Origin of the sequence: Halomonas cupida (assembly GCF_900142755.1) — a bacterium.
Classification (GTDB): domain Bacteria; phylum Pseudomonadota; class Gammaproteobacteria; order Pseudomonadales; family Halomonadaceae; genus Halomonas; species Halomonas cupida.
On the sequence record NZ_FRCA01000013.1, the window covers coordinates 1 to 57,671 of the forward strand.

A 57,671-nucleotide genomic window follows, 5' to 3' on the forward strand; every position below is an offset into this window, starting at 1 on the left:
CAGGGCATACGAGTTGGCGGCTTGAACCGAGGTGTCTACTTTTTTGGGGGCACACCACTGGGTAGCTCGTAGCTCGTAGCTCGTAGCTCGTAGCTCAGAACTGGCCACAAAAAAACCCGCTGTCCCAGAGGGACAGCGGGTGTCGCTGCAAAGCTACCGAGCCGCCGAGGAGTCACGGCTCAGCTGCCTTACCTGGTACTCAATCAGGTCCTGTGAACACGCAGGACCTGGTCGATCAAGACTGGGCCATTTCCTGCACACGCTTCATCATCTCAGGGTCCTGCTGGATAGCCTGACCGATGGCGTTGAAGGTTTCGACTTCGAGACCACTGTTGCGTACGGCTTCCACCATCTTTTCATTGGCCTCTACGCGTACTTCCTGCTGAGCTTCCTGACCTTCTGCCCCTTGCAGGCGAGTGGTGTAATCCTGGGAGATCGCGGCGATTTCCTGGGATGCATCAGCAAATTTCTGCAGATCATCGTCGGAGAAGTTCTGCGCAGCCGCAGCCGCATCAGCACCGGCAGTCGGCGCAGCCGCATCCGGAGCGGTGGCAGCATCCTGCGCATGAGCAGTTGCACTCATCAGACCGGCAGAAAGAAGTGCGGCAGAAAGCAGAGCGGTGAATCGTTGCATGAATCCTCCTGAGGATTATCTCGGGTTTATCGATCACTCGCCAATTGAGACGACACAGGTGCCAATCCGTTCAATATCGTCGTGTTACAGTTTGCAAGCTACATGTGTCCAATTTGCGACACTACTATCATGGTGTATGACCTAACCATAGGCGAGCCTGGGCAACCAGGTGACCAGAGCCGGGAATAGTATCACCAACAGTAGCCCCACAGCCTGCAGACCAAGGAACGGGAAGGACGCACGAAATATCTGCGCCATTGTAATGGATGGTGGACAAACCCCCTTGATATAGAACAGTGCATAGCCGAATGGCGGGCTCAGGAAAGACATCTGCATGTTGACCAGATAGATCACTCCGAACCACAGCGATACATCGGCGGCCTCCACTCCCGGCAACCCGAACACACCATTGAACTCCATCCCTTTTATCAATGGCACGAAAATCGGCACCGCCAGCAGCAGGATACCCACCCAGTCAAGGAACATCCCCAACGCGATCAGCAACAGCATCATCAGCGCCAGCACCGCATAGGGGCTGAGGCCCGCCCCGGCAATCAGGTCCTGCACGAAGGTCTGGCCACCCTGCAGAATGTAGAAGCCGACAAAGATGCTGGCACCGAAGATGATCCACATCACCATGGCCGTTGCCACCAGAGTGGTCATGCAGGCCGCATGCAGGTTGGGCCAGGTCAGGCGCCGGTGCAGGGCCGCCACCAGCAAGGCGCCGAAGGTACCGATACCGGCCGCCTCCACTGGAGTCGCCACGCCAGTGAAGATGATCCCCAACACCAGCACCACCAGGGCGATGGGCGCCAGCATATTGCGCAGCAGGCGCAACTTCTCGCTCATCGACACCCGATCCTCTACCGGCATCGGTGGTGCCATGCGCGGATTGAAGGTGCCTCTCAACCAACAGTAGAGCGCGTACATGCCTGCCAGCAGCAGCCCCGGCAACAGCGAGCCAAGATACAACTCCCCCACCGACTGCTGGGCAATGACCCCATAGATGATGGCCAGGATCGAGGGGGGAATCAGGATACCGAGGGTACCGCCAGCCATGATGGAACCGATGGCTATCTCGGGGTTGTAGTTGCGCTTGAGCATGGCCGGTAGTGCAATCAGGCCCATGGTTACCACTGCCGCTCCGATCACGCCAACCATCGCCGCCAACAGCGTCGATGCAATGACCGTGGCAATGGCCAGTCCGGCCTTGAGCCCGCCCATCCACTTGTAGACCACGTCGAACAGTTCCTCGATGATTCCGGCCTTTTCCAGCACCGATGCCATGAAGATGAACAGCGGAATGGCCGACAACTGATAGTTGGTCATCATCGGGAAGATGCGTGATGGCATCAGGTTGAGCATGTGCTGATCGCCGACCAGATACAGGAAAAGCACCCCCAGCCCGCCGGTGACGAAGGCCAACGGCAGCCCCGCTACCAGCACAACCATCAGCGTTCCGAACATCAACCAGGTAAGCGTACCTATTCCCACTTCGGCCAGACTGTGTTCAATGCTCAACGCCAGGCTTTCGTAGTCGGTGATGGCAATATTGGCAATCTCGAAGGCCAGCCAGGCGGCCAGTAACAGCGCTGCCCCCAGCATCAAACTGGCCAGAGCATGGCTGCCACCTTGGTCACGGCGATGATGGCGGTAGCTCTGGAAGTCACGAATCAACTGAGCGATTCCCTGCAACAGCAGCAGCAATGCGCCGAGAAACAACATGAACTTCACCGGGTAGTACTGTACTGCCCACTCGGTGAAGGAGACTTCATTGGCATAACTGTCGCCGAAGAACCACTTGTCGCTGACCGATTGGGAAAAGAAGCGCCAGCCACTGGTCAGCAACGCCAGGGTAAACAGAAAGAAGAATATTGAGGTGACCAGGTCCAGTGCCGCACGGTAGAGCGGGCTGGCACGCTGATAGAGGATGTCGACCCGCACATGCCCGGATTCGCGCAGGGCATAGGCTCCGGCCAGTAGATATTGCATGCCGAACATCAACGTCATCGACTCGTGCGCCCAGTTGGTCGGCGAATTGAAGGCGTAACGCAGTACCACTTCGTAGGTGAAGATGAAGGGGGCAATCAATGACCAGTAAGCTACGTAGCGCCCGGCAAACCCCGATATGCGGTCGATGGCCGTTGTCAGTCCATTACCGGGAGGCCGGTATCCCGGGTCGAGAGACACCTCGGGAACACCGCCGGTATCGCTTCCACTGATCGTCGCGCCACGGCGGAAACTGCGATCGACCATCAGCATGACAAACAGCGGCAGAAGTGCCAGCACCGACCAATATATCCAGTGCGGCAGAATGAAGTTGATCTGCAGGTTCATTGGCTCACCTCCGCTGTACGGCCCAGAGCCGGGCAGCACTCTGCCCACCGTTGACGCCGCACAACGACTCTCCATGAATCGAGGTCAACCGGCCGGATGGTACCGGCCGGTCATTGACTGCCCACCAGGTTTGAACGCCTGCCGGATCAATATCAGGCGTTGAGCTCGTAGCCCTGGATATCCTCGTCGGTGACCAATGCCACTGCTGGATCGAGCATGGTGTTGAGGTGGGCGCGGAACAGCCTTGAGGCATCCTCATCCTTGTTGGCCCACTCGAACCACAGGGGAATGGCGGCTTCGCGGAAACGTACGGCATCATCTTCCGAGAGGTGAATGATCTCGATGCCCTGTTCGCGATACTTCGGCCAGGCCTCGGAATTGGCCTTCTGGATCGCCGCATAATGGATTCGTGAATAGGCCGCCACCAGGTCATGCATCAAGTCCTGGACCTGAGTCGACATGCGCTCGAAGACACGCCGGTTGACGGCGATATCCATGAGGTCGACCGCCTGGTGCAGACAGGGAGTCGATGGCGGCCCCATGATGATGTAGTCGGTCACCTGCCAGAACCCCAGCTCATAGTTGACCGCCGCACCGGTATAATCTGCCGCATCGATGGTGCCCTTTTCCAGCGCCGGATAGACCTCCGAGCCCGGCAGCAACGTGGTACGCGCGCCGATGCTGGCGAAGGTTTCGGCAACAATACCACCCGGCATGCGAATCTTGACGCCCTCGAAGTCATCGAAGCTGCGTAGCGGCACCTTGGAGTGGATCAGATTGAGATCATGGTGCACATAGCCGAGCATTTCCTGCCCCTGCTTGCGATAGAGGTCCTTGGCGATACCGAATCCACCATAGGCGCCAAACATCATGTCCCATTGATGGGGTACCGATAGCCCCATGGGATAAGCGGTGAGAAACACTCCAGCCGGCATCTTGCCGGGCCAGTAGACGGTGAACCAGTTCTGGCCATCGAGCACGCCATTGCGCACCGCATCGGCGACCTCGAATGCCCCGGCCACGGCTCCCGCCGGAAAGGGTTCGATGCTGACTTCGCCACTGGTCGCTTCCACCACACCGCCGGCCCACTCCTCGAATATGCGGTAGCCTGTGGTACCTGGTTGCCAGGAAGACTGCATGCGGATGCGAATGCCCTCCTGGGCCTGCACATTGCCCACCCAGGGAGCAGCCACCGCGGCCGCAGACCCGACGGCCGCAGCCTTGAGGAAGCGTCTACGGTCAGTGGTATTGTCGAGACGAGTCTCGCGCTCGGTGCTGGTCCCGCTGCTGTCCTTGCTGGGCTTGTTATTGTCCAAGGTCATCATGGTGGCACTCCTGATCGGATTGGGTCTGTACGAAAGCACCGACGCACATGCCGCTTTCGCACTAGACGGAGCGCTATAATGTCTTCGCTCCGGGATTTCTTGTTGTTTTGACTGGCTGTTGTTGACTGACGGTTGCTGGCTGGTTGTTCCTGCCTGTCTGTTGTTGACGGTCCAGATCCAGTTGGCGCCTTGTTCAGGTCGCCCTTCGTCCCTGATCGACACACCGCCTGGCGCTCCCATGCGGCGCTGAGCCTTCCAACTGCTGCTCCTTGAAAACTAGCGAATACCCCCCTGGCTTCAACGCCGGATTTCAACGTTACGTGCTCCGAATATTGGTCAGACCAACACTCAGCAGCCAACCCAGCCATGCCATTACTGGGCTCACTGCGGTATGACCAATTTCAATTAGTCTCTTCATCTACTACCAAAGCACGACAAAAGAATTACCGATATCCTGCAAAGCATTTCCATCTCACTTCCTGCTCTGATTAACATGGCAATCAAATAGCTCATCCTGATCGATTTGATTTTCGTCCGCACCACACTGGCGCAGATGCGCGAATCTGCTGGTGTAGTGCGGTCTCGCGTCGGCCTGATGGCCGACGGCGGCACATCCCTGTGCCGCCATCAACCCAACATGAAAGCATGCCGGATGCCGGGTTAATAAATTCGGCCCTATGGAGACACCGATGACAGCGGAACGTCAGTGGCCGGTGGCCATCATGCCGATCGTTTTCGTACTGCTGTGGAGCACCGGCTTCATCGGCGCCCGCTATGGCCTGCCCTATGCCGAGCCCTTTACCTTTCTGGTCATACGATTCGCCCTGACCCTGGTGCTGCTGGTACCACTGGTATGGCTGATGCGTGGCAGCTGGCCGAACAACCGCAGCCTATGGGGCCATGCTGCGGTGTCCGGCTGTCTGGTGCATGGCATCTACCTGAGCGGTGTCTTCTACGCCATCGACCTGGGTATGCCAGCCGGGTTGGGCGCATTGCTGGTGGGACTACAACCACTGGTCACGGCAATACTGGCCGGGCCGTTGCTGGGTGAGCGGCTCAGCACACTACAGTGGGGAGGTCTGCTGCTGGGGCTGGTAGGTATCGGTCTGGTGCTGGGTGGCAAGCTCGACCCGGCATCCCTGCAATTCGAAGGCTTCGGCTGGTCGGCACTGGCCTGTATTGGAGCGGCCCTGGTGGGCATTTCCTGTGGCACGCTGTACCAGAAGCGCTACTGTACCGGCATGCCGCTACTCGGTGGCACCGTGATCCAGTACCTGGGCGCTCTGGCACTTACCGGGCTGGGGAGTCTGGCGCTGGAGCAGCGTCAGATCGAATGGAACAGCACCTTTATCCTGACCCTTGCCTGGCTGGTACTGGTGCTGTCGATTGCAGCCATCCTGCTGCTGATGGCTTTGATAAAGCGCGGCGCCGCCTCTCGGGTTGCCAGCCTGTTCTACCTGGTCCCTCCCGTCACTGCGCTGGAGGCCTGGTGGCTGTTTGATGAACAACTACCGATGCTCTCGCTGGTGGGGATGGCTATCGCCATCGCCGGAGTGGTGTTGGTGGTGCGGGGTCGTAAGCCGTAAGCTACGAGCGTCGAGCCACGAGCTGCGAGCCGTCCAGTGCCGCTCCCTGGATCACGGATCCCCCCTGCTCCGAGACGCGAGCTTCAAGCCTCGAGCGGCGCAGTGCCAAACCGGCAACTCCATGTCTTTCCTGGGGTCTGGGGTTCAAGCTCGAGCGTAGCGTACTCGTTGCTCGCGACTCGTAGCTGTACTTATGCCTTCTCCAGCCTCCCCAGCGCAAAGCTGGCGATGGCGGTGTCCTGTACGCCGGTGCCGGTCAGGTCGCAGACGGTAATGTCCGTCGCCGAGCGGCGCACCTGCTGGCCGTTGGCGATCACGCTGCCCAACTCAACCACCTCGAAAGGTACGGTGCGCCCTGCGAAGGCCTTCAGTTCGCCATTGCTCTCGCTCTGGGCTCGGGTATCGCAAACGAAGACATCGGCACGGGTCAGCACGCTTTCATCCAGCTCACGCTTCTCGGGGCTATCTGACCCCATCGCCGTGACATGCACGCCCTCGAGAAGGTCCTCGGCAGCAAGAATCGGAGTCTGTGATGGTGTGGTGGTAATGATGATATCGGCCTGTCGGCAGGCATCGCTGATACGGTCATGTACATTGACCTCGAGCCCTCTGGCACGCTGCGGAATCGCCCAGGTATCAGCCGCATCATGACGTCTGGCCCAGACATCCACCACACCGATGTCTCGCACCAGCTGCAGGGCTTCGAGCTGCTTCGTGGCCTGCTCTCCGGCCCCCAGGATGGCAACCCGACGACTATCCTTCCGCGACAGATGTTTCGCCGCAATGGCTCCTGCCAGAGCCGTGCGCACCATGGTCAGATAGCCCTCATCAAACAGCACGGCATCAACCAGACCGGTTTTCGCCGAGAACACCATCATCAGTCCATTGAGGCTGGGCAGGCCGATCTTCGGATTGTCGAAGAAGCCCGGGCTGACCTTGATGGCAAAGCGCTCGTTGCCACGGATATGCGCCGTCTTGACGTCGACCTCGCCGTTGGACTCCTCGATGGCCATCGACAGAATCGGCGGCTGCACCACTGTGCCACTGCCGAGGGCGGCAAACCCCTGCTCGACGGCTTCCAGCGCCGCCTCGTCAATCGCCACTACCTCGGCAATCCTGTCACGTTGAAAAAGCTGCATCCCTGACCCTCCCCGGTTGTCGAAATGGCTATCGAAGCGGCTATTCCGACACCTGCCGGACAGCCATGAATTCCACTCTGTCGCTATCGGTAGTCCAACGACTTCAGACTTTCCGTCTTCACACCTTTCTGTCTTCGCACCTTGCTGTCTTCACACCTTTCCTGCGGCTACCAGCTGACGCGCACGATCAAGGGTTTCCAGAGCCACACCGTTGCCGGAAATCACCAGCGCAATGCGCTGACCACGAATGTCCAGTTGATGTTCGGCGATAGCGGCCAGGCCCACCACAGCGGCCCCTTCCACAAGAATTTTCTCATATTTCAGTATATCCACCATGGCCTCGGCTATCGCCAACTCGGACACCTGAAAATGATCATCCATGACCTCTCGTACCAATGCGAAGGTACAGCAATTGTCGAGACCGATGCCGCCACCCAGTGAGTCACCGAGACTCTCGACTTCCTCTACCGCCACCGGTTGACCTGCGTGGAGACTCTCGAACATGGCCGCGCCAGCCGAGAGACTGACTCCGGTTACCTGGATTCCGGGGCGAATGGCCTTGAGCGCAGCACCAACGCCACCGAGGAGCCCTCCACCGGAGAGGCCGATGAATACACGATCCAGCTCGGGTTGGTCCTCGAGCAACTCGACACCAATAGTGCCCTGGCCGGCAGCAATCAGGGCGTCATCGAACGGCGGAATCAATGTCATGCCCTCCTCGGCCACCAGCCTGGCGGCTTCCTCGAAGGCCTCATCCTGGCTCGCTCCCACACGCCGTGCTGTCGCGCCCAGTGCCTCAATGGCCGCGACCTTGTTGTCTGGAACCAGATGCGAGACGCAGATCACTGCAGGCACCCCCAGGCGCGATGCTGCATAGGCCACTGCCCGACCATGATTGCCGGTGGACGCGGTAGTGACCCCCGCCGCCAGGGCATCACGACCATGGCGCTCGATCAGCGCCGCGATCATGTTGGTAGCCCCGCGCAGCTTGAAGGCACCTGTCGGTTGCTGAGTCTCGAGCTTGAGGTATATCTCGGCGCCGAAGCGTTCACTCAGCACCTGTGAACGAGTCAGCGGTGTACGGCACACCTGGCCGTCGATACGGCGCCTTGCACGGTAGATCTGATCAAGGCTGACGCCATGATCCTGCGGTGACTGACCTGAAGCAGACTGTATCGTCATTCGCGGCTTCCCTATTCAACCTGCAACCCAACATGCCCATTCGACATATCATCAGTTCGACACACAAAAAGGCCGCCCACTTTCGCGGGCGGCCCCTGTGGTCATACTCAGGCAGTCTGTAGAGCGCCCTCGCGAACCAGTTCATCGGTGACCTTGTTCACCGCACGCTCGGTGCGCGCCACGATCTCATCGATATCATCACGTGTCGCAATCAGCGGCGGCGCGAAGCCGAGGATATCGCCCTGCGGCATGGCCCGTGCGATCAGGTTCTCTTCCATGGCAGCGGCGGCGATGCGCGGACCAACCTTGAGGCTCGGATCGAAGTGGCAACGGGACTCCGGATCCACGGAGAACTCCAGCGCCGCCAGCATGCCGACACCACGTGCTTCACCAACGATCGGGTGATTGCCGAAGGCCTGCTGCATGCGCTGCTGCAGGTAGCCACCAGTATCGACGGCGTTCTGAGTGAGCTTCTCGCGCTCGATGATGGCCAGGTTAGCCAGTGCCGCCGCGCAGCCCAGGGCATGACCGGAATAGGTCCAGCCGTGGCCGATCGGCCCCAGCTCACCGGTACCCTGCTCCAGTACCTTCCACACACGGTCACCGACGATAACGCCAGACAGCGGCTGATAGGCGCTGGTCAGGCCCTTGGCCACAGTGATCAGGTCCGGCTTGATGCCGTACTTGTGGCTACCGAAATCAGCGCCGATCCGGCCGAAACCACACACCACTTCGTCAGCGATCAACAGGATATCGTACTTGTCGAGCACTGCCTGAATGGCCTCCCAGTAGCCTTCCGGCGGCGGCACGATACCACCGGTGCCGAGTACCGGCTCACCGATGAAGGCGGCTACGGTATCCGGTCCTTCGGCGAGGATCATTTCCTCGAGCTTCCCGGCACACCAGGCAGAGAACTCGCGCTCACTCATGCCCTGCTGCTCGGCAGCACGATGGTAATAGTACGGCGCCTCGGTGTGCAGGATGCCGGCCATGGGCAGGTCAAACTGGTCATGGAAGGCCTTGAGGCCGGTCAGGGAGCCAGTCGCCAGACCAGAGCCATGGTAACCACGCTGACGCGATATGACCTTCTTCTTCTGCGGACGGCCCAGTACGTTGTTGTAGTAACGTACCAGCTTGAGTTGAGTCTCGTTGGCATCGCTGCCGCCCAGCCCGTAGTAGACCTTGGACATGCCCGGTCCGGCCAGCTCGAGAATCTTCTCGGACAGCGCAATCTGCGGCTCGTTGGAGTGGCCCACATAGGTGTGGTAATAGGCCATTTCCAGCGCCTGCTGATAAATGGCTTCAGCAACCTCGGTGCGTCCATAGCCGATGTTCACGCAGTACAGGCCAGCGAAACCATCGATGAATTCGCGCCCATCCTTGTCGATGATGTTGATGCCCTTGCCACCCGTGATGACACGACCGGCCGCATCACCGTTGGCGAAGTCACGCAGGTGAGTGGAAGCATGAAAGGTGACCTTGCGGTCGCGATCGATCAAATCCTGATGGGTAGTCATATGCAATTCCCTGTTTACCAGACTCTCCGGCTGCCTGCCGGAAAGCTCGTTGAAAGAAGTTCATTGAAATCAATGCGGCACTCTCGCCGCGCAATACATCACGTCCCTGAGGCGGGCTCGTTCAACTACCGGATACCGAGCCCATGGCACCAAGACAGTAGTACTTGGTCGACAGGTACTCATCGATCCCTGTTGCACCGCCTTCACGCCCCAGGCCGGACTGCTTGACGCCACCGAAGGGTACGGGCGGCCCGGTCATCTTCACCGAGTTGACCGACACCATGCCGAAGTCCAGCGCACGCATCAGCTTCCAGATGCGACGAATATCATGGGTGTAGATGTAGGCTGCCAAGCCGTATTCAGTGTCATTGGCCATGGCGATGACCTCGTCATCATCGCTGTATGAGGTCACTCCGGCGACCGGCGCGAAGTTCTCCTCACGCCACACCTTCATCTGCGGTGTTACCCCGGTAAGCAATACCGGCATGAAGAAGTTCTCACCCGGCGCTCCAGACTGGTCACCTGCCACCAGAGTGGCACCACGCGACACGGCATCATCGACAATCGCCAGGGCACCCTCAACGGCACGCCGATGAATCAGCGGACCCAGGTCAACCTCGCTTTCCATGCCGTCGCCTACCGTCAGTGCAGCCATACGCTCGGCAAAATGATGAACAAACTCATCGTGAATCGATTCGTGAACCAGAATACGGTTGGCCGCCAGGCAGTCCTGACCGGCCGTCTGGAACTTGGCCGCCACGGCAGCCAACGCGGCCTCGCGCGGGTCCATATCAGGGCCGACGATGAAAGGTGCATTACCGCCCAGCTCCATCGACATGCGCTTGACGGTGTGGGCACACTGCTCGATCAGAATCCGCCCCACTCGGGTAGACCCGGTGAAGGAGACCGCCTTGATGCGATCATCATCACACAGCTGACGCGACAGCGACGCCGACTCACCCAACACCACATTGAAGATGCCCGCGGGAATCCCGGCGCGCTCCGCCAGTTCGGCCAGCGCCAGCGCAGAGAACGGTGTCTCGTGCGCCGGCTTGACGATCACCGGGCAGCCAGCCGCCAGCGCCGCTGCCGCCTTGCGAGTGATCATCGCCAACGGGAAGTTCCAGGGCGTCACCAGCAACGCAATACCCACCGGCTCCTTGATGGTTCCAAGAGCAGCATTGGGAATATGGCTGGGAATGGTTTCGCCATAGGTACGCTTGCCTTCCTCGGCGAACCAGCGCACGAAACTCGCACCATACTCCACCTCACCGCGGGAATCAGGCAACGGCTTGCCCTGTTCCAGCGTCATGATCGTGGCCAGGTCCTCGCGGTGCTGCTGGATCAGGTCATACCAGGCCAGCAGGCGCTCGGCACGCTCGTCGGCACGCAGCGCACGCCAGTTGACGAACGCTTCCTCGGCAGCATCGACGCAAGCACTGATCTGATGTGATTCGAGCAGCGGAATATGGCCGATCACCTCGCCGTTGGCAGGGTTGACCACGGACTCCTCACGACCTTCTTCACCGCTGGTCCATTTGCCACCGATATAGGCATACTGACGAAACAGTCGCGGATCACCAAGTTTCATGACGCTACCTCCCTTGACCAGCTGCTGCGGCGGATAAATGCCTTCAACAGCAGAAATATGGCATCCATGGCCTGTGGCCATTCGATACCGATATGGTAAGGGAGATCACTCTTCAGGACTTTTTGAACCCCTGCCGAACGACAGCGTTTTTTTTTGTCGCCGGCAGGGAAATGCTGTTTTTTTCTGCACCCTTGCAGCAGGAGCTGGCCTCCTGCCACAAGCGCCATGACAGCGAATGGAGCACGTGACTCAGAACAGCAGGTCGTCGCTGTCGAATCCCTGAGCGGGACGCTTGACGGTCTTGGTCACGATATAGGTGAAATAGCGCTCGATGCCGATATCCGCCGAGGTCAGCCAGCCGTCAATCAAGCGCTGGTAGGCATCGATGGAGTCGGCCTCGACCTTGATCAGGTAATCGACGCCACCGCCCACGGCCACACACTCGGTGACAGCTGCCGTGTTCTGTATCAGTTGTTCGAAACGCTGGAAACTTTCTGCGTTGTGCTGCTTCAGTTCGATCTGGACCCAGACCGGTGTTTTCGGTACCAGCACCCGAGGATTGATGCGTGCCGAATAACCCTCGATGATGCCGGCCTTTTCCAGCCGACGCACGCGCTCCCAGCAGGGGCTGACAGACAGGTTGATGGATTCTGCCAGACGCGATTTGGTAATACGTCCATCACGCGACAGGATCGAGAGTATCTTCAGGTCGTAACGGTCGAGTTTCATGCGCAACTTTGAGGTTATCGGGCCAGACCGCCCCGGTTCTGGTCCACTGTTGGCCCGGTACCGGGCAGGAAAACAGGAACTCAGGGCGGCATCGGGTTGGTGATATCAGCTTAGGCCAATGTTTCCACAACCTCTGCAATCACGGCGATGGTATCGCCCATATTGACCTGAGCGGGAAAACGTCTCGCCGCCAGGATACCGTCACGCTGAGCATGATACTCGATCGGCTCCGCGCCACTGCGACTCATGTCATAGACACGGGCAATGACATCGCCCCGACGAACTTCATCCCCCAGAGCCAATGTCAGCTCCAGCAAGCCACTATGCTCACTCTGCACGTAGCAGCTGGCATCCGGCATATCGAGATAGACCTGCTCGGCCGGCATCTCGACTTCGCCATCCTTCAACCCATAGTGAATCAGGAAGTTGTCGATGCCACGCTCGGTGATCGCCAGGCTCTCCGGTGTTGAGGTACCGCCACCGCCCAGTTCCGTGGCAACAAATATCTTGCCCTGGCTTTCCACGGCGGTGTCGAACAGCGCCGCCGCATCGAGCTCGAACATCACCATCGCGTAGGGAGCACCGAAAGCCTTGGCGCCTTCCAGAGCTGCACGCTGCTGTTCGGCATTATCCAGCACGTGCGAAGCACCGAACGGAATGATATCCAGAGTGCGACCGCCGGAGTGCAGGTCCAGCACGACATCGACCATCGGCACCAGCTCACGGGTGAAGTAGTCGGCAATCTTCTCCGTCACTGTCCCATCCGGGTCACCGGGAAAGCTGCGATTGAGGTTACCTCCATCCATGGGAGACGTTCGGCGTCCTGCCTGGACGGCTGGCGTATTCATCATCGGTACAATGATCACGCGCCCATGAACGTCCTCGGCCTTGAGTGAGCAGGACAGTTTCTGCAGCGCGGTAATGCCCTCATATTCATCACCATGATTGCCCCCGGTGATCAGTGCTGTCGGCCCTTCTCCATTGGCCACCACGGTGATCGGGATCATCACCGCGCCCCAGGCCGACTCATCATTGGAGATCGGTAGCTTGAGAAAGCCGTGCTGTACGCCCTGGGCATCGAAATCGACGGTGGCTGAAATGGGGCTCTTGCGCTTGCTCATGTTCTCTCCTGCACTGATGGCGCCGAGCACCTTGCCGAATGTGCCAAAGGTGTCAAAGGCGCCGGATCAACGAATCTCTGTATAGGCTATCTATATGATGCGCGTGCCTCCGGCACGTTACTTGACGAACAGCTGCCGCGGGAAGTTGGCCAGCGGTTCCGCACCATGCTCGGTGATCAGGATGCTCTCGGTGATCTCCAGTCCCCAGTCGTCCATCCACATCCCCGGCATGAAATGGAAGGTCATGCCCGGTTCCAGAATGGTCTCGTCAGAGGGACGCAGACTCATGGTCCGCTCACCCCAGTCCGGTGGGTAGCTGATACCGATGGGGTAACCACAACGCGCACCGCCACGGTCAAAGCCGTACTTGTCCATCGCCGCGCCGAGCGCCATGGCAATATCCGCCGTGCGATTGCCGGGCCGCGCCACCGCGAGGCCATTCTCGATACCTTCAAGTAGAGCCGACTCGCCACGTACGAAGTCCTTCGGCGGCGTCCCCAGGAAGACAGTACGCGACAGCGGACAGTGGTAGCGCTTGTAGCAACCAGCTATCTCGAAGAAGGTACCCTCGCCCTCGCGGAAGGGCTCGTCATCCCAGGTCAGGTGCGGTGCTGCCGCATCACTGCCGGTCGGCAGCAGGGGAACGATGGCGGGATAGTCACCACCAAAGACCTTGCCACTGGGGTCGGTCCACCCCTCGATCCCCACTCGATAGATTTCCGATACCAATCGCGACTTGGGCAGCCCCGGCTCAATCACCTCGAGGATGCGTGTATGCATTGCCTCGACGATACGCGCTGCGGTACGCATGTACTCGACTTCACGCGGCGACTTGATGGCACGGCACCAGTTGACCAGAGAGTTGGCATCCTGGAAGCGTGCATGTGGCAACTCCTTGACCAGGCTCTGCCATGCCTTGGCCGAGAAGTAGTAGTTATCCATCTCCAGACCCACCACCCCATCGGTCCAGCCACGATCGGGCATGATCGACTGGGCCAGATATTCCATGGGATGCATGTCCGGATTCTGGACGTAGTAGTCGGGGTAGTAGGTGATATTGTCAGGGTCCATCCAGCAGGTACGCAGAGCACCATTACTGTCCTGACGACGTCCATACCACACCGGTTCACCTTCCAGCCCGATCAATACGCACTGGTGGACATAGAACGACCAGCCATCATAGCCGGTAAGCCAGGCCATGTTGGAAGGGTCGCTGATCACCAGCACGTCGATGCCACGCATGGCCATGTCGGCGCGCACCTTCTGCAGGCGTTGCGCGTATTCCTCACGAGTGAACGGCAGCGAAACCTGAATCATGAAACCACTCGCCCTACAAAGACATCACCGAAACCCGGGCGTCCCCGGAAACCAACTGATCACTGATGCATTTCCTGCATCGTCACAATGAGCGCTTTGGCTCATCCAGGATATTCAGTCAGATTCCGTTCTGCCCGGCACATTTTTTGGTATTGCTGTAGCGTTCCGACACTGCACGCGTTTCGATTGTCCAGAACCTTCGATAATCCAGAGCCTTCATCCATCGGCGCCATCGATTGTCTGCGCTTTCAGTATCCGCTCCTGCAAGATCCATGCTGGCATCACGCCGAATCAAATGTCATGATTGTTTGTGCCGTTTTATCATGACAATGTCTTAACAATGTCGTTGTGGTGATACTAGCACCACTACCATGATTTCGGTCAAAGGGTTTATTGAGTCATGACAATTGACCTGACGCACTACCTTGACGATGCTCATCCCAAGTACCTGGCCATCGCCAGAGCACTGTCACGAGCCGTTCGCTCCGGCGAGCTGACACCAGGCACACGCCTGCCGCCACACCGCATGCTGGCCGAGCAACTGAGTGTCAGTGTACAGACGGTGTCGCGGGCTTATGCACAGGCCGAGAAGATGGGACTGGTGCGCTCCCGCGTCGGCAGCGGCACCTGGGTCAATGTGCTGGACGAGTCACGGGAATCTGCCTATCTGCGCAACGGCGAGCCCCGCGGCGAGGATCCACTGATTGATATGTCGATTGCGCATCCGGTATGCCCACCGGATCATTACAAACGCTTTCGCCACACCCTGAAACAGATCGCCGACGATGGCCATCCGGATATCATCGGCGCCAGCCGCCCCATTGCCGGGCTCGAACATCACCGAGAGCGCGCCAGCGCCTGGCTGACCAGCCAGCTATGCATGCCGGGCGACATCGAGGACCGAATCCTCTGCAATGGAGCCGCTCACGGTCTGATGCTGGCGATCTCCAGTGTGGTCCAGCACGGTGATCTGGTACTCACCGAGGCGCTCACGGATCACGGCCTGATCGCCCTGTCACGGACCCTCGGCTTCCAGTTGCGTGGGGTACCGGTGGATGAACTGGGCGTCATGCCCGATGCACTGGATGCGGCCTGCCACCGCTTCAAGCCACGCGCTGTATGCCTGACCCCGACCCAGCTCAATCCCACCGGCGCCACCATGGACGACACGCGCCGTGATGAGGTGGCTGCCGTGCTCGAACGCCATGGCGTGTGGTTGATCGAGGACGATGTCCACGCCCTGCTCGAGTCCCCGGGCCTGATGCCGATCAGCGCGCGTATCCCTCACCAGGGTTTTCATGTCACCAGTCTGACCAAGGTCACCGTGCCAGGGCTGCGTACCGGCTATGTCACCGTACCCCGCGGCCAATTGCACCACACCTTGCCGCGCCTGCGAGCCACCAGTTGGATGGCTCCGCCACTGATGTTCGAGATTGCCGATCGCTGGATCGAAGATGGTACAGTCAATGAAATGGCACTCACCCAGCGTGAGTTGCTTGCCGAACGTCAGCGGCTGGCAGCTGAGGTGTTGACCGGACATTTACTGGAATCACGGCCGACCAGCCTTCACGTATGGCTGAGCCTGCCCAACGCCTGGCGAGCCGAGGAGTTACAGCAATTGGCGGAACAGGAAGGCCTGGCCATTACTACTGCCAGCCCCTTCATGGTCGAGCAGACACCACCACCGCGTCGAATCCGTCTGAGCCTCGGTGCTGAGCCCGACATCCAGCGCCTGCGGTCTGGACTGGAGCAACTCGCCGCACTGCTCGAAGATTCACCGCCCCCCATGATGCAGATCGTCTATTGAAGCGGCGTTACCCGCCCAGCCTCAGCTTGACGAACTGCTGCAGAGCCACCAGGCAAAACGGAGACATCATGCGAATTCTGGTGCATATCGACAATGCCGAACGCTGGCGTGATGAAATGGCCAGTCGCTTGCCCGAGGCAGAGATCAAGACCAGTCAGGAGGCCTCCTCCGACTGGCGCGCAGGCGTCGACTATCTCGCCGCCTGGAAGCCAGACCAGGCCCTGTTGGGTGACTGCTCCAACCTCAAGGCTATCCTTAACCTGGGGGCCGGAGTCGATGCGCTGCTGGCCAACCCGGCACTGCCCGCCGATATTCCCATCATCAAGTTACGTGACGCCGGCATGGCCGACTTGATCGCCGACTATGTGCGCTACGGTCTGCTGCACTTCCAGCGCGACTTCGACCACTATGCGCGGCTGCAGCGTCAGCGGCGCTGGCAACCCCATGATGTCGTCGACAAGCGCGACTGGGGCGTCGGCGTACTGGGGCTGGGCGCCATCGGCACAAGCGTAGCCCAGAGTACCGCCCGAGATGGGTTTCCCGTATACGGCTGGAGCCGGTCACCGAAACAGGTGGAGGGCATTCACTGCCATCACGGAGATGAAGGACTGGACGTGGTGCTCCGCAACAGCACCAGCCTGGTACTGTTGCTGCCGGATACTCCTGCCACGCACCATCTGATCAACGCCGAGCGGCTCGCCCTGCTGCCCCAGGGTGCCAGTCTGATCAACCCCGGCCGTGGCACGCTGATCGACGAAGCAGCACTGCTTGAGGCACTGGGCGACGATAATCAGCCGGGCCACCTGCGAGGCGCGATCCTCGATGCCTTCCCACAGGAGCCGCTGAGCGAGGCCAGTCCATTGTGGAGCCATTCGTCCATCATCGTGACGCCGCATATGGCCGGTCCCACGCCCCTGTACGAGGCCATTGACCAGGTCGTCAACAGTATCCAGGCATTGCAGGCGGGAGAGGCGGTCGAGAGCATCGACCGCCAGGCGGGCTACTGAGTCAGGTGGTTTCGGTCAACTTGTCCTGAGTACGCGTTTCGAAGTCACTGGCATCATGACGTTCGAGCAGTTGTTCGGATGGCTCTCCGAAGGTGCGGTTGACCATCCGTCCACGCCGTACGCCAGGACGAGCCGCCAACTGCTCTGCCCAGCGCTGGACGTTGGTGTACTCATGCACGGAGAGGAACTCCGCGGCATCATACTGATTGTTGATCACCAGACCGCCATACCAGGGGAAGATCGCCATGTCGGCGATGCTGTACTCGCTTCCGGCGATGAACTCGTGATTCGCCAGCTGGCGATCAAGAACGTCGAGTTGTCGCTTGGTTTCCATGGCATAGCGATTGATGGGATATTCCTGCTTCTCCGGCGCATAGGCATAGAAGTGGCCAAATCCTCCGCCGACGAAGGGTGCCGACCCCATCTGCCAGAACAGCCAGTTCATGACTTCCGTGCGTGCACGAATATCACTGGGCAGGAAAGCACCGAATTTCTCGGCCAGATAAAGCAGAATCGAGCCGGACTCGAATACCCGCAACGGCGCCTCCCCACGATGCTCTACCACACTATGATCCACCAGAGCCGGAATCTTTGAATTGGGATTGATATCGACAAAACCACTGCCGAACTGATCGCCATCACCAATGCGAATCAACCAGGCATCATACTCGGCACCGCCATGGCCCTGAGCCAGCAACTCCTCAAGCAGGATGGTCACCTTGACGCCATTGGGCGTACCCAGCGAATAGAGCTGCAGTGGATGCTTGCCGATCGGGAGTTCACGCTCATGGGTGGCGCCGGCAATGGGGCGGTTGATGCTGGCGAACTGACCACCACTTTCGCCTTCCCACTGCCACACACGGGGTGGTTGATAGCTGGTATCGTTACTCATCAGGGGTCTCCATGCACCTGGTGTCATCAACAGCGTAGATCAAGGCCGGGGCATCCGGTCACCTTTCGAGCCACCGCCATGAACGGCGGTCTTGACCGCAACATGCCCCTTGCCTGACGCCTCTCGTTGGTCATACAGCATTGGTCCCAGGCTCTGGTCATGCGGCCTTGAATCCAGGCCGGCAGAGCGATGAGCCACATCGGTGTAGACCAGTCTACTATTAACATGGCAATCAAATAGCTCATCCTGATCGATTTGATTGTCGTCCGCACCACACTGGCGCAGATGCTCGGATCTGCTGGTGTGATGCGGTCTCGCGTCGGCCTGATGGCCGACGGCGGCACTTTCCTGTGCCGCCATTAACCCAACATGAAAGCATGCCGGGTTAATAGTTACTGTGTCATTCGCCACTATTGATTTGCATTCACCACTATCGATTAGATGGCGAGATCAGTGGGTCCTGATGCACGCCATCAACGTCTGCTCGAACTCATACAACGGCTGGCAGTCCCGGACTGTCTTGGCACGCAACAGCGCCCCCTGCCAGCCCGCCATGACAAAAGCCGCGAGGGCTCCGGCATCGAGATCCCGACGGACACTACCCTCAGCCTGCCCCTCTCCCAGGCAATCCGCCAGGCACCCTTCCCAGCGCTGGAAGGCCTGCGCCAGAGCGTCACGCAGCACATCACTACGCGACGACATTTCCTGTCCCAGATTACCGATCAGGCATCCCCGCGAGTGATCGCAACGCTTCATCTCGCCACGGGAAACCGCCAGCCAGTCTGACACTCGATCCAGAGCCGGACGGGAGGCATCCTTGAGGACGCCATACAACTGCTGGTCGTTCTCCTCGGCAAAGGACTCGATGACCGCCAGGCCAAAGGCTTCCTTGCTGGCGAAATAGTGATAGAAGGAACCCTTGGGCACGCCGGCTTCCTTGAGCACCGCATTGATGCCCGTCGCGTTGTAGCCCTGTTCCGCGATCATGGTCTTGCCGACCTGAATCAGCAGATCGCGTGCTGGAGAAGTATTGGTCATGGCGCTAGATTAGACCAGTCAATTAGCCACCACAACCCTTGTAGAACATTGCGAGCCACGGGCAGTCCCCTGCTCGTGGCTCGTAGCTACAATAACTCGTTGAACTGCCTCAGCCACTCAGGGTGCGCCGGCCACGCAGGCGCTGTCACATAGTGGCCGCTGGTAACGGCATCGGTCACGTCGAGATCAGCGAACTCACCACCGGCAAGCTGGACTTCCGGGGCACAGGCGGGATAGGCCGATATGCGATAACCATCGAGTCGCACTGCCGCCGCCAATAACTGTGCACCATGGCAGATGGCGGCTACTGGCTTCTCGGCATCAACGAAATGGCGCACCATCTCCAGCACTCGCTGGTCGAGGCGCAGGTATTCGGGGGCACGTCCACCGGGAATCACCAGACCGTCGTAGTCCGCCAGAGTGACGTCGGCAAAGGTTTCATTGAGTGCAAAATGATGGCCCGGCTTCTCGGTGTAGGTCTGATCGCCCTCGAAATCATGAATGGCGGTCTTGACCGTGTCACCTTCGCGTTTGTCGGGGCAGACAGCGTCAACCCGGTGGCCCATCGCCTGCAGCGCCTGGAAAGGCACCATCACTTCGTAGTCTTCCACGAAATCACCCGCAATCAACAGTAGTCTTGCCATATCGTCAAGCTCCTCTTGTTTCATCTGGCAACTGTTTCACCCAGCAACTGAATGGATGTCACAATGCTGGGTGCTATGGGCTCTCTGGACTCTCCGGGAGCGCTGACTGCTTATGCAGCTCTATTTACGCAACCCTATATGTGCACAACCTCGTATTTACGCAGTCAGGCAACCACGCGATCATGCTGTATTGCAGCGTACTCCTTGTCCTGGAGACTCGCCACCTCGGACAACACACTGCAGCAGACAGAGCATTCCAGCGGAACCTTTCGCGCCTCCGGGTATCCGAGAATCAACCAGTGATGCCATATCCACTCCCATCCAGATGGCTGAATCGACTGCCCATGTCTTCAACCAGGCGTACTTCATTGTTCAAGCCGGCACGACCACGCATTGCCGGACTGATCGGCAGCTGTCTACTGTCGCTACTGGCTCTGGCCAGTACGGCATATGCCGGTGCTCCCCAGGCCTTTGATGCCCGCTATCACCTGGCCGTCGATGGCTGGCCGGATGCCGATATCGAACACCGAGTCTCCCGCGAGGGCGGACACTGGCTGAGCGAGATGCACGCCAATGTCGCTGTCGCCGGGGGCAACGAAAGCTCTCGATTCATCGAGGATGGTGACCAGCTTCGTGCTCTCAGCTATCGCAGCAATTATCGTATGCTGGGCGTCGGCAAGGACTACCGGCTCGGCCAGGAGCAGTTGGCGCAGGTTCCCGATCGCCAGACGGCACTGATCAACCTCGCCCGCCAGGCCCAGGAGAGTCACTGTCGGAGCGACTGCAGCGTACGCTTCATCGATTACAAGGGACGCGAGGAAACCATGGACTGGAGGTCCATCGACAATGTCCCGGTTGCGGTCAACGGTCAGACCGTAGAGGCCCCCACCATCAAGCTGCAGAACCCGGATAAGCAGGACCGCTACATGGTCATCAGCTTCCACCCGGAGATTCCCGGCCTGATCCTGCGCCTCGACTATTTCAAGCATGACGAACAGGTGAGCCGTATGAGCCTTTCCTCACTCGAGCAGCACTGATTGATCTCGGTCAGCACTCGTCAACCGCTCCGTTCAGCGCCTCACTGTGCCCCATGATCTGCTGGAGCTATTGCCTTCCGGCGCCATGGTCTTCGGAAACCATAGATAGTCTTGCGAAACCATAGTCTTGCGAAATGGGGCCTTCTGGAACGGTTGTCTTTCGGAGCCGTGGCCTCCTGGAGCTGTTGTCTTTCGGAGCCGTGGCCTCCTGGAACTATGGTCTCCCTTGCTGAATCGCTGAAACTGCATACAATCAATGCCTTCCCGACCCGACCGCCTTCCGAGGCGGTTGGTCGTTTCTGTGGACGAGAAAGGAAGCTCCCCCATGTTCAGCGGTCTCCTGATCGTGTTGTTGCCGCTGGTGCTCGGCTACCTGGTGCCTGTACACAACAGCCGAGTCATGAACGCCATAAACCGTGGCGTCAGCCTGTCCATCTACGCCATCCTGATGTTGATGGGCCTGAGCCTGGCCGGGCTCCCCGACCTGGCTGCGCAGCTTTCACGCATGGGCGGCCAGGCATTGACGCTGTTCACGGTGATTACCCTATGCAATCTGCTGGCACTGGGTTGGCTATCGCACCGCCTGCAACTGGATCTCGGCAGACCCCAGATCGTCAGCAATGCCCCAACCAGCAAGATCGCTGCACTGGCCGGTTCGTTATCGCTGGTGGGTGTCGTTCTTGCCGGCATCGCGCTGGGCCTGGTACTGAAGCCCTTTGTCGGTGAAGCGCTGTTCGGCGGCGCCGAGAGCCTCGCCGAATGGGTGCTGTACCTGTTGCTGGGACTGATCGGCTGCCAACTGCGTAATTCTGGCATGCCACTCAAACAGATCCTGCTCAACCGCCACGGGCTGTTCATTGCCGTGACGCTTGCCCTGAGTTCACTGCTCGGCGGTCTACTCGCCGCCCCACTGCTGGACCTGCGCTGGAACGAAGGCCTGGCCATGGCTGCGGGTTTTGGCTGGTACTCATTGTCCGGCATCCTGATCGGCGAACACCTCGGCCCGGTGCTGGGCGGTGTGGCCTTCTTCAACGACCTGACTCGCGAACTGATGGCCTTTGTGCTGATTCCGCTGGTTATCCAGCGTATGGCGCCGCTGGCAATCGGCTATGGAGGCGCCACGTCCATGGACTTCACTCTGCCGGTCATTCAGCAGCATGGCGGCGTGGCCTGTGTCCCCATCGCCGTAGTCAGCGGCTTCCTGTTGTCATTACTGTCGCCGCCACTGATCCTGTTTCTGCTGTCCCTGTAGGCATCTGCAGGTTTCGATCCGTGGCCCGTCCTGACCGCATGCATGCTGACAGGCCAACGAGCAATCCGTATGCTGAACGCCTCACTGAACGGAAGGTTGCCGTGACACCACCCGACCGGCGAATGACTCTCAAGGACCTCGCGCGCGAGCTGGGCGTCTCCACCGCGAGTGTTTCCAATGCCTTCAATCGCCCTGATCAACTGTCCCGCGAGCTGCGCCAGCATATCCTCAGCGAGGCGCGCCGCATGGGCTATCCGGGCCCGGACGCGCGAGCCCGCATGCTGCGCACTGGTCGCTCGCGAATCATCGCCGTGGTGCTGGCGGAGACGCTGACCTACAGCCTCAATGACGCCGTTTCCAGTGAACTCCTCACCGGCGTCACCGAAGTCCTGGACGCCCACGGTCATACCCTGTTGCTGCTGTCCGGACGTCAGCCGGGTTCGCGCCAGATGCCAGCCTCGTCGAGCATGGCCGATGGCTTCATCGTCTATGGCTTGATGCCCGATGACCATATGATGAGCGAGCTGCCCGCCCATCGCCCATTGGTTGCCGTGGATTTCCACATCAACGGCCGTCCTACCGTGCATATCGATAATGAACCGGCCTCCTGGGCGATCACCAGGCATGCTCTGCGCCACCCACCGAAGCGCGTCGGTATTGTCTGTCTGCGACTGTCGGCCACGCCCCACAACGGCCGTCTGACGGCCGGCCATGACTGGCTCAGCGCTCAGAGCACCATCACCCGCTCTCGGCTGGATGGTTGCTTCCGCGCGCTGGAAGACCATGGCCTGAATCGCGACGATATCCCGCTGTGGAACATCGAGGAAAACACCCATGCAGTCTGCGCCCCGGTGATCGAGGAAATTCTCAACCTCCCGCCGGATCAACGCCCTGATCTGCTGTTGTGTATGTCCGACCGGATCGCGCTGACCGCCCTGACTCTGGCCGAGCAACGTGGCATCCGAGTACCCGAGGATCTGCGTCTGACCGGCTTCGACGGCATAGAAGAGGGCCAGTACCGGGCCCCACGCTTGACCACGGTACGCCAGGACAGCATCGAGAAGGGACGCATGGCCGCGCGCATGGTCCTCGGGCTCGACACCCCCAGTGACCGTCTGCTGAACACCAGCCTGCTGATCGGGGAAACCTGCCCCTGAGCCGCCGAATTGCCGCCAACTGCACAATGATTTCACCATTGCTGCCGCTTTTCACCATGCTGTGATGGCATGCTGTCGGCATGAATTCGACGCGATACGGAGACACCACCGCGGGTGGTGCCGGTCTCGTCTGCTACCGACGTCGGCTGAACGGCCTCTTTGGAGTCATCCTCTTCATGTTAGCGAAACGCCTGCTGCGGCCCGCATTTTCACGGCTCGGCCTCAAGCTCTTCGCCATTATCCTGGTGGTCAATGTAGCCATCGCCGGACTGGTTTTCGTCGCGATTTCACGCAGCCTCGACCAAGGTTTCATCGAATATCTCGACCACGCCCAGACCCGGCGCGCCGAAACCCTGGCGGAAGGCCTCGGCGAGGCCTGGTCACGCCGTCAGGACTGGCAGTGGCTGCGCCAGTCACCACGTGCCTGGCACCACCTGGTACGCCGCCAGCTATGGCCGACCGACAATCTTCCACCGGTCAGCATCGAAGGGAATCTTGGCGATCCCCGGGACTTCGTACTCCACGATGCCAACGGGCTGCCGGTGATCGGGCTGCCCCCCAATGATGACGATATCTCGGCAGAACTGCGCTGGTTGCCGGTGATGAGTAATGACGAGCAGGTCGGCACCCTGGGCTACCGGCCACCAGAGCAGTTGATGGCGCGCATGGACCGGCTGTTTCTGAACCAGCAGCGGCGCAACCTGACAATCATCATTGCAGCCCTCGCGCTGGCTTCACTATTGCTGGCCGCCGCACTTTCCTGGTGGCTGGGACGCCGCGCCCGTGGCATGGCCATGGCCACGCGTCGCCTCACCGAAGGCGACTACAGTATCCGCCTGCCCGTACGTGGCCGCGATGAGCTGTCCAGCCTGTCCCACGACTTCAACGTGCTGGCCGAAACCCTTGAGGCCAGCCGCGAGGCGCGTACACGTTGGGTGTCGGATACCGCCCACGAATTACGTACCCCGCTGGCGGTACTGCGAGGCGAGATCGAAGCCATGCAGGATGGCATTCGCCCGCTGAATCAGGACAACCTTCACTCGCTGGCCCAGGAGGTCAGCCAACTGGAACGTCTGGTGGCGGATCTGCGCCTGTTGTCGCAAAGCGATGCCGGTGCCCTGGAGGTTCAACTGGCCCCACTGGATCTCGCCGAGAGCCTGACATCACGGCTCGAGGAAGCCAGAGGTTGGCTGGATGACCATGGCCTGCAACTCGAATACGAACTTCAGGGACCCGCCTGGATACGCGGTGATATGCAGCGCCTGCGCCAGCTGTGGAGCAATCTGCTCGACAACACCTGCGCCTATACCCAGGCCCCCGGCAAGGTAAAGGTCAGCCTGACACGTCAGCTGGATCACTGGGTGCTGCGCCTGGAGGACAGCTCCCCGGGGGTACCAGCCTCCGAATTGCCGCGACTGACGGAACGCCTGTATCGTGTCGAAGGTTCGCGCAGCCGTGCCAGTGGCGGCAGTGGTCTGGGCTTGTCGATTGCCACGGCTCTGGCCCGTGCCCACGATGCCGACATGCAGCCCACCCAGTCATCATTGGGTGGGTTATGCTGGACATTGCGTTTTCCTGCACTGGCCGCGCACCAGCAACACGAGGATGAGGAATGACTGAAGCGCCCATCGCCCACGACCAGATCCTGATTGTCGAGGATGAACCCAAGATCGCCCGGCTGGTGGCCGACTACCTGAATGGCAGCGGCTACCGGACTCACCACATCGACCACGGCGATGAGGTCATTGGCTGGTTGAGCGAGATCGAGGAGCGCCCCCAACTGGTGCTGCTCGACCTCATGCTGCCCGGCACCGATGGTCTGACCCTGTGCCGCGAGATCCGTCAGCGCTGGCCCCGAATCGCGGTGATCATGCTCACGGCCAGGGTCGAGGAGGTCGATCGACTGCTGGGGCTGGAACTGGGGGCGGATGACTATATCTGCAAACCCTTCAGCCCGCGCGAAGTGGTCGCCAGAGCCAAGGCAGTACTGCGCCGCAGCCAGGCTCTGGACACATCTGTTGCCGGCCATGACCTGGTACTGGACGACAGCGGCTGGCGGGCGCTGGCCGATGGCCAGGACCTGGGGCTGACCGCCGTGGAATTCCAGTTGCTCAAGGTCATGATGCAGTCACCGGGGCGCATCTTCGCTCGTGAGCAATTGATGGATCACATGTACCGCGATCACCGCATCGTCTCCGAGCGCACCGTCGACAGTCATGTAAAGAAGCTGCGCAAGAAGATTGCCGATATCTGGCCGGAGCGCGAAATCATCCGCTCGGTCTATGGTGTAGGCTACAAGTATCAGCCCGAGGAGTGATTGCCCGGGAGCATAGCCCCTACGAGGTCCCGCATGCCATACAAGCCGCAGCCCCACCCTGCCTCGCGGTTCCTGCGCGATCCGCGCCTGCCCTGGCTGGAGATTCGTCGGGTGCGGGCCGGCAACGCCTTCAACCATGGCATGCATAGCCACGATTGCCATTCCTTCGGCGCCATCGTCTCGGGCCACTCCGAGTACCGCAATGGTAGGCACTGCACCGATGTCAGTCGTGGCGACACCGTGATCATCAATGCCGAGGACCGCCACGCCTGCAACAGCGTGTCAACGTCCCCCTGGTCCTACGACATGATCTACCTGGATAGCCACTGGCTCGCCCAGCGCTGTCCAGCGGCAGCAGGTGACACAGGCCTGGATGTACCGATGTTCAGCGCCACCACCAGCAGGAACCCCAGGCTGCACCACGCGCTGATGGCGCTGGCTGATGCGCTCGACTCTTCGGCCATCACGCGACTCGAACGCGAAAGCCATGCCGAGACTCTTGCCGGTATTCTCCGCGAGACCCTGCACCCTCACCAACCAGCCGATGTACCACCGGAGCGCCTTGCCAGGGTCATGGAGTTCATGGCCGCCGAACGGCAGCGGGATATCGGCCTGGAAGAACTTTGCCGTATCGCCGACTGTGGCGCCACCAGCCTGATTGCAGCCTTTCGCCGCCACTATGGAGTGACACCCCACGCGGCGCTGGTTGATCTGCGTATACGCCAGGCCCGGCAGCGCCTACGCCATGGCGAGGCCATTGCCGAGGTGGCACTGGACTGCGGTTTTTCCGACCAGGCCCACCTGCAGCGTACCTTCAAGCGACTACTGGCCACGACACCGGCACATTACCAGGGACGACGACTGCGTCCCTGAGTGTGGTGATCACCAGCAATCCCTCTCTCCCGCCGGCAACAGTTCTTCTGTCAGCAACGCCTATCCCACCAACAACGCCAGCGCACTGGCGACCAATAGTATCGCCAGTGCACGATTCCACCAGGCCTGCCTGGCGCGGGAGGTCAACCAGCACGCCATGCGGCCACCCATCAATGCCCAGACACTGATCGACAGCAGACAGATCGCCCCCCACAGCAATGCGTACCCAGTGACACCCAGAGCGTTACCGGCATCGACGAATATCCCCATTCCTGCCGCCGAAGCCAGCCACGCCTTGGGGTTGAGCCACTGCATCATGGCCCCGGTCATCGCACCGGCAGGCTGCACACTGGGATCCACCTCAAGCTCAGCTGTGCTGGCCAGTAGTCGCCAGGCGAGCCACAACAGGAAAGCCACCCCGGCCAGTTGCACCAGTACGCGCAGCCAGGGCAATCGCATCCAGATCTCGCTCAGGCCCATGCCGATCAGCCACAGCAACAGGGTAAACCCCGCACTGGCCCCGATCACCAGTGGCATGGCGCGACGCCAGCCAAAACGTGCTCCGGTAGACAGCACCAACAGATTGACCGGCCCGGGCGAGATGGACGCCACCAGGGCAAAGGACGACATCGACAACAGCAGACTTGTGGACATGGTGGCACTCCGTTGATCAGGAAAAGGGGAGTGTCAGACATCAGGGGCCCCGTTTATTGAACGGAATTTCATCTTTCAGCGTCTGTTGGCGATTCAGTCACTTGAACGTTCTCTGCACATTCACTGCATGGGGTTTGCACGACTGAAGCAGATAGTGTGTGAGGTCAGACAATGACGCCTCAACGCTGAAGGAGACACAGATGACAACATCATTTACCCGCAAGGCACTGCTTCCCGCCATTCTTACCGCCATGCTGCTGCCGGTTTCCATGGGAGCCCTGGCTGGCGAGAAGGCCGCCGACGAGCCCCATGGTCCGGACCACGCTGGCCATCGCGGTGAGCATATGGAAGTCCTGTTCGACCGTGCCGGCATTGATGACGAGACGCGCGAAGCGTTGCGTCAAGCTGGTATCGAGCACCATGACGCCATGGAACAACTCAACGCCGACTATCGCGACCAGCGTCAGCAGATCCTCGGCGAGGAAGGCATGACGGCACTCAAGCAGGCGGGTAAGGAACTGCGTGAGGAGCGACTGACGGCACTGATGGACGAGTGGCAGCTATCCGATGAGGATCGTGCCAGCCTGCAGCAGACTCGTGAGGGCTTCCACGAGAGCATCCAGTCCCTGCGCGCACGGGATTTCGAGAGTCGTGAAGCCCGCCGCCAGGCCTGGAACGAGCTGCGCGAGACCACCCATGCTTCACTGGCCGAAGTGCTGAGTGAGGAACAGATCGACGAGCTCAAGCACACCATGATGCCGGACCATGGTCGCGGTGATCGTGGTCCTCACGGCCACCACCACGGTGACCGTCATGGAGAAGCACAGCACAGCGAGTCCTGATCTCCGGGCTCATCCTCACCGCTGTCACCTGAATCGCTGCCCGGCCTATCCGGGCAGCGGCATTTTCGGACTCACCTCCCGACGCTTCCTGCACTACTCCCCTGCCTGCCCCCACTCGTTCTGATCCCTCTCTAGTGCTCGTGAACCACCACTTCCGTGGAATCAGTGATGAAGATGCGTTTGTGACTCACCTTGCAACCTGTTTGACGACTCTGTATTTTATTGAACGTCCAATTAACAAAAAACGCTGTTGAGTCCCCCGACGAAACAGCACGAGACCCTGTCATCAGGGTCGAGCCGAGTCACGACGAGAACCGCCCGATCGCTGTGCAGTGCGCAAGGACAGGAACAGCACTCAGCTGCCGTGGGATATCAGCCCATCACTCGGCAGGAGCAGGATAGACATCAGTAACCACAGCACCAGCTCAACTGGAAGGGTGTCAACGATCACTGCAGGACAGCATTGATGATCACCCGGCGACTCGCGTACTCACTTCACTCATCAAGGGAGTTCGTGCATGCCCCATCTAGACGATGCCGCTGCATCCCGCGACCGCCTTCACCCGATTGTATTTCACGGGTCGTTGGCAGGTATCGTGGTCTTTCTCATCTACACCATGACCTTTACCGAACAGGCCGGAACCCTGTTCGATGCTGGCCTCAACTGGGTCAATAGCACCTTCGGCTGGTACTACATGCTGGCCGCCGTGGCCTACCTGGTCTTCGTAGTCGTGATCAGCCTGTCTCGGGTCGGCAACATTCGCCTCGGACCGGATGACTCACGCCCGGAATTCTCCACCCTGTCCTGGGCCTCCATGCTGTTCGCCGCAGGCATTGGCATCGACCTGCTGTTCTTCTGCGTCGCGGAACCTCTGTCGCACTACCTGGCGCCGCCCGAGCTGGCCCCCGAAAGCCATGCCGCGCTGCGCCAGGCAGTGCCTCAGACGTTCCTTCATTGGGGCCTGACCGGCTGGGGAATGTATGTGTTGATGGGCATGGCGCTGGCCTACTTCAGCTACCGCCACCGTCTGCCACTGGCCATTCGCAGTGCACTCTATCCGCTGCTGGGACGTCGCATCTACGGACCGATCGGCAATGCCGTCGATATCACCGCCGTGATTTCCACCGTCTTCGGTATCGCCACTAGCCTCGGTATCGGTGTCATTCAGCTCAACTACGGCCTGAACTTCATGTTCGGGGTCCCGGAGAGCCTCTCGACCCAGGTGATCCTGATCGTGCTGGTGGTGGTCCTGGCAACCATCTCGGTAGTCACCGGCGTGGAGAAGGGGATTCGTCGCCTGTCCGAGTTCAATATGCTGCTCGCCGCCGGCCTGTTGCTGTTCGTACTCTTCCAGGGGCAGACCCTGGCACTGCTCAACGCCCTGGTCATCAATATCGGTGACTACCTTTCGAGCTTCGTTGCCAAGAGCTTCGACACCTATGCCTTTGCCGGTGATGAAGCCCAACAGTGGAAAGGCTGGTGGACCATCTTCTTCTGGGGTTGGTGGATTGCCTGGACACCATTCGTCGGCCTGTTCCTGGCCCGCATCTCCCGTGGCCGTACCATTCGTCAGTTCGCCATGGGCGCCCTGCTGATCCCGCTGGCCTTCATGATGGCGTGGATGTCGATCTTCGGTAACTCCGGTATCGACATGGTGACCAACGGTCTCACCGAGTTGGGTGAGCAGGCATTGGCCACACCGCAGACCACCATCTATACCTTCCTCGAGCAGTATCCGTATATCGGTATCACCGCCTCGGTGGTTACCCTGCTGGGCGTGGTGTTCTTTGTGACCTCGGCCGACTCCGGTGCACTGGTGCTGGCCAACTTCACTTCGATCCTGCGCGACGTGAACCATGATGCACCGATTCCGCTGCGCATCCTGTGGTCCGCCGTGATCGGCCTGATCACTGTTGCCCTGCTGATGGCCGGTGGCCTGAATGCTCTGCAGAGTGCCGTGGTGATCATGGCGCTGCCCTTCTCACTGGTGATGTTCGCGATCATGTTTGGCCTGCATCGCGCCCTGCGTACCGAGAAGGACAAGGCCGATGCTCGCCGTCTGGTCGCCGCCACCGGTGATGCCGGCAATTGGAAGGAGCGTCTCGACCATGCCCTGGACACATCCAACCGCGCCGGTGCCGCCGCTACCATCCAGCATGCCCTGCGTCCGGCACTGCAGCAGTTTGTCGATGAACTCACCAGCCGTGGACAGATTGCCAGTCTGAGCGAGGAGCAGGTCGAGGACGAGCCTCTGCCGCGATTGACACTCCAGGTCGACTTCGAGGACGTGCAGAGCTTCGTCTATCAGGTACGCCCCCATCGCATGCGTACACCGAGCTTCCTGCCGGTGGATGACGACTATTACCTGCGCCTCGACGTACATCTGGCAGAAGGCAGCCTGGGCCAGAACCTCAACGGCTACAGCCGTGGCCAGGTCATCGATGACGTACTCGGTGAATATGAGCGTCATCTGCAGTTCCTCGCCCTGACCCGTGGTGAAGGAGCCCCCGCACCAGCCATGCCAGGCAGCATTGGTGAGCCACCGGAAAGCGCCACCATGTAAGCAGGATATTGCGGATCCTGAAGACCAACGGCGGCCCAGGGGGCCGCCGTTGGTGCTTCTGAACAGGCATTGCCAGCACCACATCGGCACAGGCATGCTGAGAGTCGATCACCTCAGGAGAGCCCGATCATGCCCGACACCCCGACCATCCGCTATTACCATGCCCACCTCTACTACCACGACGACCAGGGGCTTGAGCAGGCCCGTCGCCTGGCTGACGCCTGTGCCGAGCGCTTCGAGGTTCAGGTCGGTCGTTTTCATCGCCAACCGGTCGGGCCGCACCCATTGTGGAGTTGCCAGCTATCATTCGCCGCCGAGAACTTCGGCGACATCGTGCCTTGGCTGGCCATCCATCGCGGCGCGCTGGATGTCTTCGTCCACCTCGGTACTGATGATGACCTGTACGACCACACCCAGGGCGTGATCTGGCTGGGCCAGAGTCATCCTCTCAAGCTGGATCAGTTCCAGCGCAATGATAGCCGCTGAAACGAAACGGCCTTGTGCCACGATCAACCCAACACAAAGGCTTGTCGAGTTGATATCACCCATCGTCGGGATGCCGGCGCGTGATGCAACGCGTAAACTCGTATCACCTCCATTGGAACGGACATCTCGACGCTCATGGGCAGTACCCTTCCCCGCTATCTGCAGATCCAGCAGCATCTGCTGGAAAAGATCCACAATGGCGACTGGGCTCCAGGCTATCAGATTCCCCCGGAAGAACGCCTGGCGGAAGAATTCGGTGTCAGCAGAATGACCGCCAACAAGGCGATTCGTGACCTGGTGCAACAGGGATACCTGTCCCGCCACCCTGGGGTCGGGACCTTTGTCACCGACAGCAAGGCGGAGTCGTCACTAGTAGAGGTCCACAATATCGCCGAAGAGGTCAAGGCTCGCGGCCACGACTATGCCAGCGAGATATTGATCGCCGAGGCCCGCAAGGCCGACGATGATGTCTCGATGCGCATGGGAGTACGCATCGGTACACGCGTCTTTCATACGTTGATCGTCCACCGGGAGAATGGTGTGCCGATCCAACTCGAGGACCGCTATGTCGACCCCCGTCAGGTGCCCCACTACCTGGACACCGACTTCACTCGACAGACTCCCAACGAGGTGCTGGTCGCGGCCTGCCCGATCAGCGATGTCGAGCATGTTGTCGAGGCCGTTGCCGCCGATGACTACATCGCCGAACACCTCGACATCAGCCACGGTCAGCCCTGCCTGAGACTAATTCGCCGGACCTGGTCCGGCGATAGATTGATCAGTTACGCCCGTCTGGTGCACCCGGGGGATCGCTACAAGCTGCGCTCATCGCTGCATACGGAGCGCTAGCAAACGCTGGCGATCATGATGCCGCCAGCGCCTGAACCAGCATTCCTGTTGGAACCGCCAGCAGCAGGCTGAAGGCCACACGCAGAAACCAGACGATCAGGATGCGACCGATCGACAGCGGTATCCTCGTCGCCATGATGCAGGGAATCGAGGCAGAGAAGAACAGCACTGAGGAAACGGATACCACGCCAGCGGCAAAGCGCGCCACAAATTCGGCATCGGCCATCAGCAGTGCCGGCAGAAACATCTCCGCCAATCCCGCCGCCGAGGCCTGCGCCAGCGCAGCGGCATCATCCAGGCCCCAGATGGCAACAAACGGATAGAACAGCCAGCCGAGCCAATCAAACAGCGGCGTGTACTTGGCAATCAACAGCCCGATCAGCCCCACCGACATGATGGTCGGCAGGATACTGATCGCCATCACCAGCCCTTCACGGAAGTTCAACCACACACTCGAGGTCAGGCTCGGCGCATCAGATGCCGCCTTGACCCCGACCTGCCATGCCGTCTTCAGGCGCTTGCCGGACCCTGCTACGGGTTCCTGGTCGACGGCACTGTCATCCATGCGCGAGATCGGCGGCAGACGCACGGTAATCGCCGTGACGATGAAGGTAATCAGCAGCGTCAGCCAGAAATACAGGTTCCATACCGACATCAGGTCGAGGGTACGAGCCACGATAATCATGAAGGTCGCCGAGACTGTCGAGAACCCGGTGGCAATGATGGCTGCCTCGCGGGCAGAGTACTGCCCGGCCACATAGACCCGATTGGTGATGAGTAGACCAATCGAATAGCTGCCGACGAACGACGCCACTGCATCGATGGCACTGCGCCCCGGCGTACGCCAGATCGGTCGCATCACCGGTTGCACCAGCACTCCGATCAACTCCAGCAACCCGAAGCTGATCAACAGTGCCAGGAAAATGGCGCCGATGGGCACGATCAGTCCCACCGGGATCACCAGCTTGCCGAACAGGAACGGCAACATGTCGGGAGCATGTAGAGCGGCGGGACCCCAGCCCGTCAGAGCCATGACAGCAGCGGCCACCCCCAGCACCTTGAAGACCAGAAACACACGCTCCGTGGTGCTGTTGCGCCAGCGTCCGCTGATGATGGGGTAAAGCGCACCGGCAATGATCAGGGCCAGCGCGTAGTAGCCACTGGCCCCTCCCAACAGGTCACGTATCGCGCCGACCATATGGTCCAGAGGAATGGTGGTCCTGTCACCGATGGTCATCGGCACGAAGAAGATCAATATGCCCAGAGCACTGGGTATCAGCAGCTTGAGAACCGTCGCAAGAGACGGTGCCGCCGTTGTGTTGGATGACGAGGTCATGGAGCAACTCCGGGTGGACCGTGACGACGACTGCAGAGAATGCATCCATCAGCACCGGTCGGTGGCTTCGTTGTTATTGAGAATGGTTATTGAGAATGGTTATTGACGATGGCTGTTGACGATCATTGCCAACGGTTGTCGTTATCAGAATCGATATAGACCTCCGTGCAAGCTATCCATCTCGCCAAATTGTATATACATGAGTGTAAAACACCGATCTATCCACGGGCAGTGACCAAGGCTACAACTTTGGTCTAAAAAGAACGCTCAGCGTTTTCTCCAACATCCTGACAAATCCAATAAAAATAAATATTTTCAATAATATACGTCTTGAAAAAAAGCAAAGCCTGTCATGATTCCGTGTATCAAAAAATGCGTGACGAGGAACTATCACTGCGCTAGCCTAATTGTATATACATTTGAATTGCGGAGTGCAGCCATGCCTCTCACATCCCGGCCCACCGAGATGACAAGCCCGCTACTGTGGCGTGACCTCTGCGTCTTCGACGGCCACCAGACCCTGCCCGAACCCATGGCCGTGGTGGTCGCCGACGGACGGATCGTCCAGCTCACCCCTATGACAGCGTTCGATGCCTCTGACCTCGAGCACTATCAGGACATGGGCAGTGGTGGTGTGATGACGCCCGGCCTGGTGGATTGCCACACCCACCTGGTATTCGGCGGCAGCCGTGCCGACGAATACGAGGCACGGCTGGAAGGTGTCAGTTATGAGGAGATCGCAAGACGTGGTGGCGGAATTCTGAGCACCGTCAATGCCACGCGAAGCGCCACTGAGGACGAGCTCTACGCCACAGCGAAGCCCCGCCTGGAAGCGCTGATCGCCGATGGTGTGACCACCGTGGAGATCAAGTCCGGCTATGGCCTGGATGTCGACAACGAACTGAAGATGCTGCGTGTTGCCCGCCGTCTCGGCGAGAACCTGCCGGTCCGGGTGATGACCACGCTGCTCGGCGCCCACGCCCTGCCCCCGGAATACCGCGACAACAGCGATGGCTATATCGATCTGGTGTGCGACGAGATGATCCCGCGTGCCGCGTCGGAAGGACTGGCTGACGCCGTGGATGTGTTCTGCGAGAAGATCGCCTTTTCCGTCGCTCAGTGCGAACGCGTGTTCCGTGCGGCCCTTGCTCATGGTCTGCCGATCAAGGCCCACGCCGAGCAACTGTCCAACCTGGGCGGTACGGCCATGGCGGCAGGGCTCGGTGCGCTGTCTGCCGATCATATCGAGTATCTCGACGCGCACGGCATCGACGCCATGCGTAAAGCCGGCAGTGTCGCCGTGATTCTGCCCGGCGCCTTCCTGACCCTGCGCGAAACCCAGCGTCCGCCGATCGCCGGGCTGCGCGAAGCCGGGGTACCGATGGCCGTGGCCACCGATGCCAATCCCGGCAGCTCCCCCATGTTCATGCCGACCCTGATGCTCAACCTGGCCTGCACCCTGTTCCAGTTGACGCCGCGGGAAGCGCTCTCCGGCATGACAGCCAACGCCGCCAGCGCCCTGGGACAGCCCAGCCTGGGACGCATCCAGGAGGGTGCCCCTGCCGATCTCTGCGTATGGGACATCCACTCCCCTGCCGAGTTGGCCTATGCGGTACAACCGGGCCGTCTGCGTCAGCGCATCTTCCACGGAGGCCTGAGCGCATGAACGAGAAGACCCGCACAGCGTCTGCCAACGACAATATGTCCGCTATCGACATGAGTCCCTGGCAGGGACGTACCGACCCCGAACCCGACAGTGACCGCTGGCACCAACGCATTCAGCCGCTGGCCCCGAGCGCCGTGCCTGGCACCGCGCTGATCGGCTTTGCCTGCGATGCCGGAGTGGCACGCAACCAGGGGCGTATCGGTGCCGCCGGCGGCCCTGCAGCCATTCGTCGTGCGCTCGCCCCGCTGGCCTGGCATCGCCAGGGGCCGGCCCATGATGCTGGCGACGTGGTGTGCCAGGGCGACGCGCTGGAGGAGGCCCAGCATGAACTGGCCAGCCAGGTGGCTGGACTACTGGACAACGGCCATCGCCCGTTGGTGCTGGGCGGCGGTCATGAGGTCGCCTTCGCCAGTTGGTCCGGGCTGGCCAGACATCTCGAGAATCACGAAGCCCTGTCAGGTAGCGCGGAGCCATGCCAGACCGAGCCATGTAAAGCCAGGCCACGTATCGGCATCATCAACCTGGATGCGCATTTCGATCTGCGCGACCCCAGCCACGTGCGTTCATCCGGCACTCCCTTCGCCCAGATTGCCGACAGCTGCAGCGAACGCGGCTGGCCGTTCCGTTATGCCTGCCTGGGAGTCAGCCGTGCCGCCAATACCCGGGCGCTATTCCAACGGGCAAAGTCGCTTGGAGTGCTGGTTCGCGAAGATCGTGAGTTCACGCCGGCACGCAGCGAAGCCCTGGTACGCGATCTGGGTCGCTTCATCTCACGTTGCGATCACCTCTACCTGACCACCGATCTGGACGTCCTGCCCAGCGCCGAAGCGCCCGGCGTCAGCGCGCCCGCTGCCCGTGGTGTGTCGCTGGCCATGCTCGAGCCCTTGATCGAGTCAATCCGCGACAGCGGCAAGCTGCGGCTGGCCGATATCGCTGAGCTCAACCCCGAATTCGACCAGGACAATCGAACCGCCAGAGTCGCGGCTCGGCTTGTCCATCTACTGACGCTCGATACCTGATTATCGAAGCATCGATCGCCGACCATCAAAACCGATCATCAAGGCCCCCAACACGAGGATTATCTGCCATGTCACTTCAGGATCAGCCAGTTCATGACCCGTCAGTTCGCGACAAGCGTCACGACCCCAGCCGCAAAATTGCCGCTCCCACCGGCAGTGAGCTGTCCTGCAAGAGTTGGCTGACCGAAGCGCCACTACGCATGTTGATGAACAACCTGCACCCGGATGTTGCCGAACGTCCCGAGGACCTGGTGGTATATGGCGGCATCGGCCGTGCCGCGCGCGACTGGGAGTGCTTTGACCGGATCGTCGAGACCCTGCGCCGTCTGGAGGACAACCAGTCACTGCTGATCCAGTCCGGCAAGCCGGTGGGTGTCTTCGAGACCCACAAGGATGCACCTCGCGTACTGATCGCCAACTCCAACCTGGTACCCTCCTGGGCCAACTGGGAGCACTTCAACGAGCTCGACCGCAAGGGCCTGATGATGTACGGCCAGATGACGGCAGGCTCGTGGATCTACATCGGCTCCCAGGGCATCGTCCAGGGCACCTACGAGACCTTTGTCGAGGCCGGTCGTCAGCACTTCGACGGCGAACTCAAGGGACGCTGGATTCTCACTGCCGGCCTCGGTGGCATGGGCGGCGCCCAGCCTCTGGCAGCGACCCTCGCCGGCGCCTGCTCCCTCAACATCGAGTGTCAGCAGACCAGCATCGATTTCCGCCTGCGGACACGCTATCTGGACGAGCAGGCCACCGACCTGGATGATGCCCTGGCACGCATCGAGCGCTACACCGCCGAAGGCAAGGCGATCTCCATCGGCCTGTGCGCCAACGCCGCCGACGTACTGCCCGAGTTGGTACGCCGTGGCGTCAAGCCGGACATGGTTACCGACCAGACCAGCGCACACGACCCCCTGCACGGTTACCTGCCCGCTGGCTGGACATGGCAGCAGTACGTGGAGCGCGGCAAGAGCGAAGCGGAAGCTACAGTCAAGGCAGCCAAACAGTCCATGGCCGTGCATGTCCGCGCCATGCTCGAGTTCCAGAAGATGGGCGTGCCAACCTTCGACTACGGCAACAACATTCGCCAGATGGCCATGGAAGAAGGCGTCGACAATGCCTTCGACTTCCCCGGCTTCGTGCCCGCCTATATCCGTCCGTTGTTCTGTCAGGGAATCGGCCCGTTCCGCTGGGCGGCGTTGTCCGGTGACCCCGAGGACATCTACAAGACCGACCAGAAGGTCAAGGAACTGATCCCCGACGATCCGCACCTGCACAACTGGCTCGACATGGCCCGTGAGCGCATCGCCTTCCAGGGTCTGCCGGCGCGTATCTGCTGGGTCGGCCTCAAGGACCGCGCACGCCTCGGCCAGGCCTTCAATGAAATGGTCAAGAGTGGCGAGTTGAAGGCGCCGGTCGTCATCGGTCGCGACCACCTCGACTCCGGCTCGGTGGCCAGCCCCAATCGCGAAACCGAAGCCATGCAGGACGGGTCGGATGCGGTCTCTGACTGGCCGTTGCTCAACGCCCTGCTCAACACCGCGGGCGGCGCCACCTGGGTCTCCCTGCACCACGGCGGCGGCGTCGGCATGGGCTTCTCCCAACATGCTGGGGTGGTGATCGTGGCGGACGGCAGCGACGATGCCCATGCTCGTCTGGGCCGCGTGCTGCGCAACGACCCGGGTACTGGCGTCATGCGCCATGCCGATGCCGGTTATGACATTGCCAGGCGCAGCGCCAGGGAGAATGGACTGGATCTGCCGATGCTCAAGGACTGATCCTCTCTTCTCGATCCCACCGGCGTCGGCAGCCACTGCCGACGCCTTCCAACAACAATACCCGCCGAGACACTCCCCCGATGAATACGCACAACGATGCAAGCGACAACAGACGGCGCCTGAAGCTCAGCGTGTTCCTGCCGGCCTTTGCGATCATATTGTTGGCTGTCGCCGTTGGCCTGGTGAACAACGAACTGCTGGTCGAGGTCGCGAAGCAGCTGTTCTATATCTCGCTGTCGGACTTCGGCTGGCTGTATCAACTGGTCGCCGTAGCAGCACTGCTGATCACCGGCTTCATCTTCTTCTCCAGGGCGGGAAACATTCGTCTTGGTGGCAAGGATGCCAAACCTCAGTTCTCACTGGCCTCCAACTTTGCCATGGCACTGACCGGTGGTATTGCCACTGGGGTTGTCACCTACTCGGTCAACGAACCGATCATCTATCTGGGCAATATCTACGGTGAGATAGCTCAGCAGGATTTCGCTGCCGGCAGTGGTGAAGCCGCGATCTTTGCGCTGGCCAGAAGCTTCCACAACTGGAGCTTCATTCCCTACGCCATCTATTCCATTGTCGGCCTGATGATCGCCTACATGCATTTCAACCGACGTCAGAAATTCTCGATTTCCTCGACCATTACGCCGGTACTCGGTGCTCATGGCCACAAGCCGGTGGTACGTGCCGTGGTAGACATCATCTCGGTGCTGGCGATTGCTCTGGGACTGGCGTCTTCACTGGGAGCAGGGTTGGCGCTGATCAGCTCTGGACTGCAGGCCCAGTACGGCGTGGTGCCCAATGCCACCACCTGGCTGATGATCAGCCTGGTCATCGCAGCCATCTTCATCACCTCGGCAGTGTCCGGTCTCAAGCGCGGCATCCGGGTACTGTCGTCGCTCAATGCCTGGATCTTCTATGCCTTCGTCGCCGTTCTGGTGGTGGTCGGACCACTGACCTATATCCTCAGTCTGTCGGTGACCAGTCTCGGCTACTGGATGGACAACTTCTTCCTGTGGTCCTTCGACACCAAGGAGGCTGGAGGTGAAGCACTGGTCACCTGGTGGACCATGTATGACTGGTCGATCTGGATTGCCTACGCCCCCTTGATGGGCCTGTTTCTGGCCCGAATCTCCTACGGCCGTACGCTGCGTGAGTTTCTGGTCATCAACTGGATTCTGCCATCGGTCTTCGGCCTGGTGTGGTTCGCGATCTGGGGCGGCGCAGCGATCAAATGGCAGATGGATGGCAGTATCGATCTGATCAACATCGTCACCGAGAACGGCGCCGTCTCCGGACTCTGGGGCTTCCTGCAGCATCTGCCCATGGCCGCGCTGCTGGTACCGTTGGCGATCTTCACCCTTGTCATCTCCTTCTCCACTGCTGCGGACTCGATGTCATCGACCATTGCGACCATCTGTACCCGCAACATGTCCGCTGATGAAGAGTCGCCAACTCGACAGAAGATACTTTGGGGACTATCGATTGCCGTTATCGCCTACATCATGGTGGCCTTCGGCGGCGGCGCCCAGGGTGTCGACGGCATCAAGTACCTGGCAGCGGCCGGTGGCTTCGCCGTGGTGTTCCTGTTCGTGCTGATCCTGATCTCGGCCGCAAGGGTATTCATCTCGGGCCATGTCGATGACCAACCCGAATCTGCTCAGCAACTCAAGTCAGTAGAAAATGACCATGCATGACGACCAGCATATCGAACTCGGCACAGCACCTGTGGTCTGGCAGGACGTCGTCAGGATCGCTCGTCACGGGGCCAGTCTGTCGCTGTCCCGGGACGCCCGGGAGCGAATCGCCACGGCACGTCACGTCGTGGACGACATCGCATCCTCGGCCACGCCACATTACGGCATCAATACTGGACTCGGTGCCTTGTGCGATGTCGTGCTTGAACCCAGCGAGCTGGAGCGACTCTCCCGCCATACACTGATGAGCCACGCCAGCGGTGTCGGCCCACCATTGAGAACGGAGCAGGTCAGAGCCATCATCTGCTGCGCCATCATCAACTATAGCCATGGATACTCCGGCATCAGCCCGGCTGTTGTGGAAGGCCTGCTACGACTTCTGAACGAGCGGATCACTCCCATCGTGCCTTCCCAGGGTTCTGTCGGCTATCTCACTCATATGGCGCATATCGGCCTGGCCTTGCTGGGTCACGGAAACGTCGAGTTCCAGGGCCAGAACATGCCAACGGACCAGGCGCTCAACGCCATCGGTATGTCGCCGTTGAGTCTGGGTCCCAAGGACGGTCTGAGTCTGGTCAACGGAACGCCCGCCATGACAGGGTTGGCGTGCCTGGCACTGGATGATGCTGACCTCCTTGCCGCCTGGGCCGATGTCATTGGCGCCATGAGCTTCGAGGTATTGGGAGGCCAGTTGGATGCTTTCCACCCCGACGTGATTCGGCTCAAACGACAGCGCGGTGTCCAGCAGGTGGGGGACAACTTGCGCCACCTGCTCGAAGGTAGCCAGCATCTGGCACGCCGCCAGGGACAGCGACTTCAGGATGCACTGAGCCTGCGCGCCATGCCTCAGGTACACGGCGCCTGCCGTGACCAGTTCAAGCATGCCGCCAGGCAGATAACGCAGGAACTCAATTCGGCTTCCGACAATCCTCTCGTCGTCGTCAACCAGGACGGCTATCGGATCATCTCCCAGGCAAACCCACATGGTGCCTCTGTCGCCATGGCTTGCGACCTACTGGCTATCGCCGTTTGCGAGTGGAGTTCCATATCCGAACGACGCCTCTATCGCCTGGTCACTCCGCAGGCCAACCAACTTCCTCCGTTCCTGACCACGGAGAGCGGCGTCAAATCCGGCATGATGATCGCACAGTACTCCGCGGCCTCTCTGGTCGCGGAATGCAAGCGCCTTGCCCAGCCCGCCGTTACCGACAATTTCCTGACCTCCGGGCTGCAGGAAGACCATTTGAGCCTGGGAGAGAGCGCGGCTCTGAAGTTGGACCAGGCGCTCGAGAATGCCGCTATGGTGCTCGCCATCGAATACCTGCTGGCGTCGCAGGCCATGGACCTGGTCGATGACCAGAATTTCGCTCCTGCGACCACGCTTGCCTGGCACACTCTACGGGAGCGTGTTCCTTCCTACAGCGAAGAACACGCCCTTTCCCATGACATGCAGTCAACCCGCGACCTGCTTCGCGAACATACATCGTTGGCAACATTCCGCCGACACGCTCCACACCTCAATCCAGGGAATGAACATCATGTCTAGTATGCAGATCTCTCCCGGTCAGATGACGCTGGCACAGGCACGCCAGATCTTCGCGGCTTCCACCCGGGTCAGCCTGCCGACCAGCGCCGATGCGGATATTCGCCGTGCCGTCGATTGCGTCAACCGCGTGGTCGAGGAGGATCGCACCGTTTACGGCATCAACACCGGCTTCGGTCTGCTGGCCCAGACCCGTATCGAGAAGGATCAACTCGAGGACCTGCAGCGCTCGCTGGTGCTGTCCCACTCCACCGGCGTCGGTGCTGCCATGGATGACGCCCTGGTACGGCTGATCATGGTGCTCAAGGTCAATAGTCTGGCGCGGGGCTTCTCCGGTATCCGCCGTGAAGTGCTGGATGCCCTGATGGCACTGATCAATGCTGAGGTCTATCCGCATATTCCGCTCAAGGGCTCGGTTGGCGCCTCCGGTGACCTGGCCCCTCTGGCACACATGAGCGTGGTACTGCTCGGCGAGGGCAAGGCCCGTTACCGCGGTGAATGGCTGACCGCCACCGAAGCCCTCGGCATCGCCGGCCTCGAGCCACTGTCATTGGCTCCCAAGGAAGGTCTGGCACTGCTCAATGGCACCCAGGTCTCCACCGCCTATGCCCTCAAGGGGCTGTTCGAGGCCGAGGATCTGTTCGCCGCGGCCACCGTCTGCGGCTCGCTGACCGTGGAAGCCACATTGAGCTCGCGCTCTCCCTTCGATGCTCGTATTCATGAGGTACGTGGTCAGCGCGGTCAGATCGATGCCGCTGCGACCTATCGCCACCTGCTGGGTACACACAGCGAAATCAGCAATTCTCACGCTGATTGCGACAAGGTGCAGGACCCCTATTCCCTGCGCTGCCAGCCCCAGGTCATGGGCGCTGCGCTGACCCAGATTCGCCAGGCCGCCGAGGTATTGGCCATCGAGGTCAACGCGGTATCAGACAACCCGCTGGTATTCGCCGAACAGGGGGACATCATTTCCGGCGGCAACTTCCACGCCGAACCTGTGGCCATGGCGGCCGACAACCTGGCGCTGGCCATCGCCGAGATCGGCTCGCTCACCGAACGGCGTGTTTCCCTGATGATGGACAAGCACATGTCCCAGTTGCCGCCCTTCCTGGTGGAAAACGGAGGGGTCAACTCCGGCTTCATGATCGCCCAGGTTACCGCCGCGGCTCTGGCCAGCGAGAACAAGGCACTGGCGCATCCCCACAGTGTCGATAGCCTGCCGACCTCCGCCAACCAGGAAGATCATGTCTCCATGGCGCCGGCCGCGGGCAAACGGTTGTGGGAGATGGCCGATAACGTGCGCGGAATCCTTGCCATCGAATGGCTGGCCGCCTGCCAGGGACTCGACTTCCGTCAGGGCCTCAAGACCACGACAGCACTGGAAGAGGCGCGCCACACCCTGCGCGAGCGTGTCGCCTACTACGACAAGGATCGTTTCTTCGCACCGGATATCGATGCCGCCTGCGAGTTGCTGTCTTCCGGCGTTCTCAACGCGCTGATACCTGCTTCGCTGTTGCCGAGCCACTGATACTCGGCCGGTCATGCCGGTCTCCAACCCTGATCCCCGATCCATGGTCCCGGTCCCGTGTCTCTATGACGCGGGACCACTTTGACCGGCAAACGCCCCCCGTCCGATAAACACAAACAAGGGGAAATCGATGAATGCCATCGTACTTTCTGTTCTGATCATGGTCAGCCTCAGCCTGTTGCGGGTATCCGTGGTCTTCGCACTGATCACCGCCGCCGTGGTCGGTGGGCTCTATGCCGGGTTACCCGCCAACGAAATCGTCTCAGCCTTCAATGATGGCCTTGGAGGTGGTGCCTCCGTGGCGCTGGCCTACGCTACCCTCGGTGCCTTTGCCGTCATGCTGTCACGCTCGGGAATCACCCAGCGGTTGTCCGGGCGGCTCATTGGGCTATTCGAGAACGGCAACCACACTCATGCCCAGGTAAGGCTCGTCACCTGGGGCCTGTTCGTGGCCCTGATTCTTGCCGGCTTCGCTGCCGAAACCATCATCCCGGTACACATCGCCTTCATTCCTATCCTTGTGCCTCCCTTGCTGATGGTCATGAATCACCTGTCACTGGATCGTCGAGCGGTGGCCTGCGCCATCACCTTCAGCATTACGCTGATGTACATGACCACGCCGATCGGCTTCGGCTCGATCTTTCTCAACGATATCCTGATGGGCAACATCAACAATGTCGGTGACAGCCTGAACTTTCACATCGATCGGAGCACTCCTCCCAAGGCCATGATCATCCCGGCCATGGGCATGGGGCTTGGCCTACTGGTGGCGATCTTCATCAGCTATCGTCGCAAACGCGAATACCAGGCTCAGGACATTGCCGGACAGGCAGAAACGTCCCGAGACGCGGCAAACTTCCGTCTTGGATGGTGGCAAATAGGCATCATCATTGCCGCCCTGGTGGCTGCTCTGGTGGTACAACTGTGGAGTGGATCGATGATCTTCGGTGGCCTGGCCGGTTTCGCCCTGCTCTCTTTCAGTGGCATCGTGCGTTGGCAGGATCAGGACAGCGTCTTCACTCAGGGCATGCGCCTGATGGCAATGATCGGCTTCATCATGATCGCTGCCGCCGGCTTTGCGGGGGTGATGAAAGCCACCGGCGAAATCCCGTCCCTTGTACAGGGCTCCGTTGACATGATCGGCGACAGCCGCGCCCTGGCCGCGCTGGTAATGCTGATGGTGGGGCTGTTCATCACCATGGGGATCGGCTCGTCCTTTGCCACCATTCCGATCATCGCTGCCATCTATGTGCCGATGTGCTTGAGTTTTGATTTCTCGCCGCTGGCGACGACTGCCCTGGTAGGTACCGCCGCCGCACTGGGCGACGCAGGCTCACCAGCTTCCGATTCGACTCTCGGACCAACCGCCGGTCTCAACACCGATGGCCAGCACGACCATATCTGGGATACCGTCGTACCGACCTTCATGCACTTCAACCTGCCGCTGATCGCCTTTGGCTGGCTTGCAGCCATGACGCTCTAGGCTCTTGCCCTGCCCTGAAAAGGAACCGAGCCACGAACCCATTGACTGGCTCGTGGCTCGCAACCCACAGGGATGTGGGAAGTGCGTGCTCGTGTCGGGAACACGAGTAGCCGATCCACATGGATGTGGGAAGTGCGTTTGTTCGTCGGGAACGAACATAGCTGGCTCGTAGCTCGTGAAACCTAGAAGAACCCCAGCGGATTGGTGTCGTAGCTGACCAGCAGGTTCTTGGTCTGCTGGTAGTGTTCCAGTGCCACCTTGTGGGTCTCACGGCCGACGCCGGACTTCTTGTAGCCACCGAAGGCGGCATGAGCGGGGTACTGGTGGTAGCAGTTGGTCCATACGCGACCGGCCTGAATGCCACGGCCCATGCGGAAGGCGACGTTGATGTCGCGGCTCCACACCCCGGCGCCAAGACCAAACTCGGTGTCATTGGCGATCGCCAGGGCCTCGGCTTCGTCCTTGAAGGTGGTGACAGCCACCACCGGGCCGAAGATCTCTTCCTGGAAGACCCGCATGTCGTTGCGACCCTTGAGCAACGTCGGTTCGATATAGAACCCATTCCCGAATCCATCGCCAACGTCAGCCTTGCCGCCGCCGGTAATGAACTCGGCACCCTCCTGCCGGGCGATCTCCATGTAGGACATGATCTTGTCGAACTGCTCCTGCGATGCCTGAGCGCCCACCTGAACATCGGTATCCAGCGGATTGCCACGCTTGATCTTCGTTACCCGCTCCATCACGCGCTGCATGAAGGGTTCGTAGATACTTTCCTGGATCAGTGCCCGTGATGGGCAGGTACAGACCTCTCCCTGGTTGAAGAACGCCAGCACCATGCCTTCCGCTGCCTTGTCGATGAACGAGGGTTCGGCGTCCATGATATCGGCGAAGTAGATGTTCGGTGACTTGCCACCCAGTTCCACCGTGGAAGGAATGATGTTCTCGGCGGCGCACTTGAGGATGTGCGAACCGATCGGCGTCGAGCCGGTAAAGGCAATCTTGGCGATACGCTTGCTGGTGGCCAGCGCCTGACCGGCTTCTTCGCCAAGACCATTGACCACATTGACCACACCGGGCGGGAGCAAATCGCCGATCAGCTCCATCAGCTTGAGGATCGAAGCCGGTGTCTGCTCGGCGGGCTTGAGGACCACGCAGTTGCCGGCCGCCAGCGCTGGTGCCAATTTCCAGGTGGCCATCAGCAACGGGAAGTTCCACGGGATGATCTGCCCCACCACGCCCAGTGGTTCATGGAAGTGATAGGACACGGTATTGGCGTCGATATCGGCTGCGGTACCTTCCTGGGCCCGAATACAACCGGCGAAATAGCGAAAGTGATCGACAGCCAGCGGAATATCGGCATTGAGCGTTTCACGAACCGCCTTGCCGTTGTCCCAGCATTCCGCCACGGCAAGTGGCTCGAGATTGGCCTCGATGCGGTCCGCAATCCTGAGCAGCAGATTGGAGCGCTCCGCCGCCGAAGTGCTGCCCCAGGCGGGTGCCGCCGCATGGGCGGCATCAAGGGCCTTGTCGATATCCTCCGCCGTCGAACGAGGAATACGGCAGAACACCTCGCCATTGACCGGGCTGACGTTGTCGAAGTACTGGCCCTTCACCGGTGGCACGAATTCACCACCGATGTAGTTGCCGTAGCTGTCGTCAAAGTTCACTACGGCGTCGGGCTGTCCGGGGTTGGCATAAATCATGGTGTGTCTCCACTGGAGAAGGAAGGTGGCTGATTACCCTCCTCCAGTCTTGGTCAACTCACCCTTTACTGCCAGTTCTCCACCAACCCCGTGAGCTCCATCATCCACTGCGCTTCATGCGCAGACGCGGCAAGCGTGCAGACTCAGCCTGCAACCAGGGTGCCAACAAACGTGTGGAAAGAGGAATGAAGATGAACACCATCACCGGCGTCAGCATCAGGGTACTGGCCAGCACTCGCGGCACCGTAGGCAGCCCCGCCAGAGCATCTCCGAACAGCAGCTGAAACATCAACGACACGGGGAAGAACGCCAGCCAGATGGCAATGGCCTGCTTCCAGCGCGGAGATGTCCGCGGACCGGGGACGGAAAACCAGCTATCCATGCCCACGGCACGATGCTCCTCGGGCTCGTCGAACAGACCGGCTCCTCGCTCCAGCCAGGCACGGCGTGAAGCCGAGTGCTCCCAACGCTCAAGGGTCTCGGCATTCTGAAAGCGGAAGATGATCTGATACTCGTCGTCACCCGGCGGCGGCGCCAGAACCCCGGAACCCAGATATCCGGTGAAGTCTGCGGCCAGTTCACGGCCTTCATCCAGCCACTGACTGAAATCGCCATAGCGACCGCTGGCCACACGACGCGCCACCATCAAGGTAACAGGTTGGTTCGACACAGGGATCTCCTCGTCGGATTCAGGTGAAACCGGGCCTGGATAAGGCCCGGGGAAACGCGGATCGACGATGTTGGCGTCACGGATCAGCGATTTCCTGAATACTGCACTGCAATATGAGCGCTATTATGGCACAGACGAAGAGCAAGAGAAGCTTCGAGCTTCGAGCTTCGAGCTTCGAGCTTCGAGCTTCGAGCTTCGAGCAGTATGGTGGTACGGCACTGCTCGCTGCTCGAGCGTAGCGTGCTCGTCGCTCGAAGCTCCTATCTGGACTTTCCCCTCAACCTCCCTGCATCGCCGCCATCGACTCGGCGTCACGACGCTTGAGCATGGCATAGCCCACGCCCGTCACCAGTGATCCGGCGAGGATGGCGATCAGATAGCCCACGACCGGGGTGATGGCGTTGGGAATCAGCAGCACGAAGACGCCACCATGTGGGGCCATCAGTTTGGCTCCCACCAGCATCGAGATGGCACCGGTGATCGCGCCTCCAATCATCGCTGCCGGAATCACTCTCAAGGGATCACGCGCAGCAAAGGGAATCGCACCTTCGGTGATGAAGCAGAGGCCAAGAATGAATGACGCCTTGCCGGCCTCGCGCTCGGCCTGAGCAAACTTGCTGCGGGCAACGAACGTCGCGATCCCCATGCCGATGGCCGGTACCATGCCTGCGGCCATGATCGCCGCCATGGGCGCGTAGGTCTCGGAGGCAAGCAGGCCGACGCCGAAGGTATAGGCTGCCTTGTTGACCGGGCCGCCGAGGTCGAAGCACATCATCGCCCCCAGCAGGATGCCCAGCAGCACCGCATTGGTCGAGCCCATGCTGGCCAGGAAGGCCGTCAGCTTGCCGAGAATACCGGCCACCGGTTCCCCCACCAGATAGATCATCACCAACCCCGTCACCAGACTGGATATCAGCGGAATGATCAAGATCGGCTTGAGCGACTCGACGCTGGACGGCAGCCGGACATGGCGAGTCAGTGCCCTGGCTACATAGCCGGCAAGGAAACCGGCGATGATGCCACCGATGAAGCCGGCACCAAGGTTGGCGGCCAGCATGCCGCCGATCATGCCGGGTGCAATCCCCGGGCGGTCGGCAATCGAGTAGGCAATGTAACCGGCCAGCACCGGCACCATGAGAGCGAAGGCGGTGCCTCCACCGATCTGCATCAGCGCTGCCGCCAGAGTGCCCTCCTCCCTGAAGGCCTCGATGCCGAAGACGAAGGACAGGGCAATCAGCAGACCACCGGCCACCACCATCGGCAGCATGAAGGACACCCCGGTCAGCAGATGCTTGTAGATGCCCTTTTCCTTGAAGCTGCGTGCGCCTTCATTGCCCTTGGCTGCCCCTGACTCGGCACTTTCCAGTTCAGCCTCGCCAAGCGCTGCTTCAATGGTCTGTCGTGACTTCTTGAGGGCGTTGCCGGTCGAGGTGCGATAGATCCGCTTGCCGGCAAACCGCGCCGCATCAACCTCGATATCACAGGCGAGAATCACCAGGTCGGCATTGGCGATCTCATCGTCGGTCAGTTGATCCTGGGCCCCCACCGAGCCCTGTGTCTCGACACGCACCTGATGACCGAGAGCACGTCCGGCTTCGGCCAGCGCCTCGGCCGCCATGAAGGTATGGGCGACACCGGTTGGGCAGGCGGTCACCGCCACAATGCGCTGGGCAGCACTGTGGCTGGCCTCCAGGCTGGAAGTGGAAGCAGGCACATCACCCAGTGGCGTAAAGACGCTGGCGTCACGCTCGGCCTGGCGCAGAAACGCTTCGGGTTGCGGCAGGGCCTGATGGACTGACCCACGATAGAGGCGCTTGCCGCTGAAACGCTGTGGATCCGGTAGGCTACCGCCTACCGCAATGATCAAGTCGGCATTGGCAATGGCCTCGGCGGAAACCGGCGCCAGGCGCTCGAGGCTTGAATGCACCTCGAGATCCATTTGCCAGTCCAGCGCCTGAGCAGCGGGCCTGAGACGCTCGGCAACCAGATAACTGGTCGCCATTCCGCTGGGACAGGTGGCAATCAGAATCACGTTCATGCGGGTACTTGTGCATATGCTCATGCAAGTGCTCCCCCGGTGGCGGCATCGCTCAGACGATGCACCCTGGTGTGCTCAAGAAGTTGATGGAAGTCCGGGCAGTGAACATCGCCGACCCCCGGGTGGCGAACCGCCTCGGCAGACAACGCCGTCGCCAATCCCAGACCAGCCTGCGGAGACATGTTGGTCAGTACGGCATGCAGCATGGCGGCAAACAGGGTGTCGCCGGCGCATACGGTATTGCTCACCTCGACCGTTGGCGGATGTGAACGCCACTCGCCCTGCTGGCCGAGCCACAGAACACCCTGCTCTCCGGATGACACCAGGCAGTGTTGGAGCCCACGGCTCGCCAGCAACTGAGCCGCGCGATGCAGAGTGTCTTCGTCCGGCAATGGCATCGCTGCCCATTCAGCCAGTTCCTCGCGATTGGGCTTGACCGCCGAGGCACCGGCCTCGATGGCTGCGGCCAGTGCATCACCACTGGTATCCACCCACACCGGCACCTCATGACGTCGTACGCAACGAACCAGCGCGGCGAGAGCGTCCGCGCCCACGCCAGGAGGCAGACTACCGCCGATCATCACGGCATCCGGTTTCCCCCGAGGTGATGCGAGACGCTGGTCGACAAGCTCGGTCAGTTCTCGCCAGGCCTGTTGGTCAACCGCCAGACCTGGCGCATTGATATCGGTGACCCGTCCACCGGCTTCAGACAATTTGGTATTGATCCGCGTGGCGCCGGGTAGACGCACAAAGGCATCCTCCACGCCCAATGCCGCAAAGGCATCGACGAAGGGCGCTTCATTCTCGGTTCCGAGAAAGCCACTGACAGTCACCTGATGGCCCAGTGACACCAGCACTCGGGCCATGTTGACGCCCTTACCGGCGGCCATGATCTCGATCGCTCCAGCGCGATTGACGCCACCGAGTTCGAGGCTGTCGAGGGCCACGCTGAGGTCGATGGCCGGGTTGGGAGACAACGTCAGAACCCGACTCATGCCTGGTCCTCCAGAGCGCTGCGTACCGCTTCGGCAGTCGGCTGCGCCAGCGCCAGTTGGGCCTGGCGGCGGGCCTCATCCATGGTCAGTCCACGCAGGCGAGTCTTGACCATGGGCACCTGCCGGGCACTGACCGACAACTCATCGACGCCCAGCCCCAACAACACCGGGACTGCCTGTCGATCACTGGCCAGCTCACCGCATACCCCGACCCACTTGCCGTGGGCGTGGGCGGCCTGAACCGTCATTTCGATCAATTTGAGCACCGCGGGATGCAATCCATCCGACTGCGCCGACAACTGGGGGTGACCGCGGTCGATGGCCAGGGTGTACTGGGTCAGATCGTTGGTGCCCACCGAGAAGAAATCGACTTCCGCGGCCAGCGTCGACGCCAGCAAGGCGCTGGATGGAATCTCGATCATCACCCCCAGTTGCAGTGCCTCGCCATCCGCGGTCACGGCCAGTTCCTCGATCACTTCATCGAAGATCTGCCTGGCCGCACGAAATTCGGCCACATCCTTGACCATCGGCAGCATGATGCGCAGCGGCCGGCCTTCTGCAGCCTTGATCAGTGCGCAGAACTGATCGCGCAACACCTGTGGACGGGTCAGCGCCAGACGTATGCCACGCAGGCCCAGGAAGGGATTGTCCTCCCGCGGGACCGGCCAGTAGCTCAACGGCTTGTCACCACCGACATCCAGAGTGCGCGCCACCAGCGGGCGTCCATCCAGTGCGTCGAGGGCTTCGCGATACAGCGCCTGCTGAGCCTCCACGTCTGGCATCTCGGCCTGGGCCATGAACAGGAACTCGGTCCGCAGCAGGCCGATGCCCTCGGCCCCCCGCGACACGGCATCCCTGGCATGGGCGGTGTTGCCAAGATTGGCAACTACCTCGATGCGTGTGCCATCGGCGGTCATGGCAGGCTCGAAGCGCGACTCCCAGGCCAGCGCCGCTTCGCGCTCGTGGCTTTCCATCCGCGCCACAAAGCGGTCGCGACGTTCCGCCGACGCCTCGACCACCACGCGTCCACTCTCGCCATCCAGCAGCAGTTCGGCACCATTGGCCAGGGCCAGCACACCGTCACCGGCGCCGACCACGGCCGGTATGCCCAACGCCCGAGCCAGAATGGCGCTGTGTGCTGTGGCGCCTCCCCGTGCGGTCATGATGCCACGTACCAACCCGGTATCGAGGCGTGCCACATCCGAAGGGCCGATATCATCGGTGACCAGAATGTAGGGCGAGCTGGGGGGGGCCGGCAGCGTGACGTCACAGAGTACGCCCAGCACACGTCGGCCAACGTCGCGCAGATCCGCCGCCCGTTCGGCCAGCAGTCGGTCGGCCAGTTGCTCCTGGGCGCAGGCGGCGGTATCGATGGCCCGCCACCAGGCCGCCTCCGCCGACAGCCCCTCGTGAATACCCTCCACTGCGGCCTGTTCCAGCTCGGGATCGGAGAGCATTTCTTCATGCATCGACAGGATGGCGGCGACTTCACCACCGGCAGTGCTCTCTATCAAGGCCCGGAGTTGAACACGACCTTCAGCAATCGCTGCAGCGAGGCGACGGTGTTGCTCTGCGGCATCAGCGGCGGTCTGGGGATAGTCGAAGGATGGCGTACGCAATACGAAAATCGGCGCCACCGCAAATCCTGGAGATGCCGCCACGGCGGTAAAAGGCGTATCGACGGCAGGTGCCTCGGCAACTTCCATTGCCTCATCATTGATCTGCGGTGAACGACGCGACTCCTCGAAAGCCTCGACCTCCTCGCCCAGGCCCTCTTCGAAGGCTGCCGCCAGCCGTTCCAACGCCTGTTCGGCTCCCTCGCCGCGTGCCGACAACACCAGTTGCTGCCCACGCCTCGCTCCGAGCCCAATGACCTTGGTCAGCGACGTCGCCGACACCGGCTGACCGCCGCCATCGGCAGGACGCAACTGAATCGTCAGCCCCGACTCACGTGCCTTCTGCACCAGCACCTTGGCTGGCCGGGCATGCAGACCATGGGCGTTCAACACCCGGACTCGGCAACTGGCGGTATCCACCGACTCCCCTGCCAGCCGTGCCAGCAATGTATCGGCGTCCAACTCACGCAGCGAAATGGGCGTCTGATCGACGTCCCGGTGCTCATCAAGCAGAGCCAGGATGGCATCCATCAGTGGTCGACTGGCCTGGCCCTGACTGGCGAGACACAACACAGCATCCACCGGTTGCTGCTGATGCTGAAGCGATGATGAAGAGGTCACCAGCGACAGGGCTGGTGTAACGACGCCCTGATCCGAACTGTACAGCCACAGTCCTCGTCCCAGAGGCGTCGGCTGCTGCATCGCCAGACCAGCAACGAAGTCCGCCTCCACCAGTCCCAGACGACGCAGGCGCTGGGCGCCGGCAACGCCAAGTTCAAGCAGATCCTCGCCGGGGTGTCCGAGACAAAGCGTCTCGCGATCCAGGCGCGGTCGTACCACCGGCTTCGAGAGCAATTCGGCAACGGCTTCGGCGGTGTCCGCCTGAGCCAGCCGCTCGGCCACACCCTGCTGATCCAGTACATGGGTCAGACTGCGCAGGATGTCGAGATGCTCATCGCTCTGTGCGGCGATGGTGACCAGCACGTACACCCGATTGCCATCGTGCCACTCCACTCCCTCAGGAAACTGCAGGACGCGCACCCCGGTCTGTTTCACCGCATCACGGCTGGCCGGTGTGCCGTGGGGAATGGCAATCCCATTACCCAACCAGGTGGAGGACTGGGATTCGCGATCCAGCAGCCCCTGGCGGTAGCCCTGCTCCACCAGCCCGGCACTGCTGAGGGTGTCGAAGGCCGCATCAAGCGCCTGTTGCCATGAACCCGCCCGGCAGGCCAGTCGAATATCGTCAGCGCGTAGCGTCAGCATTGGGGGGAGTCTCCTGGTGTTGGCTTAACCGCCTTGCTGAATCGTGTCACTTATCATATTCACAATGCTGGTACGATTCAGCTACATTGGCAAGAGTCATTGGTTACAACTTTCGCAGGGGGCCAGTATCAGGACGGCATGTAAAATGTCGCCAGACACCCTTATCCACCTCGCCGACCACAGGACATTCGATGACCACCATGCGCCCGATGGCTGACGCTCGCGAACGCCACCAGAGCCAAGGAGTGCGACCATGACCCTCGCCGAGATCGCCCGACTGGCCGGGGTATCGCGTACCACCGCCAGCTATATCGTCAATGGCAAGGCCCGTGAGCGTCGCATTCGTGAAGAAACCGTCGAGCGTGTCATGGCGGTGGTTCGTGAGCATGGGTATCGCGTTGATGCCCAGGCAGCGGCACTGCGACGGGGTTCCAGCCGAATTCTCGGGCTGATCGTTCCGGATCTGGAAAACTCCAGTTACGCCCGACTGGCCAAGCATCTCGAGCGAGGGGCGCGACAACAGGGCTACCAGTTGCTGATCGTCGGTTCCGATGACCAGCCTGACAGTGAGCGCGAACTGGCGCTCTCCCTGCGTGCTCAACGCTGTGAGGCATTGATCACGGCGAGCTGCCTGACCACCGAGGATCCCTTCTACCGGGAATTGATGAGTGAGGGGCTGCCGATCATCGGTGTCGACCGGGGGCTTGCCCCTGAACACTTTGCCAGCGTGGTCAGCAATGATACAGAAGCCGCACGGTTGCTTACCGAATCGGTGATCACTGACTCACGCATCAAACGCGTACTGTGGCTCGATGCCGTCCCGCATCTGAGTATCAGCAAGGAACGCCGAACCGGTTTCGAGGCCGCCATCGTCGATCGCCATCTCGACAGCCACATGATCAGTGCCGAGCGCTATGACCGCGAACAGGGGGCACAGCTCTTTGCCCAGCATCTCGATGACGAGGGACTGCCCGATGCCCTGATCGCCGCGTCCTACACGCTGCTGGAGGGCGTGCTGGATATTCTGCTGGAACGTGGCCTCTCCGAGCGGTTGGCCATGGCCAGCTTTGGCGACAATCGACTGCTGGACTTCCTGCCCCTGGCAGTCAACTCCATCGTTCAGGATCATGAGGCCATCGCGCGCCAGGCACTGGAACTGGCACTGCTGGCAACCCGTGGCGATTACCGGCCCCAACGAGTCGTGGTACCACGTCATCCGCACTGGCGGAGTCGGTGACCTGTGGAGCCGACGGGAAACAGGCCTGGTCAATCACTATCGGGGGAGCGATGAGCAAAGGCCAGGTCGAAGGCCACCAGGGTCTCCTCGAAGGCCTGACGCATCCGCCCCAGTAGGTCATTCAGCTCATTGATGTTGTCTGGCGCAAGATCCCGCGAGCGTGACTCGAGGGATTCCGCCAGCGAGGCCACGGTGTCAGCACCAACACCCGCCGACTCGCCCTTGAGCTGATGAGCCAGGCGGTTCACCTCGTCGGCATCCTCAGCCTGCAGCGCAGCCTGCAGGCCATTCAGGTGCTCATTGCCCTGCTCGCCAAACAGGTGGACCAGCGTCAGGCAACGCTCATCGCCAAGGCTGTTGCGCAACGATGTCAGCGTCTCGTCACACAGTAGAGGATTGCTCTCACCTTCGGCCTCGACCACCAACGGCAAGGTGTGGCGATGTTCCCCCAGAAGATGACGTCGAAGCGCATCGGACAAGTTGCCGATCAGCAGCGGCTTGGTCAGATAGCCATCCATGCCCACCGCCAGGCAGTCCGATTGGTCATGGGCTGCACCACCGGCGGTCATCGCCAGAATGGCCACTGTGGCACGCCAGTCATCGCAGTGGCGCAGACGGCGAGTCACTTCTCGACCATCCATATCCGGCATCTGGATATCCATGAGGATGAGGTCGAACTGCTGACGCTCACAAAGGCTCAAGGCTTCAGCACCGGAAACGGCCAGGGTGGCGGCACAACCGATGCGCTCCAGCATGGCCATGGCGACTTCCTGATTGACCGGATTATCCTCGACCACCAGCAATTCGGCCTCGGCAAGTGCCTTGAGATGGGCCTGAGGCACAGCATTCTCATCCGGCTCCTCCGCCGGTTCACTACAGGCTCTCAACGGCAATTCGAACCAGAAGCGACTGCCCTGCCCCGGCCAACTCTCGACACCAATGCGACCACTCATTGCCTCCACCAACCGTTTGCAGATCGCCAGCCCCAGCCCAGTTCCTCCGTAGCGGCGAGCAATGGTCGGGTCACTCTGACGGAACGGCTCGAACAGTTGTGCTGCCTGCACGTTGTCGATACCCGATCCGGTATCCTTTACCTCGAATATCATCCAGTGGCGAGCTCCTGTCTGCACCGACAGACTCACCTCACCCTCATCGGTGAACTTGATGGCGTTGGTCAACAGGTTGAGCAGCACCTGACGCAGACGCCCGGGGTCCGCCTCCACTCGCCTCGGCAACTGCGGGTCGAGATACGCAGAGAGGCGCACACCACTGGCCTCGGCTCGCGGCATGAACAGTGCCACGGCATCCTTGATCAGGGCTTCCAGGGCGACCGGCTGGAGATCCAGGTCCATCCGCCCGGCTTCAATCTTCGAGAAGTCGAGGATGTCATCAATCATGCTCATCAACTGGCGAGCACTGCGGAAAATGGTGTCAGAGTAATGACGAGCAGGCTCCGCCAACGACAGGTCGCGCATCAGTTCGCTCATGCCGATGACGCCATTGAGCGGCGTTCGAATCTCGTGACTGACCGTGGCCAGGAAGTCCGACTTGGCCTGACTGGCCGACTGTGCTCGACGGGCACTGACTTCCAGTTCGTCACTGAGGGTTTCCAGTGCCTTGCGTGACGCCTCGTTGTCCCGAGCCTCACGCAACAACATCATCAACATCACCCCGCCAGCAGCACTCATGCCGAGAATCATCACCAACAACAACATGTAGAGGCGCTGGAGCCGCAGGCGATCCACCGTGGCCACATGCGCCAGGTTCTCGTTGGTGGCAATGAGCAGCCGCTCGCTGACCGCACTGAGTTGCAGCAACTCGTGATCGAGGCGCGCAACCGCAGCGTCATCCAGTCGATCGAATGACGACAGCAGAGTATCCAGTTGAAACAACTGCTGCTCGATGCGATCAAGCTCTCGCTGCGCACTCGGCGCCATCGTGATCACCTGGAGGATATTACTGCCATGGATGATGTTGATACGACTGTAGAGCAGCTCGAAATTGAGCCGGAGCTCCTCCAGGCTACTGTCCGAACCAGGGACCGCAGACAACACCTGACCGCGCAGCTGAACGACATCCCGATCAAGCTTGTAGGCATGCCAGGCCGCATCTTCGGCGACATCATGGGCGAGACCATCCTGGCGCCAGACCACTAGCGCCATGACCACCATGGCCGCTGCAAAGAAGGCCAGTGCTGCCCCGGCACTGACCTTGAGGCGCAATGGGTAAGTGTTCAACCACATGACCAGGGGGCGGATTCTCAACACGACTGGGGCATCCTCCTCCCACCGCCGACCGCCCGTCCTGGTCGGTGGTTCGATAATGGAATCGGCTTGCGAGTCATCTATCAGGGAACCTTGATGAGGTTGACCTGCCAGACCGAACGGAACTGAATGGCTTCGGTCTTCAATTCAGGATGTTCATCGAAGGGATAGAGCACGAACAGGGGGCCGAACTCTCGAATACTCATCTCCCTGCCGTTGCGTTTCATAGCAAGGATGACGTCATAGTCCTCGGTATCGCTGACCGGAAGGTCGGCGAAGAAATCATTCAATGCATGCACTTCCACCACATCGGAGTCGACTCCCGCCAGCTCCAGCACACTGCGCAGCAGTGGCCCCTCGAAACGTCCCATCTGCCGGTGCCAGGGGGTATCGGTGGTGGTCTCATGCCAGGGCAACTCACTCAACATCTCGCGATCCAGCCAAAGTTCGTCGTTGACATTGGTATGGCGAATGTTGCCGGTAATCTTGAGCAGCACAGGACCATCCGGTGGCGGAATCGCGGCCATGGCCGGGGCCACCAACACCATCAGTGCCACGACCTGAATGATCTGTCGTATGCGTCGCGCCCGCATGTACTCTCCTGTAACTGGTCGTTCTGCCGCATAGATTACTGGATTCCGGCAGAAAATGCGGAGTTGAATGCCCTGTTCAGCAGAGTGGCACGCCTGCTGTACCTGGCCATCCTCCCCTTGAAATTACTGTAGCCGAAGCTGATACGTCCCGCCGATCAGCACCGCACGGGGCACGGCACGCACCAGGACGGCGAACCGTCCCTTCATGAAAAAGACAGCCCCCTCACCCGAGCGGGCAAGGGGGCTCAGTGGCAAGCATGACGGAATCAGCGGACAATCATCACCGACTGCTTACTGTGGTGAACCACATGTTCAGCATTGGGGCCAATCACATAATCGGCGAATTTTCGCCTGGTATGCGACGCCATGACAATCAGGTCGGCCTCCAGTCGCTTGCTCGCCTTGATGATGCCTTCCCAGGGAGAGCCATCGACGATCGCCGTGTGAACCTCGATGTCATCCGGCACCTGCTCAGCAATGAACTTCTGCTGAGCCTCCTTCAGTGCCTCACGAGCCTTGTCGGTAAAGTCGCTCGGGAAGAACGAACCGACCATCGGCATCCGATAGTCCGGCAATACCGTGACGATCTGTAGAGATGCGCCGAAGTTGCGACACAACGAGAGAGCAACCGGCAATGCCTTCTGCCATGAACTCTCTTCGTTGAGATCGATCGGCAACAGAATCCTGTTGTACATGACGCTCACTCCTCAGGCCGAGGCCTGTGTGATCTGTCTTGTCCGACGGCGTCGCTGCATCAGCACCACCAGGCCGAACACTGCCAGCCCCGGGAACCACATCAGTTCCTTCGGCCAGCGATCCACTGGCGCCAACACCGTAACGATCTCCTGGTCGAAGTCGAAACCAAGATCCTGAGCTTCACTGCCATAGGTGACCAGGTCCACGATGGTCTTGCCATCTCGCTCCACCAGCTCCAGTCCCAGATTGAGCAGGCGATCCTCGCCCGTCTCACCTTCCGGTACCGGCATGGTCATCCAGGTCGTCAATGGCTTGCCGAAGGCGTCCAGACCACTGATCTGCAGTCGCAGGGTGCTGTCCCGGTCAACCTCTCCCAGCGCCTGCTCGAACTGCGACGGAGGAATACTGCGATAGGGATCATGGATCTTGTCCATCCAGAAGCCGGGACGGAACAGGGTAAAGGCCACCAGCAACAGCAGAATGGTCTCGTACCAACGGTTACGCGTCAGCATGAAGCCCTGGGTCGCGGCCGCGAAGATCAACATCGCAACGGTCGCCACGATAAATACCAACACCCCCTGTAGAGGCGTGACATCAATCAGCAGCAGGTCAGTATTGAAGATGAAAAGGAACGGCAGCGCCGCTGTGCGCAGAC

General features: G+C 60.5%; 47 protein-coding genes (1 of these 47 running past the window's edge). 21 read left to right on the top strand and 26 right to left on the bottom strand.

Annotated features, from left to right (window positions below; translation table 11 throughout):
* Positions 1–235: 235 nt before the first annotated feature.
* From BUE38_RS19035 to BUE38_RS23025, 4 genes are all read right to left on the bottom strand, one after another.
* Entirely contained in the window at positions 236–634 is a 399-nt protein-coding gene (locus BUE38_RS19035; RefSeq protein ID WP_073436827.1) for a DUF4168 domain-containing protein, read from the bottom strand.
* Between the two features lie 141 nt (positions 635–775).
* Positions 776–2,971, bottom strand: a complete 2,196-nt coding sequence (locus tag BUE38_RS19040; RefSeq protein WP_073436828.1) for a TRAP transporter large permease subunit — start codon at positions 2,969–2,971, stop codon at positions 776–778.
* 152 nt (positions 2,972–3,123) lie between these two features.
* Positions 3,124–4,296, bottom strand: a complete 1,173-nt coding sequence (dctP, locus tag BUE38_RS19045; protein ID WP_234987103.1) for a TRAP transporter substrate-binding protein DctP — start codon at positions 4,294–4,296, stop codon at positions 3,124–3,126.
* Positions 4,297–4,768: 472 nt separating this feature from the next.
* Positions 4,769–4,924, bottom strand: a complete 156-nt coding sequence (locus BUE38_RS23025; RefSeq protein WP_159438910.1) for a hypothetical protein — start codon at positions 4,922–4,924, stop codon at positions 4,769–4,771.
* 61 nt (positions 4,925–4,985) lie between these two features.
* Here BUE38_RS23025 and BUE38_RS19050 point away from each other — a divergent pair, with 61 nt between their 5' ends.
* Positions 4,986–5,882 carry a DMT family transporter gene (locus BUE38_RS19050; RefSeq protein ID WP_234987104.1) on the top strand — a complete coding sequence of 299 codons (897 nt, stop codon included), beginning with the start codon at positions 4,986–4,988 and terminating at the stop codon, positions 5,880–5,882.
* Positions 5,883–6,073: 191 nt separating this feature from the next.
* Here the strand turns inward: BUE38_RS19050 and BUE38_RS19055 are convergent, their stop codons facing one another.
* From BUE38_RS19055 to doeA, 7 genes are all read right to left on the bottom strand, one after another.
* Complete coding sequence (locus tag BUE38_RS19055; RefSeq protein WP_073436830.1) at positions 6,074–7,021, bottom strand: cyclodeaminase; 948 nt, start codon at positions 7,019–7,021, stop codon at positions 6,074–6,076.
* Positions 7,022–7,171: 150 nt separating this feature from the next.
* Positions 7,172–8,203: a hydroxyectoine utilization dehydratase EutB gene (eutB, locus tag BUE38_RS19060; RefSeq protein WP_073436831.1), complete on the bottom strand. Its 1,032-nt coding sequence runs from the start codon at positions 8,201–8,203 to the stop codon at positions 7,172–7,174.
* Between the two features lie 107 nt (positions 8,204–8,310).
* Entirely contained in the window at positions 8,311–9,720 is a 1,410-nt protein-coding gene (locus BUE38_RS19065; RefSeq protein ID WP_073436832.1) for an aminotransferase, read from the bottom strand.
* A 121-nt stretch (positions 9,721–9,841) separates the two neighbouring features.
* Entirely contained in the window at positions 9,842–11,311 is a 1,470-nt protein-coding gene (locus BUE38_RS19070) for an NAD-dependent succinate-semialdehyde dehydrogenase (RefSeq protein ID WP_073436833.1), read from the bottom strand.
* Between the two features lie 249 nt (positions 11,312–11,560).
* A complete protein-coding gene (locus tag BUE38_RS19075) occupies positions 11,561–12,040 on the bottom strand; it encodes an Lrp/AsnC family transcriptional regulator (RefSeq protein WP_073436834.1) in 480 nt (159 codons plus the stop codon).
* Between the two features lie 110 nt (positions 12,041–12,150).
* Positions 12,151–13,161 (bottom strand): N(2)-acetyl-L-2,4-diaminobutanoate deacetylase DoeB, encoded by a 1,011-nt coding sequence (gene doeB, locus BUE38_RS19080; RefSeq protein ID WP_073436835.1) that lies wholly within the window; start codon positions 13,159–13,161, stop codon positions 12,151–12,153.
* Between the two features lie 117 nt (positions 13,162–13,278).
* A complete protein-coding gene (gene doeA, locus BUE38_RS19085; RefSeq protein WP_073436836.1) occupies positions 13,279–14,478 on the bottom strand; it encodes an ectoine hydrolase DoeA in 1,200 nt (399 codons plus the stop codon).
* A 400-nt stretch (positions 14,479–14,878) separates the two neighbouring features.
* On the opposite strand from doeA, the gene ehuR reads away from it, so the two are divergent.
* Together ehuR and BUE38_RS19095 are read left to right on the top strand one after the other, a co-directional pair.
* Positions 14,879–16,285, top strand: coding sequence for a MocR-like ectoine utilization transcription factor EhuR (ehuR, locus tag BUE38_RS19090; protein ID WP_084542045.1), 1,407 nt, complete (start codon positions 14,879–14,881; stop codon positions 16,283–16,285).
* Between the two features lie 68 nt (positions 16,286–16,353).
* Complete coding sequence (locus BUE38_RS19095; protein ID WP_073436837.1) at positions 16,354–17,292, top strand: 2-hydroxyacid dehydrogenase; 939 nt, start codon at positions 16,354–16,356, stop codon at positions 17,290–17,292.
* A gap of 1 nt (position 17,293) precedes the next feature.
* Here BUE38_RS19095 and yghU read toward each other — a convergent pair whose 3' ends face one another.
* The 4 genes from yghU to BUE38_RS19115 all read right to left on the bottom strand — a co-directional run bounded on the left by yghU (position 17,294) and on the right by BUE38_RS19115 (position 19,866).
* Complete coding sequence (gene yghU / locus BUE38_RS19100; RefSeq protein WP_073436838.1) at positions 17,294–18,184, bottom strand: glutathione-dependent disulfide-bond oxidoreductase; 891 nt, start codon at positions 18,182–18,184, stop codon at positions 17,294–17,296.
* 39 nt (positions 18,185–18,223) lie between these two features.
* Complete coding sequence (locus tag BUE38_RS19105) at positions 18,224–18,544, bottom strand: hypothetical protein (RefSeq protein ID WP_073436839.1); 321 nt, start codon at positions 18,542–18,544, stop codon at positions 18,224–18,226.
* Positions 18,545–18,634: 90 nt separating this feature from the next.
* Positions 18,635–19,222 (bottom strand): TetR/AcrR family transcriptional regulator, encoded by a 588-nt coding sequence (locus tag BUE38_RS19110; RefSeq protein WP_073436840.1) that lies wholly within the window; start codon positions 19,220–19,222, stop codon positions 18,635–18,637.
* A gap of 86 nt (positions 19,223–19,308) precedes the next feature.
* Positions 19,309–19,866, bottom strand: coding sequence for a DJ-1/PfpI family protein (locus BUE38_RS19115; protein WP_073436841.1), 558 nt, complete (start codon positions 19,864–19,866; stop codon positions 19,309–19,311).
* Between the two features lie 344 nt (positions 19,867–20,210).
* Between BUE38_RS19115 and BUE38_RS19120 the strand changes: the two genes are divergently transcribed.
* From BUE38_RS19120 to BUE38_RS19145, 6 genes are all read left to right on the top strand, one after another.
* Complete coding sequence (locus BUE38_RS19120) at positions 20,211–20,903, top strand: hypothetical protein (protein WP_143166400.1); 693 nt, start codon at positions 20,211–20,213, stop codon at positions 20,901–20,903.
* 325 nt (positions 20,904–21,228) lie between these two features.
* The gene (locus tag BUE38_RS19125; protein WP_073436842.1) at positions 21,229–22,155 is read left to right on the top strand and encodes a LysO family transporter; all 927 of its coding nucleotides are present in this window, start codon (positions 21,229–21,231) and stop codon (positions 22,153–22,155) included.
* 101 nt (positions 22,156–22,256) lie between these two features.
* Positions 22,257–23,312 (top strand): LacI family DNA-binding transcriptional regulator, encoded by a 1,056-nt coding sequence (locus BUE38_RS19130; RefSeq protein ID WP_234987105.1) that lies wholly within the window; start codon positions 22,257–22,259, stop codon positions 23,310–23,312.
* Positions 23,313–23,488: 176 nt separating this feature from the next.
* Positions 23,489–24,928: an ATP-binding protein gene (locus tag BUE38_RS19135; RefSeq protein WP_073436904.1), complete on the top strand. Its 1,440-nt coding sequence runs from the start codon at positions 23,489–23,491 to the stop codon at positions 24,926–24,928.
* Positions 24,925–25,629 carry a response regulator gene (locus BUE38_RS19140; protein WP_174788050.1) on the top strand — a complete coding sequence of 235 codons (705 nt, stop codon included), beginning with the start codon at positions 24,925–24,927 and terminating at the stop codon, positions 25,627–25,629. The genes BUE38_RS19135 and BUE38_RS19140 overlap by 4 nt, the downstream gene beginning before the upstream one ends.
* 33 nt (positions 25,630–25,662) lie before the next feature.
* Entirely contained in the window at positions 25,663–26,502 is an 840-nt protein-coding gene (locus BUE38_RS19145) for an AraC family transcriptional regulator (RefSeq protein WP_073436844.1), read from the top strand.
* Positions 26,503–26,562: 60 nt separating this feature from the next.
* On the opposite strand, the gene BUE38_RS19150 is transcribed toward BUE38_RS19145, so the two are convergent.
* A complete protein-coding gene (locus BUE38_RS19150) occupies positions 26,563–27,156 on the bottom strand; it encodes a LysE family translocator (protein ID WP_073436845.1) in 594 nt (197 codons plus the stop codon).
* Between the two features lie 200 nt (positions 27,157–27,356).
* On the opposite strand from BUE38_RS19150, the gene BUE38_RS19155 reads away from it, so the two are divergent.
* The 4 genes from BUE38_RS19155 (at position 27,357) to hutC (ending at position 31,897) form a co-directional block, all read left to right on the top strand.
* Positions 27,357–27,998 (top strand): hypothetical protein, encoded by a 642-nt coding sequence (locus BUE38_RS19155; protein ID WP_073436846.1) that lies wholly within the window; start codon positions 27,357–27,359, stop codon positions 27,996–27,998.
* 518 nt (positions 27,999–28,516) lie between these two features.
* Complete coding sequence (gene betT / locus BUE38_RS19160; RefSeq protein WP_073436847.1) at positions 28,517–30,562, top strand: choline BCCT transporter BetT; 2,046 nt, start codon at positions 28,517–28,519, stop codon at positions 30,560–30,562.
* Positions 30,563–30,691: 129 nt separating this feature from the next.
* The gene (locus BUE38_RS19165) at positions 30,692–31,048 is read left to right on the top strand and encodes a DOPA 4,5-dioxygenase family protein (RefSeq protein WP_073436848.1); all 357 of its coding nucleotides are present in this window, start codon (positions 30,692–30,694) and stop codon (positions 31,046–31,048) included.
* Between the two features lie 135 nt (positions 31,049–31,183).
* Positions 31,184–31,897: a histidine utilization repressor gene (hutC, locus tag BUE38_RS19170; protein ID WP_073436849.1), complete on the top strand. Its 714-nt coding sequence runs from the start codon at positions 31,184–31,186 to the stop codon at positions 31,895–31,897.
* Between the two features lie 13 nt (positions 31,898–31,910).
* On the opposite strand, the gene BUE38_RS19175 is transcribed toward hutC, so the two are convergent.
* Positions 31,911–33,233: a YjiH family protein gene (locus tag BUE38_RS19175; protein ID WP_073436850.1), complete on the bottom strand. Its 1,323-nt coding sequence runs from the start codon at positions 33,231–33,233 to the stop codon at positions 31,911–31,913.
* A gap of 439 nt (positions 33,234–33,672) precedes the next feature.
* Between BUE38_RS19175 and hutI the strand changes: the two genes are divergently transcribed.
* The 7 genes from hutI (at position 33,673) to BUE38_RS19210 (ending at position 43,938) form a co-directional block, all read left to right on the top strand.
* Positions 33,673–34,899, top strand: a complete 1,227-nt coding sequence (hutI, locus tag BUE38_RS19180; RefSeq protein ID WP_234987106.1) for an imidazolonepropionase — start codon at positions 33,673–33,675, stop codon at positions 34,897–34,899.
* Positions 34,896–35,918: a formimidoylglutamase gene (gene hutG, locus BUE38_RS19185; protein WP_234987107.1), complete on the top strand. Its 1,023-nt coding sequence runs from the start codon at positions 34,896–34,898 to the stop codon at positions 35,916–35,918. Before hutI ends, hutG begins: the two co-directional genes overlap by 4 nt.
* A 68-nt stretch (positions 35,919–35,986) precedes the next feature.
* Positions 35,987–37,696, top strand: coding sequence for a urocanate hydratase (gene hutU / locus BUE38_RS19190; RefSeq protein WP_073436851.1), 1,710 nt, complete (start codon positions 35,987–35,989; stop codon positions 37,694–37,696).
* Positions 37,697–37,776: 80 nt separating this feature from the next.
* A complete protein-coding gene (locus BUE38_RS19195) occupies positions 37,777–39,384 on the top strand; it encodes a BCCT family transporter (protein ID WP_073436852.1) in 1,608 nt (535 codons plus the stop codon).
* The gene (locus tag BUE38_RS19200) at positions 39,377–40,930 is read left to right on the top strand and encodes an HAL/PAL/TAL family ammonia-lyase (RefSeq protein ID WP_073436853.1); all 1,554 of its coding nucleotides are present in this window, start codon (positions 39,377–39,379) and stop codon (positions 40,928–40,930) included. The genes BUE38_RS19195 and BUE38_RS19200 overlap by 8 nt, the downstream gene beginning before the upstream one ends.
* Complete coding sequence (gene hutH / locus BUE38_RS19205) at positions 40,923–42,455, top strand: histidine ammonia-lyase (protein WP_073436854.1); 1,533 nt, start codon at positions 40,923–40,925, stop codon at positions 42,453–42,455. Before BUE38_RS19200 ends, hutH begins: the two co-directional genes overlap by 8 nt.
* A gap of 130 nt (positions 42,456–42,585) precedes the next feature.
* Positions 42,586–43,938: a Na+/H+ antiporter family protein gene (locus BUE38_RS19210; RefSeq protein ID WP_073436855.1), complete on the top strand. Its 1,353-nt coding sequence runs from the start codon at positions 42,586–42,588 to the stop codon at positions 43,936–43,938.
* 182 nt (positions 43,939–44,120) lie between these two features.
* Here BUE38_RS19210 and exaC read toward each other — a convergent pair whose 3' ends face one another.
* The 5 genes from exaC to ptsP form a co-directional block, all read right to left on the bottom strand.
* Entirely contained in the window at positions 44,121–45,641 is a 1,521-nt protein-coding gene (gene exaC / locus BUE38_RS19215; protein ID WP_073436856.1) for an acetaldehyde dehydrogenase ExaC, read from the bottom strand.
* Positions 45,642–45,741: 100 nt separating this feature from the next.
* Positions 45,742–46,311, bottom strand: coding sequence for an antibiotic biosynthesis monooxygenase (locus BUE38_RS19220; protein ID WP_073436857.1), 570 nt, complete (start codon positions 46,309–46,311; stop codon positions 45,742–45,744).
* Between the two features lie 277 nt (positions 46,312–46,588).
* On the bottom strand, positions 46,589–48,349 hold the full coding sequence (fruA, locus tag BUE38_RS19225; RefSeq protein ID WP_073436858.1) for a PTS fructose transporter subunit IIBC: 1,761 nt from the start codon (positions 48,347–48,349) through the stop codon (positions 46,589–46,591).
* A gap of 20 nt (positions 48,350–48,369) precedes the next feature.
* Positions 48,370–49,344, bottom strand: coding sequence for a 1-phosphofructokinase family hexose kinase (locus BUE38_RS19230; protein WP_073436859.1), 975 nt, complete (start codon positions 49,342–49,344; stop codon positions 48,370–48,372).
* Positions 49,341–52,226 carry a phosphoenolpyruvate--protein phosphotransferase gene (gene ptsP, locus BUE38_RS19235; RefSeq protein WP_073436860.1) on the bottom strand — a complete coding sequence of 962 codons (2,886 nt, stop codon included), beginning with the start codon at positions 52,224–52,226 and terminating at the stop codon, positions 49,341–49,343. The genes BUE38_RS19230 and ptsP overlap by 4 nt, the downstream gene beginning before the upstream one ends.
* 253 nt (positions 52,227–52,479) lie before the next feature.
* Here ptsP and cra point away from each other — a divergent pair, with 253 nt between their 5' ends.
* Positions 52,480–53,463, top strand: coding sequence for a catabolite repressor/activator (gene cra / locus BUE38_RS19240; RefSeq protein WP_073436861.1), 984 nt, complete (start codon positions 52,480–52,482; stop codon positions 53,461–53,463).
* 29 nt (positions 53,464–53,492) lie between these two features.
* Here cra and BUE38_RS19245 read toward each other — a convergent pair whose 3' ends face one another.
* From BUE38_RS19245 to BUE38_RS19260, 4 genes are all read right to left on the bottom strand, one after another.
* On the bottom strand, positions 53,493–55,730 hold the full coding sequence (locus tag BUE38_RS19245; RefSeq protein WP_234987108.1) for a hybrid sensor histidine kinase/response regulator: 2,238 nt from the start codon (positions 55,728–55,730) through the stop codon (positions 53,493–53,495).
* A gap of 80 nt (positions 55,731–55,810) precedes the next feature.
* On the bottom strand, positions 55,811–56,320 hold the full coding sequence (locus tag BUE38_RS19250; protein WP_073436863.1) for a putative pterin-binding protein: 510 nt from the start codon (positions 56,318–56,320) through the stop codon (positions 55,811–55,813).
* Positions 56,321–56,586: 266 nt separating this feature from the next.
* On the bottom strand, positions 56,587–57,015 hold the full coding sequence (locus BUE38_RS19255) for a universal stress protein (protein ID WP_073436864.1): 429 nt from the start codon (positions 57,013–57,015) through the stop codon (positions 56,587–56,589).
* Between the two features lie 12 nt (positions 57,016–57,027).
* Positions 57,028–57,671, bottom strand: partial view of a TRAP transporter permease gene (locus BUE38_RS19260; RefSeq protein WP_073436865.1) — the end only. 1,951 nt of this gene lie beyond the right edge of the window; the window shows 644 of its 2,595 coding nt (coding positions 1,952–2,595); the start codon falls outside the window, past its right edge; its stop codon occupies positions 57,028–57,030.

What these genes read in the sequence shown, in the direction of transcription:
- BUE38_RS19035 (WP_073436827.1), bottom strand. Translation starts at nt 634, where the DNA reads ATGCAACGATTCACCGCTCTGCTTTCTGCCGCACTTCTTTCTGCCGGT.
- BUE38_RS19040 (WP_073436828.1), bottom strand. Translation starts at nt 2,971, where the DNA reads ATGAACCTGCAGATCAACTTCATTCTGCCGCACTGGATATATTGGTCG.
- dctP (WP_234987103.1), bottom strand. Translation starts at nt 4,296, where the DNA reads ATGATGACCTTGGACAATAACAAGCCCAGCAAGGACAGCAGCGGGACC.
- BUE38_RS23025 (WP_159438910.1), bottom strand. Translation starts at nt 4,924, where the DNA reads ATGGCGGCACAGGGATGTGCCGCCGTCGGCCATCAGGCCGACGCGAGA.
- BUE38_RS19050 (WP_234987104.1), top strand. Translation starts at nt 4,986, where the DNA reads ATGACAGCGGAACGTCAGTGGCCGGTGGCCATCATGCCGATCGTTTTC.
- BUE38_RS19055 (WP_073436830.1), bottom strand. Translation starts at nt 7,021, where the DNA reads ATGCAGCTTTTTCAACGTGACAGGATTGCCGAGGTAGTGGCGATTGAC.
- eutB (WP_073436831.1), bottom strand. Translation starts at nt 8,203, where the DNA reads ATGACGATACAGTCTGCTTCAGGTCAGTCACCGCAGGATCATGGCGTC.
- BUE38_RS19065 (WP_073436832.1), bottom strand. Translation starts at nt 9,720, where the DNA reads ATGACTACCCATCAGGATTTGATCGATCGCGACCGCAAGGTCACCTTT.
- BUE38_RS19070 (WP_073436833.1), bottom strand. Translation starts at nt 11,311, where the DNA reads ATGAAACTTGGTGATCCGCGACTGTTTCGTCAGTATGCCTATATCGGT.
- BUE38_RS19075 (WP_073436834.1), bottom strand. Translation starts at nt 12,040, where the DNA reads ATGAAACTCGACCGTTACGACCTGAAGATACTCTCGATCCTGTCGCGT.
- doeB (WP_073436835.1), bottom strand. Translation starts at nt 13,161, where the DNA reads ATGAGCAAGCGCAAGAGCCCCATTTCAGCCACCGTCGATTTCGATGCC.
- doeA (WP_073436836.1), bottom strand. Translation starts at nt 14,478, where the DNA reads ATGATTCAGGTTTCGCTGCCGTTCACTCGTGAGGAATACGCGCAACGC.
- ehuR (WP_084542045.1), top strand. Translation starts at nt 14,879, where the DNA reads ATGACAATTGACCTGACGCACTACCTTGACGATGCTCATCCCAAGTAC.
- BUE38_RS19095 (WP_073436837.1), top strand. Translation starts at nt 16,354, where the DNA reads ATGCGAATTCTGGTGCATATCGACAATGCCGAACGCTGGCGTGATGAA.
- yghU (WP_073436838.1), bottom strand. Translation starts at nt 18,184, where the DNA reads ATGAGTAACGATACCAGCTATCAACCACCCCGTGTGTGGCAGTGGGAA.
- BUE38_RS19105 (WP_073436839.1), bottom strand. Translation starts at nt 18,544, where the DNA reads ATGGCGGCACAGGAAAGTGCCGCCGTCGGCCATCAGGCCGACGCGAGA.
- BUE38_RS19110 (WP_073436840.1), bottom strand. Translation starts at nt 19,222, where the DNA reads ATGACCAATACTTCTCCAGCACGCGATCTGCTGATTCAGGTCGGCAAG.
- BUE38_RS19115 (WP_073436841.1), bottom strand. Translation starts at nt 19,866, where the DNA reads ATGGCAAGACTACTGTTGATTGCGGGTGATTTCGTGGAAGACTACGAA.
- BUE38_RS19120 (WP_143166400.1), top strand. Translation starts at nt 20,211, where the DNA reads ATGTCTTCAACCAGGCGTACTTCATTGTTCAAGCCGGCACGACCACGC.
- BUE38_RS19125 (WP_073436842.1), top strand. Translation starts at nt 21,229, where the DNA reads ATGTTCAGCGGTCTCCTGATCGTGTTGTTGCCGCTGGTGCTCGGCTAC.
- BUE38_RS19135 (WP_073436904.1), top strand. Translation starts at nt 23,489, where the DNA reads ATGTTAGCGAAACGCCTGCTGCGGCCCGCATTTTCACGGCTCGGCCTC.
- BUE38_RS19140 (WP_174788050.1), top strand. Translation starts at nt 24,925, where the DNA reads ATGACTGAAGCGCCCATCGCCCACGACCAGATCCTGATTGTCGAGGAT.
- BUE38_RS19145 (WP_073436844.1), top strand. Translation starts at nt 25,663, where the DNA reads ATGCCATACAAGCCGCAGCCCCACCCTGCCTCGCGGTTCCTGCGCGAT.
- BUE38_RS19150 (WP_073436845.1), bottom strand. Translation starts at nt 27,156, where the DNA reads ATGTCCACAAGTCTGCTGTTGTCGATGTCGTCCTTTGCCCTGGTGGCG.
- BUE38_RS19155 (WP_073436846.1), top strand. Translation starts at nt 27,357, where the DNA reads ATGACAACATCATTTACCCGCAAGGCACTGCTTCCCGCCATTCTTACC.
- betT (WP_073436847.1), top strand. Translation starts at nt 28,517, where the DNA reads ATGCCCCATCTAGACGATGCCGCTGCATCCCGCGACCGCCTTCACCCG.
- BUE38_RS19165 (WP_073436848.1), top strand. Translation starts at nt 30,692, where the DNA reads ATGCCCGACACCCCGACCATCCGCTATTACCATGCCCACCTCTACTAC.
- hutC (WP_073436849.1), top strand. Translation starts at nt 31,184, where the DNA reads ATGGGCAGTACCCTTCCCCGCTATCTGCAGATCCAGCAGCATCTGCTG.
- BUE38_RS19175 (WP_073436850.1), bottom strand. Translation starts at nt 33,233, where the DNA reads ATGACCTCGTCATCCAACACAACGGCGGCACCGTCTCTTGCGACGGTT.
- hutI (WP_234987106.1), top strand. Translation starts at nt 33,673, where the DNA reads ATGCCTCTCACATCCCGGCCCACCGAGATGACAAGCCCGCTACTGTGG.
- hutG (WP_234987107.1), top strand. Translation starts at nt 34,896, where the DNA reads ATGAACGAGAAGACCCGCACAGCGTCTGCCAACGACAATATGTCCGCT.
- hutU (WP_073436851.1), top strand. Translation starts at nt 35,987, where the DNA reads ATGTCACTTCAGGATCAGCCAGTTCATGACCCGTCAGTTCGCGACAAG.
- BUE38_RS19195 (WP_073436852.1), top strand. Translation starts at nt 37,777, where the DNA reads ATGAATACGCACAACGATGCAAGCGACAACAGACGGCGCCTGAAGCTC.
- BUE38_RS19200 (WP_073436853.1), top strand. Translation starts at nt 39,377, where the DNA reads ATGCATGACGACCAGCATATCGAACTCGGCACAGCACCTGTGGTCTGG.
- hutH (WP_073436854.1), top strand. Translation starts at nt 40,923, where the DNA reads ATGTCTAGTATGCAGATCTCTCCCGGTCAGATGACGCTGGCACAGGCA.
- BUE38_RS19210 (WP_073436855.1), top strand. Translation starts at nt 42,586, where the DNA reads ATGAATGCCATCGTACTTTCTGTTCTGATCATGGTCAGCCTCAGCCTG.
- exaC (WP_073436856.1), bottom strand. Translation starts at nt 45,641, where the DNA reads ATGATTTATGCCAACCCCGGACAGCCCGACGCCGTAGTGAACTTTGAC.
- fruA (WP_073436858.1), bottom strand. Translation starts at nt 48,349, where the DNA reads ATGAACGTGATTCTGATTGCCACCTGTCCCAGCGGAATGGCGACCAGT.
- BUE38_RS19230 (WP_073436859.1), bottom strand. Translation starts at nt 49,344, where the DNA reads ATGAGTCGGGTTCTGACGTTGTCTCCCAACCCGGCCATCGACCTCAGC.
- ptsP (WP_073436860.1), bottom strand. Translation starts at nt 52,226, where the DNA reads ATGCTGACGCTACGCGCTGACGATATTCGACTGGCCTGCCGGGCGGGT.
- cra (WP_073436861.1), top strand. Translation starts at nt 52,480, where the DNA reads ATGACCCTCGCCGAGATCGCCCGACTGGCCGGGGTATCGCGTACCACC.
- BUE38_RS19250 (WP_073436863.1), bottom strand. Translation starts at nt 56,320, where the DNA reads ATGCGGGCGCGACGCATACGACAGATCATTCAGGTCGTGGCACTGATG.
- BUE38_RS19255 (WP_073436864.1), bottom strand. Translation starts at nt 57,015, where the DNA reads ATGTACAACAGGATTCTGTTGCCGATCGATCTCAACGAAGAGAGTTCA.